This window comes from Pseudomonas sp. NFACC56-3 (assembly GCF_900100025.1).
GTDB lineage: Bacteria > Pseudomonadota > Gammaproteobacteria > Pseudomonadales > Pseudomonadaceae > Aquipseudomonas > Aquipseudomonas fluorescens_AA.
In genome coordinates this window covers 1-56,360 of sequence record NZ_FMTK01000012.1, presented here as the reverse complement: position 1 = coordinate 56,360, position 56,360 = coordinate 1, and the positions used below count along the sequence as shown (strand labels likewise).

At 62.7% G+C, this 56,360-nt stretch carries 50 protein-coding genes (1 of these 50 running past the window's edge); 23 read left to right on the top strand and 27 right to left on the bottom strand.

What is annotated here, in order from left to right; all coding sequences use genetic code 11:
* Positions 1-3,621: the 3' portion of a dermonecrotic toxin domain-containing protein gene (locus BLO80_RS17235; protein ID WP_092331081.1), read on the top strand. The gene continues 351 nt to the left of window position 1, outside the view; 3,621 of the gene's 3,972 nt are visible here — the last part of the coding sequence; its start codon lies beyond the left edge, outside the window; its stop codon occupies positions 3,619-3,621.
* Between the two features lie 80 nt (positions 3,622-3,701).
* On the opposite strand, the gene accC is transcribed toward BLO80_RS17235, so the two are convergent.
* The 5 genes from accC to BLO80_RS17210 form a co-directional block, all read right to left on the bottom strand.
* On the bottom strand, positions 3,702-5,057 hold the full coding sequence (accC, locus tag BLO80_RS17230; RefSeq protein ID WP_092331083.1) for an acetyl-CoA carboxylase biotin carboxylase subunit: 1,356 nt from the start codon (positions 5,055-5,057) through the stop codon (positions 3,702-3,704).
* Between the two features lie 17 nt (positions 5,058-5,074).
* Positions 5,075-5,539: an acetyl-CoA carboxylase biotin carboxyl carrier protein gene (gene accB / locus BLO80_RS17225; RefSeq protein WP_053118072.1), complete on the bottom strand. Its 465-nt coding sequence runs from the start codon at positions 5,537-5,539 to the stop codon at positions 5,075-5,077.
* A 48-nt stretch (positions 5,540-5,587) separates the two neighbouring features.
* Positions 5,588-6,040, bottom strand: a complete 453-nt coding sequence (gene aroQ / locus BLO80_RS17220; RefSeq protein ID WP_092331086.1) for a type II 3-dehydroquinate dehydratase — start codon at positions 6,038-6,040, stop codon at positions 5,588-5,590.
* Between the two features lie 446 nt (positions 6,041-6,486).
* Positions 6,487-7,380, bottom strand: a complete 894-nt coding sequence (locus BLO80_RS30680; RefSeq protein WP_371914580.1) for a methyl-accepting chemotaxis protein — start codon at positions 7,378-7,380, stop codon at positions 6,487-6,489.
* A gap of 1,105 nt (positions 7,381-8,485) precedes the next feature.
* Positions 8,486-10,156, bottom strand: coding sequence for a GGDEF domain-containing response regulator (locus BLO80_RS17210; protein WP_092331091.1), 1,671 nt, complete (start codon positions 10,154-10,156; stop codon positions 8,486-8,488).
* A 284-nt stretch (positions 10,157-10,440) separates the two neighbouring features.
* Here BLO80_RS17210 and BLO80_RS17205 point away from each other — a divergent pair, with 284 nt between their 5' ends.
* The 6 genes from BLO80_RS17205 to BLO80_RS17180 all read left to right on the top strand — a co-directional run bounded on the left by BLO80_RS17205 (position 10,441) and on the right by BLO80_RS17180 (position 17,088).
* Positions 10,441-11,508, top strand: coding sequence for a DUF2333 family protein (locus tag BLO80_RS17205; protein WP_092205094.1), 1,068 nt, complete (start codon positions 10,441-10,443; stop codon positions 11,506-11,508).
* A 3-nt stretch (positions 11,509-11,511) separates the two neighbouring features.
* On the top strand, positions 11,512-12,069 hold the full coding sequence (locus tag BLO80_RS17200; protein WP_092331094.1) for an NUDIX hydrolase: 558 nt from the start codon (positions 11,512-11,514) through the stop codon (positions 12,067-12,069).
* A gap of 169 nt (positions 12,070-12,238) precedes the next feature.
* Complete coding sequence (locus BLO80_RS17195) at positions 12,239-12,610, top strand: translation initiation factor Sui1 (protein ID WP_003197435.1); 372 nt, start codon at positions 12,239-12,241, stop codon at positions 12,608-12,610.
* Between the two features lie 211 nt (positions 12,611-12,821).
* Positions 12,822-14,735 carry an arginine decarboxylase gene (gene speA / locus BLO80_RS17190; RefSeq protein WP_060739342.1) on the top strand — a complete coding sequence of 638 codons (1,914 nt, stop codon included), beginning with the start codon at positions 12,822-12,824 and terminating at the stop codon, positions 14,733-14,735.
* 254 nt (positions 14,736-14,989) lie between these two features.
* Positions 14,990-16,297: a type VI secretion system Vgr family protein gene (locus BLO80_RS17185; protein ID WP_092331097.1), complete on the top strand. Its 1,308-nt coding sequence runs from the start codon at positions 14,990-14,992 to the stop codon at positions 16,295-16,297.
* The gene (locus tag BLO80_RS17180) at positions 16,294-17,088 is read left to right on the top strand and encodes a DUF4123 domain-containing protein (protein WP_092331099.1); all 795 of its coding nucleotides are present in this window, start codon (positions 16,294-16,296) and stop codon (positions 17,086-17,088) included. The genes BLO80_RS17185 and BLO80_RS17180 overlap by 4 nt, the downstream gene beginning before the upstream one ends.
* 2 nt (positions 17,089-17,090) lie before the next feature.
* Here BLO80_RS17180 and BLO80_RS17175 read toward each other — a convergent pair whose 3' ends face one another.
* Positions 17,091-18,440, bottom strand: a complete 1,350-nt coding sequence (locus BLO80_RS17175) for an MATE family efflux transporter (protein ID WP_092331102.1) — start codon at positions 18,438-18,440, stop codon at positions 17,091-17,093.
* Between the two features lie 274 nt (positions 18,441-18,714).
* Positions 18,715-19,008, bottom strand: a complete 294-nt coding sequence (locus BLO80_RS17170) for a hypothetical protein (protein ID WP_060739338.1) — start codon at positions 19,006-19,008, stop codon at positions 18,715-18,717.
* 164 nt (positions 19,009-19,172) lie between these two features.
* On the opposite strand from BLO80_RS17170, the gene BLO80_RS17165 reads away from it, so the two are divergent.
* The 4 genes from BLO80_RS17165 to BLO80_RS17150 are packed head-to-tail and all read left to right on the top strand — an operon-like array spanning position 19,173 to position 21,445.
* Entirely contained in the window at positions 19,173-19,478 is a 306-nt protein-coding gene (locus BLO80_RS17165; protein ID WP_060739337.1) for a MazG-like family protein, read from the top strand.
* Entirely contained in the window at positions 19,475-20,224 is a 750-nt protein-coding gene (locus tag BLO80_RS17160) for a methyltransferase (RefSeq protein ID WP_092331104.1), read from the top strand. The genes BLO80_RS17165 and BLO80_RS17160 overlap by 4 nt, the downstream gene beginning before the upstream one ends.
* Positions 20,225-20,249: 25 nt before the next feature.
* Positions 20,250-20,867, top strand: a complete 618-nt coding sequence (locus tag BLO80_RS17155; protein WP_092331107.1) for a DUF4136 domain-containing protein — start codon at positions 20,250-20,252, stop codon at positions 20,865-20,867.
* A gap of 20 nt (positions 20,868-20,887) precedes the next feature.
* Entirely contained in the window at positions 20,888-21,445 is a 558-nt protein-coding gene (locus tag BLO80_RS17150; protein ID WP_092171282.1) for a DUF4136 domain-containing protein, read from the top strand.
* A gap of 76 nt (positions 21,446-21,521) precedes the next feature.
* Here the strand turns inward: BLO80_RS17150 and BLO80_RS17145 are convergent, their stop codons facing one another.
* Together BLO80_RS17145 and BLO80_RS17140 are read right to left on the bottom strand one after the other, a co-directional pair.
* Entirely contained in the window at positions 21,522-22,376 is an 855-nt protein-coding gene (locus BLO80_RS17145; RefSeq protein WP_092331110.1) for a MaoC family dehydratase, read from the bottom strand.
* Positions 22,377-22,378: 2 nt separating this feature from the next.
* Entirely contained in the window at positions 22,379-23,731 is a 1,353-nt protein-coding gene (locus BLO80_RS17140; RefSeq protein WP_092331112.1) for a 3-oxoacyl-ACP reductase, read from the bottom strand.
* Between the two features lie 256 nt (positions 23,732-23,987).
* Here BLO80_RS17140 and BLO80_RS17135 point away from each other — a divergent pair, with 256 nt between their 5' ends.
* Positions 23,988-25,265, top strand: a complete 1,278-nt coding sequence (locus BLO80_RS17135) for an acetyl-CoA C-acetyltransferase (RefSeq protein WP_092331115.1) — start codon at positions 23,988-23,990, stop codon at positions 25,263-25,265.
* On the opposite strand, the gene BLO80_RS17130 is transcribed toward BLO80_RS17135, so the two are convergent.
* Positions 25,252-26,280: a bile acid:sodium symporter family protein gene (locus BLO80_RS17130; RefSeq protein ID WP_092331117.1), complete on the bottom strand. Its 1,029-nt coding sequence runs from the start codon at positions 26,278-26,280 to the stop codon at positions 25,252-25,254. The genes BLO80_RS17135 and BLO80_RS17130 overlap by 14 nt on opposite strands.
* An 80-nt stretch (positions 26,281-26,360) precedes the next feature.
* Here BLO80_RS17130 and BLO80_RS17125 point away from each other — a divergent pair, with 80 nt between their 5' ends.
* Together BLO80_RS17125 and BLO80_RS17120 are read left to right on the top strand one after the other, a co-directional pair.
* Entirely contained in the window at positions 26,361-27,152 is a 792-nt protein-coding gene (locus BLO80_RS17125; RefSeq protein WP_092331120.1) for an AraC family transcriptional regulator, read from the top strand.
* Between the two features lie 240 nt (positions 27,153-27,392).
* Positions 27,393-28,286: a PA4780 family RIO1-like protein kinase gene (locus BLO80_RS17120; protein ID WP_072410317.1), complete on the top strand. Its 894-nt coding sequence runs from the start codon at positions 27,393-27,395 to the stop codon at positions 28,284-28,286.
* 315 nt (positions 28,287-28,601) lie between these two features.
* Here the strand turns inward: BLO80_RS17120 and cueR are convergent, their stop codons facing one another.
* The 3 genes from cueR to BLO80_RS17100 form a co-directional block, all read right to left on the bottom strand.
* The gene (gene cueR / locus BLO80_RS17110) at positions 28,602-29,003 is read right to left on the bottom strand and encodes a Cu(I)-responsive transcriptional regulator (RefSeq protein ID WP_092331125.1); all 402 of its coding nucleotides are present in this window, start codon (positions 29,001-29,003) and stop codon (positions 28,602-28,604) included.
* The gene (locus BLO80_RS17105) at positions 29,000-31,393 is read right to left on the bottom strand and encodes a heavy metal translocating P-type ATPase (RefSeq protein WP_092331128.1); all 2,394 of its coding nucleotides are present in this window, start codon (positions 31,391-31,393) and stop codon (positions 29,000-29,002) included. The genes cueR and BLO80_RS17105 overlap by 4 nt, the downstream gene beginning before the upstream one ends.
* A gap of 193 nt (positions 31,394-31,586) precedes the next feature.
* Positions 31,587-31,970, bottom strand: a complete 384-nt coding sequence (locus BLO80_RS17100) for a hypothetical protein (protein WP_092331130.1) — start codon at positions 31,968-31,970, stop codon at positions 31,587-31,589.
* Positions 31,971-32,118: 148 nt separating this feature from the next.
* Between BLO80_RS17100 and BLO80_RS17095 the strand changes: the two genes are divergently transcribed.
* Complete coding sequence (locus tag BLO80_RS17095) at positions 32,119-32,316, top strand: heavy-metal-associated domain-containing protein (protein WP_092331133.1); 198 nt, start codon at positions 32,119-32,121, stop codon at positions 32,314-32,316.
* A gap of 95 nt (positions 32,317-32,411) precedes the next feature.
* Positions 32,412-33,614 (top strand): multidrug effflux MFS transporter, encoded by a 1,203-nt coding sequence (locus tag BLO80_RS17090; RefSeq protein ID WP_092331135.1) that lies wholly within the window; start codon positions 32,412-32,414, stop codon positions 33,612-33,614.
* Between the two features lies 1 nt (position 33,615).
* On the opposite strand, the gene BLO80_RS29965 is transcribed toward BLO80_RS17090, so the two are convergent.
* Both BLO80_RS29965 and BLO80_RS17085 read right to left on the bottom strand, forming a co-directional pair.
* The gene (locus BLO80_RS29965; RefSeq protein ID WP_175459516.1) at positions 33,616-33,786 is read right to left on the bottom strand and encodes a hypothetical protein; all 171 of its coding nucleotides are present in this window, start codon (positions 33,784-33,786) and stop codon (positions 33,616-33,618) included.
* A 222-nt stretch (positions 33,787-34,008) separates the two neighbouring features.
* Positions 34,009-35,022 (bottom strand): zinc-binding alcohol dehydrogenase family protein, encoded by a 1,014-nt coding sequence (locus BLO80_RS17085; RefSeq protein WP_092331137.1) that lies wholly within the window; start codon positions 35,020-35,022, stop codon positions 34,009-34,011.
* Positions 35,023-35,136: 114 nt separating this feature from the next.
* On the opposite strand from BLO80_RS17085, the gene BLO80_RS17080 reads away from it, so the two are divergent.
* The 3 genes from BLO80_RS17080 (at position 35,137) to BLO80_RS17070 (ending at position 38,439) form a co-directional block, all read left to right on the top strand.
* Positions 35,137-36,066, top strand: coding sequence for a LysR family transcriptional regulator (locus tag BLO80_RS17080; protein ID WP_092331140.1), 930 nt, complete (start codon positions 35,137-35,139; stop codon positions 36,064-36,066).
* A 141-nt stretch (positions 36,067-36,207) separates the two neighbouring features.
* Complete coding sequence (locus BLO80_RS17075) at positions 36,208-36,942, top strand: ArsR/SmtB family transcription factor (protein ID WP_092331143.1); 735 nt, start codon at positions 36,208-36,210, stop codon at positions 36,940-36,942.
* A 114-nt stretch (positions 36,943-37,056) separates the two neighbouring features.
* The gene (locus BLO80_RS17070) at positions 37,057-38,439 is read left to right on the top strand and encodes an MFS transporter (RefSeq protein ID WP_092331145.1); all 1,383 of its coding nucleotides are present in this window, start codon (positions 37,057-37,059) and stop codon (positions 38,437-38,439) included.
* A gap of 119 nt (positions 38,440-38,558) precedes the next feature.
* Here BLO80_RS17070 and BLO80_RS17065 read toward each other — a convergent pair whose 3' ends face one another.
* The 3 genes from BLO80_RS17065 to BLO80_RS17055 form a co-directional block, all read right to left on the bottom strand.
* Complete coding sequence (locus tag BLO80_RS17065) at positions 38,559-39,512, bottom strand: adenosine deaminase (protein WP_060739317.1); 954 nt, start codon at positions 39,510-39,512, stop codon at positions 38,559-38,561.
* Between the two features lie 84 nt (positions 39,513-39,596).
* Positions 39,597-40,562, bottom strand: coding sequence for a 2-oxoglutarate and iron-dependent oxygenase domain-containing protein (locus BLO80_RS17060; RefSeq protein WP_092331148.1), 966 nt, complete (start codon positions 40,560-40,562; stop codon positions 39,597-39,599).
* Between the two features lie 146 nt (positions 40,563-40,708).
* Complete coding sequence (locus tag BLO80_RS17055) at positions 40,709-41,791, bottom strand: BMP family ABC transporter substrate-binding protein (protein ID WP_092331151.1); 1,083 nt, start codon at positions 41,789-41,791, stop codon at positions 40,709-40,711.
* A 291-nt stretch (positions 41,792-42,082) separates the two neighbouring features.
* Here BLO80_RS17055 and BLO80_RS17050 point away from each other — a divergent pair, with 291 nt between their 5' ends.
* Entirely contained in the window at positions 42,083-43,174 is a 1,092-nt protein-coding gene (locus BLO80_RS17050) for a calcium:cation antiporter (RefSeq protein WP_092331153.1), read from the top strand.
* A gap of 124 nt (positions 43,175-43,298) precedes the next feature.
* On the opposite strand, the gene BLO80_RS17045 is transcribed toward BLO80_RS17050, so the two are convergent.
* The 3 genes from BLO80_RS17045 to BLO80_RS17035 all read right to left on the bottom strand — a co-directional run bounded on the left by BLO80_RS17045 (position 43,299) and on the right by BLO80_RS17035 (position 45,966).
* Positions 43,299-44,657: an 8-oxoguanine deaminase gene (locus tag BLO80_RS17045; RefSeq protein ID WP_092331156.1), complete on the bottom strand. Its 1,359-nt coding sequence runs from the start codon at positions 44,655-44,657 to the stop codon at positions 43,299-43,301.
* Positions 44,658-44,903: 246 nt separating this feature from the next.
* Positions 44,904-45,590, bottom strand: coding sequence for an SDR family oxidoreductase (locus BLO80_RS17040; protein ID WP_092331159.1), 687 nt, complete (start codon positions 45,588-45,590; stop codon positions 44,904-44,906).
* A gap of 25 nt (positions 45,591-45,615) precedes the next feature.
* Positions 45,616-45,966: a MerR family transcriptional regulator gene (locus tag BLO80_RS17035; RefSeq protein WP_092171222.1), complete on the bottom strand. Its 351-nt coding sequence runs from the start codon at positions 45,964-45,966 to the stop codon at positions 45,616-45,618.
* A gap of 80 nt (positions 45,967-46,046) precedes the next feature.
* On the opposite strand from BLO80_RS17035, the gene BLO80_RS17030 reads away from it, so the two are divergent.
* A complete protein-coding gene (locus BLO80_RS17030; RefSeq protein ID WP_092331161.1) occupies positions 46,047-46,475 on the top strand; it encodes a hypothetical protein in 429 nt (142 codons plus the stop codon).
* Positions 46,476-46,551: 76 nt separating this feature from the next.
* Here the strand turns inward: BLO80_RS17030 and BLO80_RS17025 are convergent, their stop codons facing one another.
* The 6 genes from BLO80_RS17025 to BLO80_RS17000 form a co-directional block, all read right to left on the bottom strand.
* Positions 46,552-47,478 carry an ABC transporter permease gene (locus BLO80_RS17025; RefSeq protein WP_060739311.1) on the bottom strand — a complete coding sequence of 309 codons (927 nt, stop codon included), beginning with the start codon at positions 47,476-47,478 and terminating at the stop codon, positions 46,552-46,554.
* A complete protein-coding gene (locus BLO80_RS17020; protein WP_092331164.1) occupies positions 47,478-48,584 on the bottom strand; it encodes an ABC transporter permease in 1,107 nt (368 codons plus the stop codon). Before BLO80_RS17020 ends, BLO80_RS17025 begins: the two co-directional genes overlap by 1 nt.
* Positions 48,585-48,595: 11 nt before the next feature.
* A complete protein-coding gene (locus BLO80_RS17015) occupies positions 48,596-50,149 on the bottom strand; it encodes an ABC transporter ATP-binding protein (RefSeq protein ID WP_092331166.1) in 1,554 nt (517 codons plus the stop codon).
* 535 nt (positions 50,150-50,684) lie between these two features.
* On the bottom strand, positions 50,685-51,266 hold the full coding sequence (locus tag BLO80_RS17010) for an IMPACT family protein (RefSeq protein WP_092331169.1): 582 nt from the start codon (positions 51,264-51,266) through the stop codon (positions 50,685-50,687).
* A 7-nt stretch (positions 51,267-51,273) separates the two neighbouring features.
* Entirely contained in the window at positions 51,274-51,924 is a 651-nt protein-coding gene (locus tag BLO80_RS17005) for a TetR/AcrR family transcriptional regulator (RefSeq protein WP_060739307.1), read from the bottom strand.
* 222 nt (positions 51,925-52,146) lie between these two features.
* On the bottom strand, positions 52,147-53,067 hold the full coding sequence (locus BLO80_RS17000) for a LysR family transcriptional regulator (protein ID WP_092331171.1): 921 nt from the start codon (positions 53,065-53,067) through the stop codon (positions 52,147-52,149).
* Between the two features lie 123 nt (positions 53,068-53,190).
* Here BLO80_RS17000 and BLO80_RS16995 point away from each other — a divergent pair, with 123 nt between their 5' ends.
* Both BLO80_RS16995 and BLO80_RS16990 read left to right on the top strand, forming a co-directional pair.
* Positions 53,191-54,540, top strand: coding sequence for an omega-aminotransferase AptA (locus tag BLO80_RS16995; protein ID WP_060739305.1), 1,350 nt, complete (start codon positions 53,191-53,193; stop codon positions 54,538-54,540).
* 71 nt (positions 54,541-54,611) lie between these two features.
* Entirely contained in the window at positions 54,612-56,105 is a 1,494-nt protein-coding gene (locus tag BLO80_RS16990) for a CoA-acylating methylmalonate-semialdehyde dehydrogenase (protein ID WP_092331174.1), read from the top strand.
* The last annotated feature ends 255 nt before the right edge of the window (positions 56,106-56,360 follow it).

The window sequence follows — 56,360 nt, the reverse complement described above, 5'->3', positions numbered from 1 at the left end:
GCGTTCGTTGTCCAGGCGGTGGAAGGCGCGGCCTCGAGGTTTGTCGATCACTACAAGGACTATCTGCGGCGGCATTGGCGAATGACTGCGTACGATGCCTCCCTCGAAGACGTGGTCAGGCAAAAACTGGATGAGCACAGGGTCGCGGTCGACGAGCTGTTCCGGCCTGACCGTCTGGCTGGCCTGGGTGTCGATGAGTTGCGAGAGCAGATCGAAGCTCTCCAGGACGCCTGGCGCCGGACGAGTCGCTTGACTGTATTGGCAACCACGGCCGAGCGCCGGGACCTTGGCGCGCTGGCACGATTGCAATTGCCGCATTGGCTGCGGGGGCTGAGCCCTCCCGATCGTGAATCGTTGCGGGCTTTCGAGAGCCAGGCCGCGCTGGCGCAGGCGCTGGTGGATGAGCGGGTCGATGGCCTGGGCTCGCTGCGGGCCTTCGCTCGGCAACTGGCCAGGAACTATGTCAGGCAGGAGTTGGACATGGAGGTCGAGCCGGACAGCATTCGTGTGCAGTTGCAGTGGCGAACGGTCGTTGGTCAGCCCGTACGCACCTACAGCCTGAGTGAACTGGTGGCGGCAGGCCCGGTCCGGCCGGACGCGGTGTCGGTGTTCCTGGTCGAGAACGGCGGCATGCTCCGTAACCAGCCTCTTTCACCGGCCTTCATTGCGCAGTTGTTGGCCAGCGTCGACGCGCCTGCCGGGTACTTGCCAGCCTTGGTCGAGCGGTATGAGGCGGGGGACCTGAAGGACGCCATGCTCGATTGGTTTGTGGCGCGGTTGCAGCACAGTGCGTTTGTCGCCCGTTGTGCAGGCCAGTTGTCGGTGACCAGCCATGACCACCTCGCAGCCCTCTGGGAAGGCGACATCGCGACGCCCATCGCCGGCGGGTTGCGTGTCGCCAGCCTGGTGCTCCCCAATGGCCTGAAGTGTGCCGATCTCCTGGTGTTTTATCGTGAAGACGGGGGCGGTGCTGTCAGTGGCCTGCTGCTGTTTGCCCCCGGCAAACCCGATGGCCAGGAATGGATCGAATTGCCTTCGCTGCGGGCCCTGAGCGGCGAAGTCGGGGCCTGGACCCAGCACCAGGCCGGTCGCGAGTACCTGTTGCAGCAACTCTCGCCGACTGATCGTGGACAGGCCCGGGCGTACTTTGCCCGTGTGATGGAAAAACCGGTCTCCTGGGATCTGGAACGAGACCTCAGGGGCGCGCAGGCAAGTTTCAAGGCCTGTCTGCAGAACGCTGTCTCGACCGGCCTGGCCAATAACCTGGCACACGTGGAACTGAGCGAGTCGCCTCGCTGGTACTCGGCATTGCCGCTTGAGTCCCGGCGCAACATCAGCGGCCTGAGCCAGGAATTCTTGGTTCAGCGGCAAGTATTCGATGAGCAGTTCGTGGGCTATGAAGTGTTCATGGACTTCGCCAAGCGTACCTTCGCCGACATGATCGGGCCCTACATGCGCAGCAAGGGGGTGCTTGAGGCGGTCGATCCGGCCACGGTCTTCATCGATTACATTCCGGGGCTGGCCGCCGAGAAAAAAACCGCCAGCCTGCTGGACCTGGCCATCTACGGATACGAGCGCAACGCGGACATCGACGACCCCACCAAGGGCGTGCGTTCCTCTGTCGGGCAGGATTTGGCGCAGGTTCGCAGTGCCGATCTGGCGTCCTACATTCGCGTGGCCTACCTGGGTGAGCGATATGCCAGGCACATCCGTGCCGGATTCCTCGACGCCACGGCGCCCGAGTATGCCAAGCGCCGCGAGGCCTACTGCTACATGCTGTTGGCCAGGATGGACCGCGACCTGCGTGTGGCCTACGGCAAGTCGATGTTGAGCGCCGAAGCGTTCCAGTGGCTCACCCGGCAAGTCACGCTATTGAGCGACGGGCGGCCTGCAAACAGCGCCACGTACCCCGGTGTCGCCGTGGCGCGCGAAGGCGTGATCAAGCTGACCGTCGCCGGTCATGTGGTGTTGGGCGTCTACGTCTTCACCTACTTCGATCCGAAGGCTTCTTACTGGTTGTACACACCCGACGCGCCGGACGGCATCCTGTTTCGCCCGTACCTGGCGTTTTCCGGGAGCATCGCCGCGCAACTGCACGATTACGTACTGGAGCGGGTCGCACTCGCCGCCCGTGCCGCCGTGGGGCGGACACTGTTGGCGCTGGCGGCCGGGACCACTCGCGTCGACACATTGCGTGAACTCAATCGGCTGATGGATATCCATGCCGAGTTCGATGCAGGCATCGAGCGCGCTGTCACCGATGTGGAGGACATCACCACCAGTCGTGCCGAAATGATCCGCAACCAGGTATTCCAGGGCCTGGTCTTCGCGGCCGTTCCGGTGTGCATGGTTTATCCGCCCTTTGCCTTGTTGCTGGACATCGGCCTGATTGCCGTCAGCGCCAGGCAGGCCATCCAGAGACACGTGCAAGGCGACACGGAGGGCGCGCTCGGTCACTGGCTGATCGCGACCTGGGGAGCACTGTTCGCCACGCTCGGCGCCGCCAGCATGGCCACGGCACTGGGGCACGCGGCCAGGCACTTGCAGCGCGCCGTGAAGCCCTTGTCATTGTCTGCGCAACGCTTGAGAAGCACGTCATCGGTGGTCGCCAAAGAGTCCGGGCCGCTGGTTCCGGCCATACGCCTCAAGCCGCAGCAGGCGGTTGGCAGAACGCCAGGGGATCTGCAGTTGGTGACGGAGGAGGGGATTTTTTTCGGCACCTATCGCAGCCCGCCCAGCGCTTCGCAACCGCGGAGCACTTACTACATCGCGAGCGGGGGCAGGTACTACCAGGTGAAGAGGGACCCTTACTTTGGCGGCCTGTGTCTGGTGGATGCCCGGCGCCCCGGCGCGTTTTACAAATTGCCCATCCGCAGGATGGCGAATGGCAAGTGGACCCATAACAGAGTCGGGTTGAGCGGTGGCAATGATGAGGTGCGCAACCTGGGGCGTATAGGCGATTTGCGCGAGGCGTTCCCCGGGCATGTCTCCCCGGACGTGACAAGGGGGGCGTTGCAGGGCGAGGCCGTGGTGGCGAGGTTCAGCGAGGCGGCGGACAACTACCTGTTCTCGCTCAATGCACAGACGTGCGTGATCGCTTCGTTGTACAACCCGACCACCCGGGTCGGGGCGGTCATTCATTTCGATCACAACATCCGCGCGCTGATCGAGCGAAGTGTCCGGGATGTGATGCGGCGCCTGGGGGGATCGGCCAAGGATGTCCGTGCCACCCTGGTCGGCGGGGACTGGTTGACAGGGGCTGACATCGGCGAGCCGGTCAGGCAGGTGATGAGGCGGCACGGGCTGCGACCGACCTGGGATCACTGGTCGTATTCTTCCTGCCTGGGCAATAACTATGGCGTGTCCCTGGATCTGCGCACGGGTGTCACGTCGGTATTCAAGACGTCCGGCAGCCAGGTCGAACGCTTTTACATACCCGTCCTGGCGCGAGCGAAAAACAACACGGATCCGGTGTCCATGCGAGCTCGCGGATTCATGGCGCGCATGCGCAGCGACATCCTGGTGGAAAATGCCAACGGTGTCGTACTCACCCAGCAGGGGAGGCGGGCGAATGCTGCGAAGATCGAATCACACGCCTACTCCATGGTGGAGTTGAAGTGATCCGTCACTTGCGCCTTTGAGGCGCGCGCAAAAAAAGACCCCGGCCAATGGACCGGGGTCTTTTTACATCACGTGAGGCATCAGTGCTGGTTGCCCAGCTTGTGCTCCAGGTAATGGATGTTGACGCCGCCTTTGCAGAAGCCTTCGTCACGTACGAGATCGCGGTGCAGCGGGATGTTGGTCTTGATTCCGTCTACCACGATTTCGTCCAGCGCATTGCGCATGCGCGCCATGGCTTCTTCACGGGTCGCCCCGTAGGTGATCAGCTTGCCGATCAGCGAATCGTAGTTCGGCGGAACGGCATAACCGCTGTACAGGTGCGAATCGACGCGAACGCCATTGCCGCCTGGGGCATGGAAATGCTTGACCGTGCCTGGGCTTGGCATGAAGGTTTTCGGGTCTTCGGCGTTGATCCGGCATTCCAGCGCGTGACCGCGGATGACCACATCATCCTGGGTGAACGACAGCTTGTTGCCGGCGGCGATGCTGAGCATCTCCTTGACGATGTCGATACCGGTGACCATTTCCGAAACCGGGTGCTCCACCTGAACACGGGTGTTCATTTCGATGAAGTAGAAACGACCGTTCTCGTACAGGAACTCGAAGGTACCGGCGCCGCGATAGCCGATGTCGATACACGCCTTGACGCAACGAGCCAGGACTTCCTCGCGCGCTTTCTCGTCGATGCCCGGAGCCGGCGCTTCTTCGAGGACCTTCTGGTGACGACGTTGCAGCGAGCAGTCGCGGTCGCCCAGATGGATGGCCTGGCCCTGGCCGTCGGACAGCACCTGGACTTCGACGTGACGCGGGTTGGTCAGGAATTTTTCCAGGTAGACCATCGGGTTGCCGAACGCCGCGCCCGCTTCGGAGCGGGTCAGTTTCGCCGAGGAAATCAGGTCTTCTTCCTTGTGCACCACGCGCATGCCGCGACCACCGCCGCCGCCAGCGGCCTTGATGATCACCGGATAACCGACTTCGCGACCGATGCGCAAAGCGGTTTCTTCGTCTTCAGGCAGCGGGCCGTCGGAACCCGGAACGGTCGGTACACCAGCAGCGATCATGGCGTGCTTGGCCGAAACCTTGTCGCCCATCAGGCGGATGGTGTCGGCTTTCGGACCGATGAAGGCAAAACCGGAGTTTTCCACCTGTTCGGCGAAGTCGGCGTTTTCCGCCAGGAAACCGTAGCCCGGGTGAATGGCGGTGGCGCCGGTCACTTCGGCAGCGGCGATGATCGCCGGGATGTGCAGGTAGGAGTGCGCAGCCGACGCCGGACCGATGCAGACGGATTCGTCCGCCAGGCCCAGGTGCATCAGTTCTTTGTCGGCCTTGGAGTAAACGGCGACGGTCTTGATGCCCATCTCTTTGCAGGCACGCAGAATCCGCAGGGCGATCTCACCGCGGTTAGCGATCAGAACTTTTTCCAACTTCGCAGTCATCAAAGGCTCTCCGCGGTTCAAACGATGGTGAACAGCGGTTGGTCGTACTCAACCGGCTGGCCGTCTTCGACGAGGATGGATTCGATCACACCGCTGGTTTCAGCTTCGATGTGGTTCATCATCTTCATGGCTTCGACGATGCACAGGGTGTCGCCTTTCTTCACGGTCTGGCCGACTTCAACGAAGGACGGCGAGGATGGCGAAGACTTGCGATAGAACGTGCCCACCATTGGCGAACGAGCGACGGTGCCGTTCAGCGTCGGTGCCGCCGGTGCGGCTGGCGCTGCGGCGGCAACCGGGGCTGCTGCTGGAGCAGGCGCGGCGGCCGGAGCCTGCATCGGGGCCGGTGCATAGAACTGCTGGGCCGGGGTCTTGCTGTGGCGGCTGATGCGTACGGACTCTTCGCCTTCCTTGATCTCAAGCTCGTCGATGCCGGACTCTTCCAGCAATTCGATCAATTTCTTAACTTTACGGATATCCATGAATCATCAACTCCCAAGGGTCGGTCAGGGGCGTTTAACGCTTGTTGTTCAAGCTGGTGCCTGTTTATCAAGCTGTTCTAGGGCGGCCTCCAGGGCCAGTCGGTAACCGCTGGCGCCAAGGCCGCAGATCACTCCCACTGCTACATCGGAGAAGTAGGAGTGATGGCGGAAAGGTTCGCGTTTGTGCACGTTGGACAAGTGCACTTCGATGAATGGGATGCTCACCGCCAGCAGCGCGTCACGTAATGCGACACTTGTATGTGTAAAAGCTGCTGGATTGATCAAAATGAAATCCACGCCTTCGCCGCGCGCGGCATGGATGCGGTCGATCAGTTCATATTCGGCGTTGCTTTGCAGGTAGAGCAAATGATGGCCGGCGTTGCGGGCCCGCTGTTCCAGGTCCTGGTTGATCTGGGCCAGTGTCACGGCGCCGTAGACGCCCGGTTCACGGGTGCCCAGCAGGTTCAGGTTGGGTCCGTGCAGGACCAATAGGGTCGCCATCTGCTGTTCCTTGTTATCTGTGAGCAGGTATCAGAACCCGGCGACTATGCCGCAAAGCCTTAATGACTGTCCAGTTCTCGGCAATAGCCAGCACGATGAGCGATGTTTGCGCGAAATTTGTGACCCGGGTCTCTGATCCGGTCATACGGTTGGAAACCGCCCCCCTGTGGCAGCATCAATTCCCGGGTCCCCTCGAATCAATGTGGGAGCGAGCCTGCTCGCGATGACGGCGGCACATCCAGCATCGATGCAAGCTGACCCACTGCTATCGCGAGCAGGCTCGCTCCCACAGGGGATCTGCGGTGAGCGGCAATTCCCGGGCCTCCCGAATCAATGTGGGAGCGAGCTTGCTCGCGCTGACGACGGCATATCCAGCATCGATGCAAGCTGGCCCACCGCTATCGCGAGCAAGCTCGCTCCCACAGTGATTCATGCAGTCTGTGGCTCTAAACCCGAAATGCCTGGACGGCGGTGTGCAAACGTCCGCCCAACACCAGTAGGTTGTCGCCCTGTTCTCGGCCCTGGCCGATGCGCAGCAGGTTGTCTGCGCCCAGTTGGTGAATCCGCTCGCTGTGATCGCGGATTTCGCTGACGGCGCCGCTTTGCTGGGCGGTGACGTCGGCGATGCGTACCGCCGTGTCGGAGATGGTCTGGATGGCGCCGACGATCTCATCCAGCGCGCCGTCGGCCGCTTGCGCCTGGTTGGCGGTGGCTTCGGCGTGTTCGACCTGGGCGCGCATACCGTCCACCGATTGGCGCGCGGCCAGTTGCAGGCGGGCGATCAGTGTCTGGATTTCGGCGGTGGCGCCAGCCGTGCGCTGGGCCAGGGAGCGGACTTCCTCGGCCACCACCGCAAAGCCGCGGCCCATTTCCCCGGCGCGAGCCGCTTCGATGGCCGCGTTGAGCGCCAGCAGGTTGGTCTGGTCGGCAATCGAGCGAATCACCGTCAGCACGCCGCCGATGGTGGCCGATTCCTCGGCCAGTTGCTCGATCATCTGCGCGTTGCCTTGCACTTCCCCTACCAACGCGTGCAGGCCCGTGAGGCTCAGGCCGATGACTTTCTGCCCTTGCTCCACGGCTTGCCCGGCGCTGCGACTGGCGCCTGCGGCCTGGCTGGCATCGCCGGCCACTTGCTGGATCGTCGCTTCCAGCTCGCTGAGGGAATCCCGGATCAGCGCCGTATCGTCGGCCTGATCCTCCGCACCACTGTGCAGTTCGCCGCTCAGCTCGGCCAGGGCCCGGCTGCTGCCGGCGACCTGTTCGGCGTTCACCCGAATGGTGCCCACCAGGTCCACCAGGTAAGCGCGCAGGCGATTGAGCGAAGCCTCGATGTCCTGCATTTCGCGGTTGCTGGCGCCCACGTGGATGTCCCGGCTGAAATCTCCCTCGGCCCAGGTCGACAGAGCTGGAGCCAGGTGCGTCAGGGTACGGGCCAGGCGCCGCTGCAAGGTGTCGATGAGCAGCGCGATCAGCAGGATCAGGCCGATCATCACCCCCTGGATCATGCGAACCTCCCCCTGGATCTGCCCATGCTGGGCCCGTACCGCTGGTTCCAAGGTATCGATCGCCGTTTGCACGTCGGCGATTTTCAGGTGCGTGGCATTGCTCAGCTCGGTGCGTTTCTGGATCAGCTCGCGGGTGCGGGTCAATTCCGCCGGGTAACGGCCGAGCAGGCTGTTGAGTTCGCGCTTGAGGGCGATGCCCGCATCTTCGGCGGCGGTTTTTTCCTGGGTCTCCAGGCCCATCAGCGCGGCGAAATCATCGCTGCCCGATTCGCTTTTGGCGGTGACACCCAACAAGGGCAGGCTGTCGAGGCGTTCGGCCTCGACACGGATGCTCGCCAGTTCCCGTTCGACATCGGCGGCCAGTTCGCTGCGGCCGCTGCTGACCAGTTTGTCCCGCGTGAGGGACAACCGACCCAGGTGCTGCGAAGCGGCAAACAACGGGGGCAGGTAGGCCGGGGCGCCATTGGCGTATTGGGCCAGCTGGTCGAGGCTGGCGCTCAGTTCACGCTCGGCCTGCAACAACAAGGCCTGCGGATCGCCAGCCAGTTTGCCGGCGGCCAACAGATCGGTCTTGCTGAAGCCGTCGAGGTTCGACAGGCTCGGGCGCAAGGTCTTGGCCAGCTCCGGGGGAAACTGGTCGAGGTCTTTCTGCAGCGTCTCCAAGGCCTGGGTGGCCGCGCTCAGGCGCAAGGCGTCGCCGCTGGCCAGGTAGTCCTCGATGTTGCGCGCCACTTCGCCCTGGAACTGCCGCGACAGGCCCAGGTAGCGCTCCATCAGCATGTAGGGGCGCTCCAGGGCGATTTGCGACCACCACAAGGTGGCTCCGAGGCCCAGGCACACGGCAACTAAAAGAACGGTGTTGAGATTGGTCAGCAGCTTCAGGCGCATCAAGGGTCTACCGAGGGCAGAATCGTAAGTGCCTGAAGTTATTGCGTTTGCGTTACAGGTTTATGACCGAGTCAGTCGATTCCGATGAAAAGGTGGCACTTTGCTTTGATTGCCGGGCGCTTTGTACCCGGTTGCGTCCGGCGTGCTTGGCACGGTACAGCGCTTCGTCCGCCTGGCTGGCCATCATCAGGCTGTCGGAGTCATCGCTCATCTCCACCACGCCAGCGCTGAAGGTGCACCACAAATCCTGGGGCTGGGCCGGATAGTGGATTTCGGCAAAGCGCTGGCGAATTTCATCCAGCACTTTGCAGGCGGCGTCGATATCGGTGTCGGGCATGACGATGGCGAACTCTTCGCCGCCGTAACGGCCGATGAAGTCGGTCTTGCGCAGGCGTTGCTTGAGAAACAGCGCCAGGCTCTTGATCACCCGGTCGCCCATGGGGTGGCCGTGGCTGTCATTGACCCGTTTGAAGTGATCGATGTCGAGCATGGCGAAGCTCAGGGGCTTGCCTTCGCGACGGGCGCGGAAGCTGCAATCCTCGAGCAGTTGCAGGATATGGGTGTGGTTGTACAGGCCGGTGAGGCTGTCGCGCACCATCCGCGCCTTGAGGTTGCGCGCCCGGGCGGCACGGTTGCGCACGGTGGTGATCAGGTGCCGGGGTTTGATCGGTTTGGTCAGGAAATCGTCGCCACCTTCGCTCATGGCGTCGAGTTGCTTGTCCAGGTCGTCTTCGGCGGACAGGTAGATGATCGGCACGCTGACATAGCGGTCATTGTGACGGATGACCTTGGCCAGTTCCGTGCCGGTGCAGGCTGGCATGTACATGTCGAGGATGATCAGGTCGGGCTGGAAATCCGCCAGTTCGGCCATGGCCTGGATTGGCTCGATCAGCGTACGGGTGATGATGCCGGCGCTGTTGAGCAGGCGCTCGGTGTGCAAGGCCTGGGCGCGGGAGTCATCGATGATCAGCACTTTGTAGGGGTCGTACTGGGCGACGCAGGTCAGCACTTCGATCTTTTCCAGCAGGCTCGAGGCTTCGAGGGTGCCGGTGAGGAATTCCTGCCCGCCGGCGCGTACCGCGGCCAGGCGTGTCGGGGTGTCGGTTTCCAGCAAGCTGAAGAACAACAGCGGCAACGGTTGTTCCAGGCCTTCCTGGGCTTCGGCGGCCAGTTTCAGGCCGGTGCCCGGGCCGCTGAAGTCCACGTCCATGACAATCGCCGCCGGCAGGCGCTCGATCATCGAGGCCCGGAACGCCGCGACACTGTCCAGCGCCTGGGCGCTGAGGCCGAAGAACGCCAATTGCTTGGCCAGGCGTTCGGCGCGGTCATGGTCCTGCAGCATCACGTAGATGGGTTTGCGCAGCGGCGGCAGGAAGGTCTGTTCGAGCTGGTCGCCGTGGCGCAGGCCGGTGCGAGACAAGCGCTGCATCAGTCGGTTGAGTTCGGTGATCAGCTGGCTGCTCAGGCGCCCGCGATTGGCGTCCACCGCTTGCAGCGACTGGCTGATGCCTTGGGCCAGTTGGGAATGCTCGGGCTGTTCGAAGCGCTCGGCAAAGCGCAGCAAGCGCAGATTGGCTTCGCTGAGCTCCGACAGATCGGTGCTTGACCACTCACTGCGTTGCAGGCGCTGCCAAATCTCCAGCATCTGGCGAGCCTGATGAATTACCCGCTGGGCAAAGTGGTGCTTGAGGCGCTCGCGGCTGGGGTCTTCTGGCTCGGTCATATCCTGACTACTAGTTAGGGTGCATGCTGAGGTCGACTGGTGGCTCTATGCTAGCACCTCTTTTCCTCCTTATGAGTGTCATACGTCAATATTCTGTCCAGTCGCCTGATTCAGTTTGTGACCGGACAGTCTCGTAGGCCGATGGCAACGCTTCCTTTATAGTGCTGTTCGATTGCCCTGTCGCGCCCGGCATGGTTGGCGCCGCATTATCGCGTTTCAAATCAGGCACGATGGCGTAGGGTTGTGGTCGAATCGAGAACTCAAGTGATTGAAGGAACATCGCCATGCTGGACTGGAAAAACCGCGCGGGCAGCGCGCCTGAACGTGCCGCCGAGCCGAAATCGGACACCCGCAGCTACCTGGGTGGGCTTTTTTTCAGCCGCGCACTGGCCACGCTGATCGGCCTTTACCTGCTGGTGACCATTGCCCTCGGCTGGTACTGGAGCCAGGAGCCCGCGTTGTTCCCCGTGCAGCAGAACGCCCAGGCCGCAGCCGAGAGGGATGGTCGGCAAATGGTGGTGGGCTACACCACGGTCGAGACGCTCAAGACCGTGGCCGGGACCCTGTTGACCAAGCAAGGCGGCTACATTTCCAACGACCGCTTCCCGCCAGGCCTGTGGATGGACAACATGCCGAGCTGGGAATACGGCGTGCTGGTGCAGGTTCGCGACCTGAGCCGCGCCCTGCGCAAGGACTTCGCCCGTTCCCAGTCCCAGTCCGCCGAGGACGCCGACCTGGCCAAGGCCGAGCCGCGCTTCAACTTCGACAACCGCAGTTGGGTGCTGCCTTCCAGCGAATCCGAATACCAGGAAGGCATCAACTCCCTGAGCCGCTACCAGGCCCGGCTGTCCGATCCGAACCAGAAGAGCGCGCTGTTCTATGCCCGTGCCGACAACCTGAACAACTGGCTGGGGGACGTCGGCACGCGCCTGGGCTCGTTGTCCCAGCGCCTGTCGGCCAGCGTTGGCCGGGTCAAGCTCAACACTTCGCTGAAAACCGAAGTCACGGCCCCCGGCCAAGTGCCGCAGGTGGACGAAGAGGTGGTCGAGACCCCATGGCTGCAGATCGACAACGTGTTCTATGAGGCCCGCGGCCAGGCTTGGGCACTGTCGCACCTGCTGCGCGCCATCGAAGTGGACTTCGCCGATGTGCTGGCGAAAAAGAACGCCACGGTCAGCGTGCGGCAGATCATTCGTGAACTGGAAGCGTCCCAGGAACCGGTCTGGAGCCCGATGATCCTCAACGGCAGCGGCTTTGGTGTGTTGGCGAACCACTCGCTGGTCATGGCCAACTACATTTCCCGGGCCAACGCAGCGGTCATCGATTTGCGGCAACTGCTGAACCAGGGCTGATCCATGAGCGAAAGCCCCCGGGAGGTCGCTCACCGAGCGGCCTCGGATGCCGAGCTGATCGCATGGGTCGACGAGCACGACAACCTGCTCGGCAGCCTGGTGCGTTCGCAGCTGCGCGAGCGAGGCCTGATCGGGCGTGGCACCTACATCATGCTGTTCAATTCGGCCGGTGAACTGTGTGTTCACCGGCGCACCCTGAGCAAGGCCATCTACCCGGGTTTCTGGGACGTGGCGGCGGGTGGCATGGTCCAGGCCGACGAGACCTACGCCGAGTCGGCCGCCCGTGAGCTGGCGGAAGAACTGGGCGTGAGCGGCGTGGAACTGACCGCCCACGACCATTTTTATTTCGAAGACCCCGGTAGTCGCCTGTGGTGCTCGGCGTTCTCGGCGGTGTGGGACGGCCCGCTGGTCCTGCAGCCTGAAGAAGTCCTCGAAGCGCGTTTCCTGCCGATTGAACAGGTGCTCGATGAAATCCAGCGCATGCCTTACTGCCCGGACTCCCTGGCGGCGCTTGAACGCTATTTGCGTGCCCAGGGTGGCGACGTCGCAAAGAAGCTATAAATTGGCGCTGATTGGCCCTTAGCAAGTCGGCTTTTTGCCGTTACACTGCGCGACTTTTCAAGCTGAACCGCGTCTGCGGTCCAGTAGCGCTGCCCCTGCCTGAGTGGGGTTTCGCGGTCGAGGCACGTTCTCCCCTCGACCAGTCTTTGTCCTCCCAAGAGGATTGCCGGTGGCCAAAAAAGCCGCATCCTTCGCCGCCCTGGGCGGCCTGGTATTTTCTACCGACGCCGGTCGTCATTGCCCTGATTGCCGTCAACCGGTGGATGCCTGCATCTGCAAACAGACCGCCATCCCAGCCGGTGACGGCATTGCCCGTGTGCGCCGTGAAAGCAAAGGTCGCGGCGGCAAGACGGTGACCACGATCACTGGCGTGCCGTTGGCCGAAGACGCGCTCAAGGAACTGGCCACCACATTGAAGAAACGTTGTGGCACCGGTGGTGCGTTGAAAGACGGCATCATCGAGATCCAGGGCGATCATGTCGAGCTGCTGCTGGCGGAACTGGTCAAGCACGGCTTCAAGGCAAAGAAATCCGGCGGCTAGCAGCTTCTGTGAAAACCACCCTCGGCTTGACCCGGACCCGACGTTCGAGGTCGCCCGCATGGTTTTCACAGAGCCTGTTCTGAACGGGTTTCTAAACTCACCGCTGGGAGCAGGGTCTACCTTGCTAACAGGCAATTCGTCATTTTCACTCTCTAGACTGCCCCAGCCTCCGACCGGATGGTGCATTTTGACTTCTTTATAGGGGACTTCGATGTCCGTACGACGCACACGCAAAGACGATGGCAGCCAATGGACAGTTGCGGACAGCCGCAGCGTTTACGGGATTCGCCATTGGGGGGCCGGGTATTTCGCGATCAATGAAGCCGGTCGCGTCGAAGTCCGTCCGAACGGTCCCGGCAGTTCGCCCATCGACCTGTTCGAGCAAGTCGACCAGTTGCGCCAGAGCGGCCTCTCGCTGCCCTTGCTGGTGCGCTTTCCCGACATCCTGCAAGACCGCGTGCGCCAGCTGACCGGCGCATTCGACAGCAACATCGCGCGCCTGGAATACCAGAGCAAGTACACCGCGCTCTACCCGATCAAGGTCAACCAGCAGGAAGCGGTGATCGAGAACATCATCGCCACCCAGAACGTCTCCATCGGCCTGGAAGCCGGTTCCAAGCCGGAGTTGCTGGCGGTGCTGGCCCTCGCGCCGAAGGGCGGTACCATCGTCTGCAACGGCTACAAGGACCGCGAATTCATCCGCCTGGCGCTGATGGGCCAGAAGCTGGGTCACAACGTCTTCATCGTCATCGAGAAAGAGTCCGAAGTCGGCCTGGTGATCGAAGAGGCCGCGGTGCTCAAGGTCAAGCCACAGGTCGGCCTGCGCGTGCGCCTGTCGTCCCTGGCGTCGAGCAAGTGGGCCGATACCGGTGGCGAGAAGTCCAAGTTCGGCTTGTCGGCTGCGCAACTGCTGTCGGTGGTCGAGCGCTTCCGTGCCGCGGGCCTGGACCAGGGCATTCGCCTGCTGCACTTCCACATGGGCTCTCAGATCGCCAACCTGGCGGACTACCAGCACGGTTTCAAGGAAGCGATCCGTTACTACGGTGAGCTGCGCAATCTCGGCCTGCCGGTGGATCACATCGACGTCGGCGGTGGCCTCGGCGTGGACTACGACGGCACGCACTCGCGCAACGCCAGTTCGATCAACTACGACATGGACGATTACGCCGGTGTCGTGGTCGGCATGCTCAAGGAGTTCTGCGATGCCCAGAGCCTGCCGCACCCGCACATCTTCTCGGAAAGCGGCCGCTCGCTGACTGCCCACCACGCGATGCTAGTGGTGCAGGTCACCGACGTCGAGAAACACAACGACGACGTGCCGGTGATCGACAACAAGCAGGAACTGCCGGAAACCGTGCAATGGCTGGTTGACCTGCTGGGCCCGACCGACATCGAGATGGTCACCGAGACCTACTGGCGCGCCACGCACTACATGAGCGACGTGGCGACCCAATATGCCGACGGCAAGCTGACCTTGGCGGAAAAAGCCTTGGCCGAGCAGTGCTACTTTGCCGTGTGCCGTCGCCTGCACAACTCGTTGAAGGCCCGCCAGCGCTCGCACCGCCAGGTGCTGGATGAGCTCAATGACAAGCTGGCCGACAAATACATCTGCAACTTCTCGGTGTTCCAGAGCCTGCCGGACACCTGGGCCATCGGCCAGGTGCTGCCGATCCTGCCGCTGCATCGCCTGGACGAAGAGCCGCTGCGCCGCGCCGTGCTGCAGGACCTGACCTGCGACTCCGACGGCAAGATCAAGCAATACGTCGACGAGCAGAGCATCGAGACCAGCCTGCCGGTTCACGCCCTCAATCCGGGTGAAGACTACCTGCTGGGTATCTTCCTGGTGGGCGCCTACCAGGAAATCCTCGGTGACATGCACAACCTGTTCGGCGACACCGACTCGGTGAACATCTACCAGAACGCCGATGGCAGCGTGTACCACGCCGGTATCGAAACCCACGACACCATCGAAGACATGCTGCGCTACGTGCACTTGTCGCCGGAGGAGTTGATGACTCACTACCGCGACAAATGCGCCAGCGCCCGTATCAGCGCCGCCGAGCGCACCCAGTTCCTCGATGCGCTGCGCCTGGGGCTGACGCGTTCGTCGTACCTGTCCTCCTGATGGAGAGATAGCGCCAATAGCCGTCCCCTCGATGCCCACCGGGGCTGTCAGAAAACACACCGCACATTGCGGGTTTTTTCGGATAGTCCCGGAGGGCATTTTGGTTTACACCACGGCTATTTCTTCATACCGGTGCATTTAATCGGTGATGTCCTTATTTCGTGTAGTCCCTTTCCTAACCTGTACTTGGCCCCTCTACTCGGCCATGGCGGTCGGCGAGAATCCCCGGCCGCCCCTCCTGTAGAGAAACGCCGATGTCCGATCCAGCCTGCGAGCCAGCATTTCGTCTGGAGATAGCCGGTCTGCCCGAGCCTGTTGACGTGGTGGCCTTCACGGGTAGCGAAGCCATTAGCGAGCCCTTTGTCTATGAAGTGGAGCTCCTGTTGCACGATGCGAACCTGGACTGGGCGAGCCTGCTGTACCGCAGCGTCTGGTTGAGTTTCGGGCCCCCGGGCCGGGGCATCCATGGGCAGCTCCATGAGTTGGTCCGACACCGTCACGGCGCCGGTTGCCGGGTGCGTATCGGGCCGAAGCTGGCCTGTCTGGCGCAGCGCTTCAGCCAGCGGGTATTCAGTGCCCGCTCGGTGCCGCAGATCATTCGCCAGGTGCTCAAGGCCCATGGCATCAGCGGCCGTCGCCTGTGCCTGGACTTGAGCGGCGATTATCCCCCCCAGGATTTCTGTACCCAGTATCGGGAATCGGACCTGCAGTTCCTCCAGCGCGTGTGCGCCCGGGCGGGTATCCACTTTCATTTCGAACACACGCGGGACGGGCATTGCCTGGTGTTCGCCGACAACCCCCACAGTTTTCCCCCCGCTGGCAAGGCGGTCTACGTGGACGACGGGTCGGTTGCCGCGGTGCGGACCTTCAGCGTCCACACCGATGTGTCGGGGCAGCAGGTCGCCCAGGGGCGCAGCGAACTGACGAGCCTGCGCAGTGGCCAGGTGCTGACGTTGACGGACCATCCGTTTGCCGGCTGGAACCGGCGCTGGCTGTTGACGAAGGTCGAGCATCGCGCCCAGGCGGGTGTGTATGGCAACCATTTCAAGGCCATTCCCCGGGGCGTGCTGTTCGTGCCGGACAGCGTCCCGCCCAAGCCACGCATGGTGAGCCGGCAACGCGGTTGGGTCGTGGCGGTGGACGAGCCGCCGGAACTGGGAGCGGGGCGCGTGGCGGTGGAATTTGACTGGGTCTACCAGGGCGAAGGTTCCAACCCCAGTCATTGCTGGCTGCCCTTGGCGCCGGAGCTGGCTGCCGGCGGGGTGGCCGCGCTGTGTGACGGTACCGAGGTGCTGGTGAGCTTTATCGAAGGTGATCCGGATCGGCCGTTGATCAGTGCGTTTCTGAACACGCCTGCCTCGACAGCGGTCGTGGATGAGTCATCCTCAGGCGAAACACTTGGGCGGTCGGTTGTCGATCCGGTGCTGTTGTCGGCGATGCGGGAGGCCGAGCCGCTGGTCTTGTTGTGCCTGTTGCCCGAAGGCGGGCCTTTCAACCCCTGCGGCCAACCGCTGTGCACCTGCCGTATGCTCATGGGGCACGGCGCGGGCGTTGCTCGATGAGCGCGGCCGTGCCTGGATCAACGCCGCAGTGGTTGCTGCTGGACGTACCGAGTGCGCCTGAGGCGGTGCGGCTGGTGCATGCGCAGTTCGCCGAGGCCCGGCGTTTTGCCCTGTTCGAAGGCACCGAGTTGCATGGGCTTCGCGAGCACGGCCCGCTGTTGGTGGATCTGCGCCAATCACCCGCGCTGGTCAGCCTTTGTCACCTGGACCCGCGCGCCTGGCCGGGGTTGTTGTTGGCCAGCCCAAAGCCCGTCGTGCAATTGCTCACGCATCTGCGCCGCATGCTGACGGTGACATTGGGCCTGCATCACAAAGCCCTGTTGAATTACTACAACCCGCACACCGCCAGCTATTTTTTCGACAGTTGCGATTCCCATGAGCTCAGTTGCTGGCTGGGCCCGATCAGCCTGGCGCGCTGGTTCGGTGGCACATGGGCCGACCGGGCGATCGGCAGCCAGGGCTGGCAGCAATTGTCCAACCCGGGACTGCCGGTGGCGGCGTTGGAGAAAGAACACGGCCTCAGCGACCGACAGCAGGGCCAGTTGCAACGATGCCTGTTGGAGCGCCACGCGTGGCAATGGTGCCGCTCCACGGGGCGTGATTACCGTCGGCTGTGGGAGGATTTGCAGCAGGGGTTGGCGTTGGGATTCACCGAGCGGACGGTGCTCGATGACTGGCTGTGGCTGCGCCTGCAATACCCCGATGCCCGGCCCATCCCAGGGCCGGAGGGAGGCTCGCAGCGCGAGCGTCTCGATCACCTGCGGCGGCGGTGGCAGGGTCGCCAGGATTGAAGTTATGGGGGCGGCGCGCCGAGCCAACGGTCGCGCCGCTGCAAGTGCCAGGCAAACCCACCGAGGGTCAGGCTGCGCAGGGCCATGAACAGCAGGAAGGTGATCCACAGTCCATGGTTGCCCAAGCCCAGCAGCATCCAGGCGATGGGCGACACGAGCAGTAGGGTCAAGACCATGCCGTTGCGCATTTCCCGGGCGCGGGTGGCACCGATGAACAGGCCGTCGAGCAAGTAGCTCCAGACCGCGATCAGCGGCAAGGTCGCCAGGTAGGGCAGATAGACGTAAGCGGTGGCGCGCACGTCGGGGATATCGGTTTGCATATCGATGAACAAGTGGCCGGCGAGCAGGAACAGCAGGGCAAAGCCGAGGCTTGCAATCAGTGACCAACCGCCGGCCACCACCAGCGAGCGGCGCAGGGCCAAGCGGTCGCGGGCGCCAATGGCATGGCCGCACAGGGCTTCAACGGCGTGGGCCAGGCCGTCCAGGGCATGGGCGGTCAGCAGCAGGCCGTTGAGCAGCAAGGCATTGGCCGCCACGGTGGCGTCCCCCAGGCGCGCGCCTTGCACCGTGATCAGGAAAAACACCGCTTGCAGTGCCAGGCTGCGAATGAAGATGTCCCGGTTCACCGCCAGCAGCGGACGCCAGTTCTGCCACACGCCCAGGGCCGCCCAGGCCATCTGCCCGGGCCAGGCCCGCAGTGTCTTGCGAGCCAGGGCCAGGCCGACCAGCGCTCCGGTCCACTCGGCAATCACCGACGCCCGGGCCGAACCGGTCACGCCCCAGTCCAGGCCGATCACGAACCAAAGATTCAGGGCGATGTTGACCAGGTTGGTCACCAACAGGATCGCCAACGGCGCCCGGGCATTCTGGGCGCCGAGGAACCAGCCCACCAGCGCATAGCTGGCCAGCGCCGCCGGCAAGCCGAAGAGCCGAGTGTGAAAAAAGTCGCGGGTCAACTGGTTGAGCTCGGCGGACGGTTGCATGAAATGCAACGCCACATCGCTCAACGGCACGCCGACGGCACCGAGCAGCAGCGCCAGCCCCATCGCCAACAGCAGTCCTTGCCACAACACTTGCCGCAACGCCGCACCGTCACCCCGCCCGGCGGCCTGGGCGGCGAACCCGGTGGTGCCCATGCGCAAGAAACCCATGGCCCACGCCAACACCGTATACAAACTCGCTCCGACCGCCACGGCGCCCAACTGATGGGCATGGGGCAAATGGCCGATGACGGTGCTGTCCACCAACGCCACCAGCGGCACGGAGATGTTCGAGAGAATCATCGGCGCAGCCAGTGCCCAGACCCGGCGATGGGTCAGGCGGTCGCGCCAGTCGGTGATCAGGTTGGACATGCGGGCTCCTTGATGGAGCGCGATTGTAGCGGGTTCTTGGATTGATCGTGCCCGGTGCAGAGGGAACACGCAGACCTTCAAAGTGACCTCGGGCTTCTCGTGGCGAGGGAGCTTGCTCCCGCTCGGCTGCGAAGCAGTCGCAAGACCAGCTGATGTGGTCTGTCTGGAATATTGCTTCAGCTCATTTGGGGCGGCTTCGCCACCCAGCGGGAGCAAGCTCCCTCGCCACGGGTGATGTCCGGTGCGAACGCCAGGGTGGGGAGCGATCCCAGTGTCAGTGAATGATCCAACTCAACAACCACAACCCCAGCACCAGCCAGATGATGCCCATGACGATCGAGGCCCGCATGAAGGCGCGGATGGCCGAGTACAGCAGCATCAGCCCGAGGATCAGCGCGATGATGCTGATGATCGAAGTGTCCATGCCCAAGGTGCGTGACAGCCCATCGACGAAGTTGCCGCCGGCGTTGGCCAGGATGTTGAAGAGGCCGCTGAGCAGGTCGACAATGAAACGGATTACCGAACCGAGCGCCTGGCCGAGCCATTCGAAAAAGCTTTCTACCTGCATATGTGCATCCTGATGGGAGGGAATCCGAACTGAGCCGTTGGCTCCTGATTGTAGGAGCTGCGGCGGCCGAGTTGGTTCGATTATGGGGCAAACCGTCGCTTCGTACCGAGACGCTTGCCTTCCCCGGTCATCCCCCTGAAGCTATGCGCATTCAGGAGAACCCGATGAACCTTGTTGAGCTGACCGCACGCCTGCATGCCATTCGTGACCATAACGATTGGCGGCAATTCCACAGCCCGAAAAACCTCGCCATGGCCGCCAGTGTGGAAATGGCCGAGCTGGTGGAGATTTTCCAGTGGCTGACCGAGGACCAGTCGCGCCAGTTACCGGCGGATAAACTGGCCCACGCCGGGCAGGAAGTCGGTGACATCGTGTTGTACCTGTTGCTGCTTTGCAGCGAGCTGGGCCTGGACATGGACGCCGTGGTGCGCAGCAAGCTGGCCGACAGCGAACGGCGGTTCGGACAATGAGCGACCGTCATTTCGATCTGCTCGCCACGCGCTTCGCGGAAAAAATCTACGGCGGGGCCAAGGGGGCGATCCGCCTGGCGGTGCTTCAGGCCGATCTGCTGGAAACCTTGCCGCAGCGTCCATTGCGTGTGCTGGACATCGGCGCAGGCCTGGGCCACATGTCGTCGTGGTTGGCCGAGCGCGGTCACCAGGTGACCCTGGCCGAGCCGGCCGAGCCCATGCTCGAAGGCGCCCGCCAGCGTTTTGCCGAGGCCGGCCAGCAGGCCACATTCATCCAGGCACCGTGGCAGGACCTGCTCGGCCAATTGACCGAGCCTTACGACCTGGTGCTGTGTCACGCGGTGCTGGAGTGGCTGGCCGAGCCCCACGCGATCCTGCCGGTGCTGCATCAACTGACGGCGCCTGGCGGTTGGCTGTCCCTGGCGTTCTACAACCGCGACGCGCTGGTCTATCGCAATCTGCTCAAGGGGCATTTCCGCAAGTTGCGCAAAAATGACATGGCCGGCGAAAAACAGAGCCTGACGCCACAACAACCCCTTGATCCGCGAGATTTGGCGGCGCAACTTGAAGGCCTGTGGCAGGTCGAAAGCCAGAGTGGCGTACGGGTTTTCCATGACTACATGCCGGTGGAGTTCCAGGGCCGCGTGGAACTTGCGCAGTTGCTGGAAATGGAGCTGGCCCACCGTCGCCATCCGGCGTTTGCCGGGTTGGGACGTTATCTGCACTGGATCTGCCGTCCCCTCTGATCCGCAAGTGCAATTGGAGCGCGAAATGAAAGGTCGTTCAGGGTTGTTGGTGCTGTGCCTGGGGCTGGTGGCCTGCCAGGGCAGCAACCCCTATGTCGCCACCTCCAATCCGTTGCCGCCGGCACCACCGCAGGCCGCCACGGTATTCGACCGCAGCGCCTACCCGGCGCCACCTCGTGATTACGGGCGCTATCGCAGCTGGGCCTGGCGCGACGGGCGCCTGCCGCCGGGCACTGCCTGGGCGGATTCGGCCCAGGTGGCCGAAGCGGTGAGCAATGCCCTCGACCAGCGTGGCCTGCGGCCGCTGCATGACAACCGGCCCGCCGACCTGTTCGTCAGCGCCGACCTGCGCCTGGAGACCCGCGTGCGCCAGGTCCGGGATGATTATGATGCCGGCTATTACGGCGGCTATAACCGTTATGACCGCTACGGTCCGGGCTATGGCGTGTACCATCCGGTGCCGATGGTGCGCACGTATCGGGAGCAAGTCGTGGTGGTTCGGGTGGACCTGTTCGATGCTCGCACCGGTCAGCCGGTGTGGAGCGCCAGCGCCGAGACGGGCCAGCGGGGCAGCCAGAACGAACGCACCGATGCCATTCGCGAGGCAGTGGAAAAAGCCATGTCGGCGTATCCCCCAAGTTGATTACGCAACGGAGAAAAATCATGTTTCGCCGTCTTGCTCTATTGGCCTTCACCCTGTTGCTGGGGGCGTGTGCCTCTAACCAAGTCAACCATGACTTCGACACCAGCCGTGACTTTGCGGCGTATCGCAGTTGGAGCTGGAAAGACCCGGCGCTGCAATATCGCCCCGACGACCCACGCATCAAGAGCGACCTGACCGAACAGCGGATCCGCCAGGCGGTGGCCGATCAACTCGACCAGCGCGGCTTGCGCCCGGCTGCGGCGGGCGGGCGCGGCGATGTGCTGGTCCAGGCCTATTTGATCGTCGAGGATCGCCAGCAGCAGGTCACTACTAACTATGGCGGCGGTTGGGGTGGCCCATGGAATGGCTACTGGGGTGGGCCGATGTACAACGAAACCCGCAACATCAGCTACAAAGTCGCCACCGTGCAGATCGACCTGCTCGACGGCAAGGACGGCAAGCTGGTGTGGCGCGGCAGTGATGAACAACTGCTCAGCAACTCCCCCAACCCGGCCGACCGCAACACGGCTGTGCGCGAGACGGTGGGGCGGATTCTGTCCAACTACCCGCCGCGCTGACCACGGCGAATTCAACCTTGATGCAAGCTGACCCACCGCCATCGCGAGCAAGCCCGCTCCCACAGGGGGGACCTGCTCAGGTCACCGGCCGCCACTCTCCCACCATATGCTCCAGCGCCCCGGTCCCCACCAGTTGCAGTTGCCCACTGGAGCCCGCCGCGCTGGACAGCAGGGTCACGTCGCTGGGCAGGCGCACCGGTTTCTTGAAGGTTACCTCGATCTCGATGTTGTCTTCGGGCAGGTGGTCATCCAGCGCCGCCAGGGTCCTGGCCTTGTTCCACAAGCCATGGGCGATGGCGGTGGGGAAGCCGAACAGCCTGGCGCTGATACCGCTCAGGTGAATCGGGTTGTAGTCGCCGGACACCTTGGCGTACTGCCGGCCAATGTCGGCCGGCGCGGTCCAGTGCGCCACCTCCATCAAGGGCAGGCTGATGCCCGGCCGGTCTTCCACCAGCGCGCCGTCAAGCTGGACTCCCTTGCACAGCATCTGGCTCTCAGCCTCCCATAAAGGGCCCAACTGGTCATCGATGCGGGTCACGAGATTGAACACCGCGCCCTTGGGATGGGCTTGCAGGTTCTCGACATGGACGCTGGCCCGCACCTGGCCGACCCCGCCCATGGGCCGCAATACGCGAATGCGGTTGCTCAAGTGGATCAGCCCCAGCAGCGGAAAGGGAAAGTCCCGCCCTGTGAGCAATTGCATCTGCAGGGCAAACGCCAAGACGTGGGGATAAGTCGGCGGCAGCAGTCCGTTATCGACGAAACCGCACACTTTGCGATAGGCCACCAGCCGTTGCGGGTCGACCTGAAGCACCTGGCGTAGGCCTTCCTCGGGCAAGGTCGTTCCGGTGACCTTGCGCCGCGTCGCCGCTTTTGAATAGAGCCCGGACATGGATGGCGGGCTGCTGACCTCATGCCATTGGATCGTCATGGTCATGCTCCCAAAAGGCTTTGCCCACATACCCGCAGGGCCTGCCCGGTCACGGCGCCCGTGCCCGGCTGCGCGAGCCAGGCCACGGCTTCGGCGACATCTTGAGGCAGGCCGCCCTGGCCGAGGGAACTCATGCGCCGCCCGGCCTCGCGCAAGGCGAAGGGGATCTCGGCGGTCATGCGGGTTTCAATGAAGCCCGGCGCCACGGCGTTGATGCTGATGCCCCGGGGTTGCAGCAGCGGGGCCCAGGCCTGGGCCAGGCCGATCAGCCCGGCCTTGCTCGCCGCATAGTTGGTCTGCCCACGGTTGCCGGCAATGCCGCTGATGGAGGCCAGCAGAACGACCCGGCCATTGTCGCGCAGGGTGCCGCTGTCGAGCAGGGCCTTGGTCAGCACTTGTGGGGCGTCGAGGTTGACGGCCAACACGGCGTCCCAGAATTCCGGGGTCATGTTGGCGAGGGTCTTGTCCCGGGTGATGCCGGCGTTGTGTACCACGATGTCGACGCCGTCGGGCAGGTGCTCGATCAGCTGGGCGGCGGCATCTTCGGCGCAGATATCCAGCGTGACGCTGCGCCCGCTCAAGCGCGCCGCCAGGGCATCGAGGTCGGTCTTGGCCTGGGGGACGTCCAGCAGGATCACGTCGGCGCCATCGCGGGCCAGGGTTTCGGCGATGGAGGCGCCGATCCCGCGGGCCGCGCCAGTGACCAGCGCCTTGAGCCCTGTGAGCGGTCGGGTCCAGTCCTGGACCTGGGTGCCACAGGCGTCGAGGCGAATGACCTGCCCGGAAATGAAGGCACTCTTGGGCGACAGGAAAAACCGCAGCGCACCTTCCAACTGGGTTTCGGCACCGTCGCCGACATACAACAGTTGCAGCGTCCCGCCGTGGCGCAACTCTTTGGCCAGGGAACGGCTGAAACCTTCCAACGCCCGCTGGGCACTGGCGGCGAACGGATCGCCAAGGCTTTGCGGCGCGCGTCCCAGGATGACGACATGGGCGCTGTGGTCGAGGTTCTTCATCAGCGGCTGGAAAAATTCCCGCAACTGCTTGAGCTGGTCGACCTGCACCAAATGGCTGGCGTCGTACACCACTGCCTTGATTTTCGGCCCGTGGCCGGGGATCCACTCGGTGGCCACAGTTGGTTCGCCGCCGTAGATGAAAATGGTGTCGGTCAGGCGCTTGGCAAACGTGCCGATCTGTTCGGTCAGCGGCCCGCCGCCCAGCAGCAGTGCGCCTTCGATCGGCCGTAGCCGCCCGGCCTGCCAGCGTTCCAGGCGTACCGGCGATGGCAGGCCGAGGGACCCGACCATGCGCCGACCAATGGGCGAATTGGCGAAGTCGATATAACGGTCAGACATGGAACACACTCCGGCTGATGAGGTTCCAAGTGTGGACCATGATTGGCAATCAGTCGTTCGATCGGCGAGATAAAGCCTAAGCTTGAGCGGGGGCGCTTTGTCCAGGGCACCGACCCCCTGTGGGAACCAAGCTTGCTCGCGATGCAGACACCGCGTTTTTCAGGTAGGTCGCGTCATCGTTCAACGCGAGCAAGCTTGGCTCCCACAGGGGGCGGTTGAGTTTTCTTAGTGCATCAGACCTACAGGGGAGTTCTTCATGACACAACCACGCCGCGTCGCGATCATCGGTGGTAACCGCATTCCCTTCGCCCGCTCCAACGGGCCCTATGCCACCGCCAGCAACCAGGCGATGTTGACGGCTGCCCTCGAGGGGCTGATCGAGCGCTACAACCTGCATGGCCTGCACATCGGTGAAGTGGCCGCCGGCGCCGTGCTCAAGTTTTCCCGGGATATGAACCTGGCCCGTGAATGCGTGCTCGGTTCGCGGCTGTCGCCCACCACGCCGGCCTATGACGTCCAACAGGCCTGTGGCACCGGGCTGGAAACGGTGCTGCTGGTGGCCAACAAGATCGCCCTGGGCCAGATCGACAGCGCCATTGCCGGCGGCGTCGACACCACGTCGGATGCGCCAATCGGGGTCAATGAAGGGTTGCGCAGGATCTTGCTGCAAGCCAATCGCGCCAAGACCACCGCCGAGAAAATCAAAACTTTCCTGCAATTGCGCCCCCAGCACTTGGTGCCGGACTTGCCGCGCATCAACGAGCCGCGTACCGGCCTGAGCATGGGCGAGCACTGTGAATTGATGGCCCAGACCTGGCAGATTCCCCGGGAGGCCCAAGACCAGTTGGCCCTGGAAAGCCATCAGAAAATGGCCGCGTCCTACGCCGAAGGTTGGCAGAACGACTTGATGACACCGTTTCTCGGCCTGACCCGGGACAACAACCTGCGCCCGGACCTGACCCTGGAAAAACTCGCCTCCCTCAAGCCGGCCTTCGAAAAAAGTGCCAAGGGCACGCTGACGGCGGGCAACTCCACGCCACTGACCGACGGCGCCTCGTTGGTGCTGCTGGGCAGTGAAGAATGGGCCAAGGCCCGGGGCCTGCCGATCCTGGCGTACCTGCGCGACGGTGAAACAGCGGCGGTGGATTTCGTCAATGGCGCCGAAGGGTTGCTGATGGCCCCGGTCTACGCCGTGCCGCGATTGCTGGCGCGCAACGGCCTGACCTTGCAGGACTTCGATTACTTCGAGATCCACGAAGCGTTCGCCGCCCAAGTGTTATGCACGCTGAAGGCCTGGGAAGACCCGGACTATTGCAAGACCCGTCTGGGCCTCGACGCACCGCTGGGGTCCATCGACCGCGGTCGGTTGAACGTGAAGGGCAGTTCCCTGGCCGCTGGGCATCCGTTTGCCGCCACGGGCGGGCGCATTGTCGCCAACCTCGCCAAGTTGCTGGATGCCGCCGGGCGAGGTCGCGGGTTGATTTCCATCTGCGCCGCCGCCGGCCAGGGTGTGACGGCGATTATCGAGCGTTGACGAGGGTGCCCTCCTGGCGGGACGCCAGTGCCTTGTGCTGGCTGGCGTAGCGCTCGGCCAGGATCGAGCAGACGATCAACTGCATCGGGTGGTAGATCATGATCGGCAGCAGAATCAGCCCAAGGCCGGGATGGTTGCCGAAAATCAACGCCGCCATCGGCACCCCGGCGGCGAGGGATTTCTTGCTGGCGCAGAACACCGCGGCGACTTCGTCGGCGCTGTTGAATTTCAGGGCGCGGGCGGTGCGGGTGGTCGCCCACAGGATGATTGCCAGCAGCACGGCACTGCCCACCACTGCGCTGAGCAATACGCCGTTGCCTTGCTGGCGCCAGATGCCGGACACCATCGAGTTGCAGAAGGCCGCGTAGACCAGCAGCAGGATCACCAGCTTGTCGATGACGCTGGTGTAGCGTTTGTACCGACCGAAAAAACCGGCCAGCCAACGCCGCAGGAACTGCCCCAGCACCAGCGGCAGCAGCAACATCATGCACAGGTCGAGCAAGGTCGAACCCAGGTCGATGCCACCGGCGCCACTGCCGACCACGAAACTGACCAGCAACGGTGTCAGGAAAATGCCCAGCACGCTGGACAGGCTCGCATTGAGAATCGCCGCCGGCACGTTACCTTTTGCACTGCCAGTCAGGGCCACCGAGGAAGAAATCGTCGAGGGCAGGGCGCACAGGTAGAAGAACCCCAGCATCAGCAGCGCCGGCACATGGCTGCCCAGCAGCCAGTTGCTGAGCAGCCAGAGCAGCGGAAATACGCCAAAGGTGAAGGCCTGCACCATCACGTGCAGCCGGATGTTCTTCAGACCGTGGCGGATCTGCTCGCCGGACAGGTTGACCCCGTGCAGGAAGAACACCACGAAGATGCCGATGTTGACCACCCATTCGGCATGCATGGCACCGCCCGTGGCACCAAAGGTGGGAAAGAAGTACGCCAGCAGCGTGGCGAGCACCATGCCGCACAGGAACCAGTCGGTCGCCATGCGTTTGAGGTGTCTGAAGATATGCATAGGGCACCGCATGTTGTAAGAAAAGTCGACTTAGCCTAACGTCGCCCCTATTCAGTCGTCTTGCGACATAAGGCCAATCAATGCCGCCTAACGGACACCAGCAACTGGAACGACGTATCCCCGACCTGGCGCAATTGCCGAGGCCGCTGTACGCCCGTGTCGAAAGTTTGAGCGCCGGTTCCTGGACGCAGGCCCATCGTCATGACTGGGTGCAATTTTCCTACGCCATCAGCGGCGTTCTCGGCGTACACACCGCCGCCGGTAGTTTCTTCGCCCCGCCACAACGGGGTATCTGCATCCCCGCCGACCTGGAACATCAGGTGGTGACCTCCACCCGGGCGGAAATGCGCAGCCTGTATGTCCATCGTCACGCCTGCCCCTGGGCCGATGAGCGCTGTCGGGTGCTGGAAGTCACGCCACTGGCCCGTGAGTTGATCAAGGTGTTCTGTCAACTGCCGGTCGATTATCCCCAGGGCGATACCCAGGAAGAACGGTTGGTGCAGGTGCTGCTGGACCAGTTGGCGACGTTGCCGGAAGTGGGGTTTTCCCTGCCGCTGCCGCGACATGCCCGCTTGCTGGCGCTGTGTAACGAATTGATCGAACAGCCTGAACAGAACGTCACCTTGCAAGCCTGGTCTGAACGTCTGGGCACATCGGAAAAAACCCTGATGCGTCTGTTCCAGCGTGAGACCGGCCTGAGCTTTCGTGCCTGGCGCCAGCGCATGCGCTTGTTGTCGTCCCTGGGCTCGTTGGAGAAAGGGGACAGCGTCACCAGCGCCGCGTTGTCGTGTGGGTACGATTCAACGTCCGCATTCATTGCCGCGTTCAAGGGGATGTTCGGGTATACGCCGGGGGAGTTGTTCAAGCATTGAGCTGGCGCACTTGCCTACGGCTGGCGGTAGACATGACCGTCAGTTCTTGTCGCAAATACCTGGGTATTCAGTTGCCAACGCCAGCGCCGGTCTCGGCTATGATTCGACGCTGTCGATTGATCCGGCACATTGTGTGCATCACAGGTTCATAGGTCGGCAACCCCTCCCCGTGGAGGAAGGATTGCCGTATAACGACTGTCATTCGCGTGTTTGGTAATAAAGGACCCACAATAAAAGCTGATGAAGACTCCAAAACGCATTGAACCCCTGATCGAGGACGGTCTGGTCGACGAGGTGCTGCGCCCACTCATGAGTGGTAAAGAAGCAGCTGTTTATGTGGTGCGCTGCGGCAACGAGCTACGTTGCGCGAAGGTCTACAAGGAGGCGAACAAGCGAAGTTTTCGTCAGGCGGCCGAGTATCAGGAAGGCCGTAAGGTGCGCAACAGCCGTCAGGCCCGGGCCATGGCCAAGGGCTCGAAGTTCGGGCGCAAGGAAACCGAGGACGCCTGGCAGAATGCCGAAGTGGCGGCACTGTTCCGCCTGGCAAGCGCGGGTGTGCGCGTGCCCAAGCCGTACGACTTCCTTGAAGGCGTGCTGCTGATGGAGCTGGTGGCCGACGAGTACGGCGATGCGGCGCCGCGCCTGAACGATGTGGTGCTGGAGCCGGACCAGGCCCGTGAATATCACGCCTTTCTGATTTCCCAGATCGTGTTGATGCTGTGTACCGGTCTGGTGCACGGTGACCTGTCGGAGTTCAACGTGCTGCTGACGCCGACGGGGCCGGTGATCATCGACCTGCCGCAAGCCGTGGATGCCGCGGGTAACAACCATGCCTTCAGCATGCTGGAGCGGGACGTGGGCAACATGGCGTCCTACTTCGGCCGGTTTGCCCCGGAACTCAAGCGCACCAAGTACGCCAAGGAAATGTGGGCGCTGTACGAAGCTGGCACCCTGCACCCGGCCAGCGTGCTGACCGGCGAGTTCGACGAGCCGGAAGAACTGGCGGATGTCGGTGGGATCATGCGTGAAATCGAGGCCGCCCGCCTGGATGAAGAACGCCGTCAGGCCGTCCGCGCCGCCGACGATGCCCCACCCGGCAAGACCGAAGAACCACCGCCGCCGTGGATGCAATGATCGGTTGAACAGAAACCCGGCCAATGGCCGGGTTTTTTGTGGGCACTGCAAAATCTCCTATCCACCGAAGACTCCAGTGGGAGCGAGCTTGCTCACGATAGCGGTGGGTCCGCTTGTATCGATGTTGAATGTGCCGCCGTTATCGCGAGCAAGCTCGCTCCCACAGGTTTTCCGGGGTGTTTGGGGATTCGTGTCCGCCACCAATCCCTGTGGGAGCGAGCCTGCTCGCGATAGCGGTGGGACAGCTTGCGATGGTGTTGAATGTGCCGCCGTCATCGCGAGCAGGCTCGCTCCCACAGGGTATGGCGGTGGAGATCAACTCTTGCAGCACCCCGACGCCAGTTCCTTGAGGATCGGGCAATCCGGACGGTGGTCGCCGTGGCAGTGCTCGACCAGGTCTTGCAAGGTGTCGCGCAGTTCGGCCAGTTCGCGGATTCTCTGGTTCAGTTCATCGATGTGTTGCCTGGCCAAGGCTTTGACGTCGGCGCTGGCGCGTTGGCGGTCTTGCCAGAGAGCGAGCAATTTGCCGACCTCTTCCAGGGAAAACCCCAAATCGCGGGAGCGCTTGATGAACGCCAGGGTATGCAGGTCATCGGTGCCGTAGATCCGGTAGCCGCTGTCGGTGCGATGGGCGGCCTTGAGCAGGCCGATGGATTCGTAATAGCGGATCATCTTCGCGCTCAGGCCGCTCTGGTGGGCCGCTTGGCCGATGTTCATCGCTTGTCCTCCAACTGCTTGGGTGTCCAGAACTTCAACAGTAACGCATTGCTCACCACGCTGACGCTCGACAGGGCCATGGCCGCGCCGGCCAGCACCGGGTTGAGCAAGCCGAATGCCGCCAGGGGGATGCCGATCAAGTTATAGACGAACGCCCAGAACAGGTTCTGGCGGATCTTGGCGTAGGTCTTGCGGCTGATGTCCAAGGCCGCCGGCACCAGTCGTGGATCGCCACGCATGAGGGTGATGCCCGCGGCATGCATCGCCACGTCGGTGCCGCCGCCCATGGCAATGCCAATGTCGGCGGCGGCCAGGGCCGGGGCGTCGTTGATGCCGTCGCCCACCATTGCCACCACCGAGTGGCGCTTCAATTGTTGGACGATGGCGGATTTATCCGCCGGCAGTACCTCGGCATGGACATTGGAAATCTCCAGCGCCCGGGCCACCACCCGGGCGCTGCCTTGGTTGTCGCCGGTGAGCAGATGGCTGGCGATGTGCTGTTCATTCAAGGCCTGTACGGCGGCGAGAGCGCCGGGCTTGAGGGTGTCACCGAAGGCGAACAGGCCCAGCACCCGCGGCGTCGCGCCTTGTTCGAGCAGCCAGGACAACGTACGGCCTTCGGTTTCCCAGGCCTGTGCGGATTCGGCCAGCGAGCCGGGGTTCAAGCCCAGTTCGTCCAGCAGGCGCCGATTGCCCAGGGCCAGGCGTTGCCCTGCGAGGCTGCCGGCAATGCCGCGCCCGGCCAGGGATTGGCTGTCGCTGACATCCGGCACATCCAGGCCGCGCTCGACGCAGGCGTCCAGCACGGCTTTGGCGAGCGGGTGTTCGCTGCCGCGTTGCAGCGCGCCGGCCATTTTCAGCAACGCATCTTCATCGCCGTCCAAGGCGGTCAAGTGGGCGATGCGCGGCGTGCCGGAGGTCAGGGTGCCGGTCTTGTCGAACACCACGGTCGTGACTTCATGGGCGCGTTCCAGGGCCTCGGCATCCTTGATCAGAATCCCGTGGCGCGCCGCCACGCCGGTGCCGGCCATGATCGCCGTGGGCGTCGCAAGGCCCAGGGCGCAGGGGCAGGCGATCACCAGCACGGCGACGGCGTTGATCAGCGCGGTTTCCAGTGGCGCACCATACAGCCACCAGCCGATCAACGTCGCCAGGGCCAGCACCAGCACCACCGGTACGAAGACCTGGCTGACTTTATCTACCAGTTTCTGGATCGGCGCCTTGGCGGCCTGGGCGTCTTCCACCAGGCGGATGATGCGCGCCAGGACGGTTTCGGTGCCCAGGGCTTGCGTGCGGACCAGCAACCGGCCTTCGCCATTGATGGCGCCGCCGGTGACCTTGTCGCCGGGCTGCTTGGGCACCGGCAGGCTTTCGCCGCTGATCAGCGCTTCGTCGGCGTGGCTCTGGCCTTCCAGCACTTCGCCGTCCACCGGGAAGCGTTCGCCGGGCTTGACCAGCACCAAGTCATTCAAGCGCAGGGCGCTGATGGCAACGTCCCGCTCCTGGCCATCGATCACCTGGATCGCCCGTTCCGGGCGCAAGGCTTCGAGGGCGCGAATGGCGCTGGCGGTCTGGCGCTTGGCGCGGCTCTCCAGGTATTTACCGAGCAACACCAGGGCGATCACCACGGCCGAAGCCTCGAAATACAGGTGCGGCATGCTGCCGGGACGGGCGATCGCCCATTCATAGAGGCTCAAGCCGTAGCCAGCGCTGGTGCCCAGGGCCACCAGCAGGTCCATGTTTCCGGCACCGGCCCGCACGGCCTTGAAGGCGGCGACGTAGAAACGCGCACCGAAGATGAACTGCACCGGCGTCGCCAGGGCGAACTGAACCCAGGCCGGGAGCATCCAATGCACGCCGAACGGCTGCAGCAACATGGGCAGCACCAACGGCACCGACAGCACAATCGCCAGCACCAGGGCCAGGCGTTCACGGTTCAGACGGTTGTTCTGCGTGTCGGCGACCTGCTCGGCCTGCCAGACCGTGGCGTCATAGCCGGCGCGCTTGACCGCATCGATCAGGGTTTGCGCATCCACCTGGCCGAGCAGTTCGAGGTGGGCCCGCTCGTTGGCCAGGTTGACGCTGATGCTGTTCACGCCGTCGACCTTGCCCAGGGCACGTTCGACCCGGCCGACACAGGAGGCGCAGGTCATGCCTTCGATGTTCAGTTCCAGGGTGTGCACGGGAACGCTATAGCCTGCCTGTTCGACGGCCTGCTTCAAGGCCGGCAGGCTGCCTTCGGGGGCCTGGACACGTGCCAGTTCCGTCGCCAGGTTGACGCTGACGGCGCTGGCACCGGCGACTTTGCTCAAGGCCCGCTCGACCCGCCCGGCGCAGCTGGCGCAGGTCATGCCGGCAATGGGTAGGTCGAATGTGGTGGATTCGGACATCGGTCACGCTCCCTGTAGTGAATGACTACAGGATCAACCTTGCCATGCTGGCAAGGTCAAGCGCCAATCCTCTGTGGGAGCGAGCTTGCTCGCGATAGGGGTAGTTCAGTCGACATCCATGGTGGATGTTAGATCGCCATCGCGAGCCAGCTCGCTCCCACAGGGGCTCGCAACCACAAGTTCGAGTGGCGTGTCAGTAACCGAGCCCAGCCTGCTTGAGGTACATACCTTGTTCACTCATGGCGATGCGGAACTTCAAGATGTCCCCGGCCTTGAGGGTGATGTTCTGCGACCCAGGCGCGAGCATGCCCGGGTTGCAACCCGGCGCTTGTCCCGGCAGCAATTTCAGGCGCAAGGAAAACTGGCCCGGCGGCAGGTTGAACGAGGTGCTCTGCTCCTGGAACAGCCGGGCCGAGAGTTGATCCTGGATGTAGATGCCGATTTCGCAACTGGTCGCCACTTCCAGGCGCTCGCGGGAAATGATCAACACGCCATAGTCCTCACCGACGGCAGAGGCCTGGGGCGCCACCGCTGAAAAACCGAGCATGCAAAACAGACTGAACGCTGACCAGCGCATGGCTGAACCTCCGGTGTGAAATCCTTGATGTGTGCAGCTTGGCTGACGGCGATGCCGATTGCCAGCCCGGCAGTTTTTGTCAGAACTTGACCTTGCCATGATGGCAAGCTTGAGACTGGCGGCAACCTCAATCCCAAGGAGTCATCTCATGCAAACATTCAATGTTCAGGGCATGTCCTGTGGTCACTGCGTCAAGGCCATCACCCAGGCTGTCCAGGCCAAGGATCCGGCGGCGGACGTGCAAGTCGACCTGGGTGCCAAGACCGTCCGGGTCCAGAGCTCGTTGGCGACCGAAGCCGTGCTCGCGGCCATCAAGGAAGAAGGCTATGAGGCTAGTCCCGCCTGAAGTTTTTTAATCGTTAGCGACCTATCGGAATGTTCAAGAGCGCCCGGCACGGCTAGACTGTCGGGCTGTCGAACGACGCCTGAGCTGGACGCCCGATGAACCTTCGCACCATTCTGATTCTTGGCGCCTTGAGCGCTTTCGGTCCCTTGGCGATCGACTTCTACCTGCCCGCCTTTCCGGCGATGGCCACCGCCTTCGGTACTGACGAAAAACACATCCAGTTGACCCTGGCGGCCTACTTCCTCGGCTTGTCCATCGGGCAACTGGCCTATGGGCCGGTGGCGGATCGCTTCGGGCGGCGGATTCCGCTGCTCACGGGCGTTGGCTTGTTCACCCTGGCGTCCCTGGCTTGCGCCTATGCACCGAACCTCGAATGGCTGATCGGTGCCCGCTTCGTCCAGGCCTTGGGCGGATGTGCCGGGATGGTGATTTCCCGGGCGGTGGTCAGCGACAAATGCGACGCGGTGGGTTCGGCCAAGGTGTTTTCGCAGCTGATGCTGGTGATGGGCTTGGCGCCGATTCTCGCGCCGATGTTGGGCGGGTTGTTGGTGAACCTGCATGGTTGGCAGTCAATTTTCATTGCCCTGACCGTGTTCAGCGCATTGGCGTCGACGGCGGTGGCCTTGTGGCTGCCGGAAAGCTTGCCGGATTATGTCCCTCGGCAACCGTTGTCGGGGGCGTTGCGCCAATATGGCCGGTTATTGACCGATGCCGTCTATCTCGGCCATGCGCTGACAGGGGGCATCGCTATCGCCGGGATGTTTTCCTACATCGCCGGTTCGCCTTTCGTCTTCATCAAGCTCTACGGTGTCCCGGCCGAACATTTCGGTTGGCTGTTCGGCACCAATGCGGCGGGCTTCATCCTGGTCGCCCAAGTCAACGCCCGGCTGCTGTCCAAGCGCGGCCCGGCGTTCCTGCTGAGCCGCGCGGTATGGGTCTACCTGGGCGCGGGGCTGAGCCTGCTGGCCGTCAGTTCATTGCAACCTGCGCAGTTGTGGCCGCTGCTGGTTCCGCTGTTCATCTGCATCGCCAGCCTGGGTTGCATCCTGCCCAATGCTTCGGCCTGCGCCATGAACGGACAGGGCGCCCGGGCCGGCAGCGCGTCGGCGATGCTGGGATGCCTGCAGTTTTCCGTGGCCGCCGGGGCGGCCGCATTGGTGGCGGCGCTGCATAACGGCACCGCCGTGCCAATGGCGCTGGTCATCAGCCTTTGCGGGCTGTTGGTGGTGAGCGCGGCGATGCTGACTCGTCGCCTGCAAAATGCCCGGGTATTGGCCCAGGCCAGTCGCGAGGGCTGACTCAGCCGGCCGCGCGCTGCTGCTGTTCGGGGAAATGATGGGGCGCGTGGATCCGCGCTTGCAAGGTTGTGGCGAAAGCCTGGGCTTCGGCCTCGGTACGGAAGGTGACGACGTGCCGGTCAAGACGCACTTGCCATTGGTTTTTTGCCACTTCTTTTATCAGGATCTTCATTGCTGACCTCCTCACGAAAAGATTACGTTGCAAAGGCCTCGAGTGTAGACCCGAATACGATCGGAGTTGTGACAACGGTCAATTCTCGGACTGACGGCATGGGTTTTGTGGGAGCAAAGCTAGCTCGCGATAAATGATGACGCGGTTTTATAGAGAACCGCGGCGCCTCCATCGCGAGCAAGCTTTGCTCCCACAAGCGCCAGGCCATCATCGTGTCTTGGGTCAGAAGCCTTCAAGCACGATCTTGCCCTTGGACTGGCCGCTTTCCAGCAACGCGTGGGCCCGGCGCAGGTTCTCGGCGTTGATGGTGCCGAAATGCTCGCCCACCGTGGTCTTCAGCGTACCGGCGTCGATCAGCGCGGCCACGCGGTTGAGCAGTTTGTGTTGTTCAAGCATGTCAGCCGTTTCGAACAGCGAGCGGGTGTACATGAATTCCCAATGCAACGACAGGCTCTTGCGCTTGAGCTTAGTCACGTCCAGCGCCTTGGGATCGTCGATCAGCGCCAGTTTGCCCTGGGGGGCGAGGGCTTCGACCAGCTGGTCCAGGTGCTGGTCGGTCTGGGTCAGGCTGGCGACGTGAGTCACCTGGGGCTGGCCTGCTTCCTTCAATACTTCGCTCAAGGGGCGGCTGTGGTCGATCACCAGGTCTGCACCCAGGCTGCGCACCCATTCCTGGGTTTGCGCACGGGACGCGGTGCCAATCACCTTCAACCCGGTGAGCTGGCTGGCCAGTTGCGTCAGGATCGACCCCACGCCGCCGGCAGCGCCGACGATCAACAGGCTCTGGCCCTGGTTGTCCTGGCCTTCCTGGATATTCAGGCGCTCGAACAACAATTCCCAGGCGGTGATGGCCGTCAACGGCAGCGCCGCCGCGTCGGCGAAACCGAGGGTCTTAGGCATGTGGCCGACAATGCGTTCATCCACTACGTGCAATTCGCTGTTGCCACCGGCCCGGGCGATGGAACCGGCGTAGAACACCTTGTCCCCGGCCTTGAACAGCGTGACCTCGCTGCCCACCGCCTTGACCACGCCGGCCACGTCCCAGCCCAGCACCTTGGCGACGCCATCTTCGGGCTGGACGTTCTGGCGGACCTTGGTGTCCACCGGGTTGACCGAAATGGCCTTGACCTCCACCAGCAGGTCCCGGGGACCGGCGACCGGTTCCGGCAGCTCGATGTCCTGGAGCGATTGTGGGTCGGTGATGGGTAGCGAGTGGTAGTAGGCAATGGCTTTCATGAAGCGGCTCCGTGAGGTGAGTTTCGATGAAGGCCATGTTTAGCTATTTATAGCCGAGATAAAACCGGCTAAAACAACAGGCTCTTTCAATACTTTTTTGATAATGGGCGCGTGATGCTTCGCTTCGATGACTTGCAATTGTTTGTCCGAGCAGCGGACCTGGGCAGTCTTTCGGCCGCGGCCAGGGTCATGGACCTGTCGGCGGCGGTGGCCAGTGCCGCGTTGAAACGGATCGAGCAGCACCTCGGCGCCCGGCTGTTGGCCCGCTCCACCCGCAGCTTGCGCCTGACGGCCGAGGGCGAGAGTTTTCTCGAATATGCCCGGGCCGCATTGAGCAGCCTTGACGAAGGCCGGCGCTTGTTGACCAGCGGCCAGGACCAGGTCAGCGGAGTGTTGCAGTTGTCCGCGCCGTCGGACCTGGGACGCAACCTGCTATTGCCCTGGCTGGATGCGTTCCAGCGCGAGCATCCCGGGCTGACGGTGCGACTGCTACTGGGCGATCGCATGGCCGACCTGTTCAAGCAGCCGGTGGACATCGCCCTGCGTTATGGCGAGCCGGAGGATTCGAGCCTGGTGGCCTTGCCTGTCGCCCCGGACAACCGTCGGGTGCTGTGTGCATCGCCGGATTATCTGGCTCGCCGGGGCGAACCTCATCAACTGGAACAACTGGCCCAACACAACTGCCTGCTGTACATGCTGGGCAGCCGGGTCCATGACCGATGGGCTTTTCATGACGGCAAGCGGGAGGTGAGCCTCACCGTCAGTGGCGACCGTTTCAGTGACGATGCCGATGTGGTGCGCCGCTGGGCGGTGGCGGGGGCCGGGATCGCCTATAAATCGTGGCTGGATGTGTCCACTGACGTGCTGGCCGGGCGTTTGAAAATCCTCTTGCCGCACCTGCACTGCGAACGCGCGCCCCTCAATCTGCTGTGTGCCCACCGGGCGCAATTGAGTAAACCGATCAAACTTTTGCGGGACATGCTCCAGGCTCGCTGCGGTGAGTTGACGGCTCGATTTCCACTCCCGAAGGGGGCCGGCCATTAGTCGCGCGCAAATAGAGACTTTTCCCTCATGAACAATCGCCTCCAAAGGTTTCCGGAGGACAGGAAAGCTCGATCGTCGCGCTTATACTAACGACCGCCTGCGCCAGAGCAGTAGACGAATGATTCAACAGGGAGTGAATACATGGAACATGCACCTTGCATCAGCCAGATCGCCACGCTGCTGGCTGACCCCAAGCGCAGCGCAATGATGTGGGCTTTGATGGACGGCACGGCCCGCCAGGCTGAAGAGTTGGCGTTGCTCGCCGGTTTGTCGCCGTCCTCGGCCAATGCGCACCTGGGGCGCTTGTCCGCCGGCGGCCTGTTGAAAGTCGAAGCCCGGGGGCGCAAGCGGTTTTTCCGCTTGGCCGCGCCTGAAATCGGCGCGGCCGTCGAAGCGCTGGCCAGCGCGACCCTGGTCAGTACGCCACGGCAGATTCCGGATGTCTTCAAGCGCCGGGCCATGCCGACCAAGGCCCCGTCGGCCCCCGCTTCGTTGATGCGGGCCAGGCTGTGCGACGATCACTTGGGGGGAACCCTGGCGGCCGATCTCTACCAGCGCCTGCTCGACGCGGGATGGATCGAGCAGTTCGAACAACGGGTGATCGTCACGCACAAGGGCGCCACTCAACTGGCTGAGCGTGGCCTGTTCATCCAGGCCCTGGCCCATCGCAACGCCCGTGTCGCCTGCCCTTGCCCGGACTGGAGCGAGCGTCGTCCGCATCTGGGAGGCGCGCTGGGGGCGGCGTTGCTGCAACTGTTCATGCAGTCGGGTTGGCTGACCTTGCCCAACGATTCGCGGGCCTTGCAGGTGACGACGCTGGGCCAGCAGGAAATCCACCGGTTCGCCCGGCAGGATGCCGTAGAGATGGCGTTCTAGGGAACTCGCCTGGCGCGTCGCTCAGGGCTGTCGACAGGTCGTATTCAGCAATAGCCGCCAGCAAGGTTCGCGCACACTCGATCCGGGGATTTTTTTGGATTGGGGGGCAGCAACATGAATACTCACGGTTACAGCGCGGCGGAACGCCTGGAGCGGTTACCCATCAGCGGGTATCACCGGGTGATTTTCATCATCATCGCCCTGGCGTTTTTCTTCGACTCCATGGACTTGGCGATGATGACGTTCCTGTTGGGCTCGATCAAAGCCGAGTTCGGCCTGAGCACTGCCCAGGCCGGTCTGCTCGCCAGCTCCAGCTTCTTCGGCATGGTGCTGGGTGCATCGCTGTCGGGCATGCTGGCCGATCGTTTCGGGCGCAAGCCGGTGTTCCAGTGGAGCATCGTGTTGTGGGGCATTGCCAGTTACCTGTGCTCCACCGCCCAGGACGTCGAGACCTTGACACTGTTCCGCGTCCTGCTGGGCATCGGCATGGGCATGGAGTTTCCGATTGCCCAGTCGATGCTCTCGGAGTTGATCCCGGCCAAGCGTCGAGGGCGCTACATCGCCTTGATGGACGGCTTCTGGCCACTGGGTTTCGTGGCGGCGGGGGTGCTGTCGTATTTTCTGCTGCCGGTGGTGGGCTGGCGCGACATCTTCCTGGTGCTGGCGGTGCCGGCAGTGTTTGTCCTGGCGATTCGCTTCTTCATTCCCGAGTCGCCGCGCTGGCTGGAGCAGGCCGGACGGGGTGATGAAGCGGATGCCGTGCTCAAGCGAATCGAAGACAAGGTCCGAGCCTCGCTGGGACAGCGCGACCTGCCGGAGCCGATTCGCCTGCCGAGGGTCGAGAGCACGCCGGGCAATTTCTTTTCGGCCCTGGCGCAGATCTGGTCGCCGCTGTATCGCCAGCGCACGATGATGATCTGGAGTGTCTGGTTCTTTGCCTTGCTGGGTTTTTATGGCCTGACGTCCTGGCTCAGCGCATTGTTGCAGCAGTCGGGGTTCGCCGTGACCCAGTCGGTGTATTACACCGTGCTGATTTCCCTGGGCGGGATTCCCGGCTTCCTGATGGCGGCCTGGCTGGTGGAGCGTTGGGGGCGTAAGCCGGTGTGCATCATCACCTTGCTGGGCGGTGGGGTGATGGCGTTTCTGTATGGGCAGAGTGCGGTGTTTGGCGGCAACGTCGGCCTGTTGATCGGCACCGGTTTGCTGATGCAGTTTTTCCTGTTTGGCATGTGGGCGGTGCTCTACACCTACACGCCGGAGCTGTACCCCACCTCGGCGCGGGCCACGGGTTCGGGCTTCGCTTCGGCGGTGGGTCGTATCGGTTCGCTGCTCGGTCCCCTGGTGACCGGCCTGGTGTTTCCCATCACTGGTCAGGGCGGCGTATTTGCCCTGGGTGCGTTGTGCTTCGCCGTGGCGGCGGGAGTGGTCTGGGTGTTCGGCATGGAAACCCGGGGCAAGACGCTGGAGGAATTGAGCGAGGGTACGGTGGCCGATTAAACACCAGCCCACTGTGGGAGCGAGCTTGCTCGCGATAGCGGTCTGGCATGCAACATCGATGTCGACTGATACACCGCCATCGCGAGCAAGCTCGCTCCCACAGGGGATGATCGTGAGGCTTAAGGTTTTACCAGCCGCGCATCCAGGCTGTTCTGCGCCAGTCGCTTGGCCTGGTCCTGGGTCATGCCCAGGTGGGTGTGCAGGGCGTGGAAGTTTTCGGTGACGTAGCCGCCAAAGTAGGCCGGGTCATCGGAGTTCACCGTCACCTTCACACCGCGTTCGAGCATGTCGAGGATGTTGTGCTGGGACATGTCGTCGAACACGCACAGCTTGGTGTTGGACAGTGGGCACACGGTCAATGGAATCTGCTCGTCGATGATCCGCTGCATCAGTCGCTCATCTTCGATGGCCCGCACGCCATGGTCGATGCGCTGGATCTTCAGCAGGTCCAGGGCTTCCCAGATGTACTCGGGCGGGCCCTCTTCGCCGGCGTGGGCGACGGTCAGGAAGCCTTCGTTGCGCGCGCGGTCGAAGACTCGCTGGAACTTGCTCGGTGGATGGCCCATTTCCGAACTGTCCAGGCCCACGGCCACGAAAGCCTCGCGGAACGGCAGCGCTTGGTCGAGGGTTTTCTCGGCTTGTTCTTCACTCAGGTGGCGCAGGAAACTCAGGATCAGGCCGCTGGTGATGCCCAGTTGCTGCTCTCCGTCCTTGAGGGCGGCGGCGATGCCGTTGAGCACCACTTCGAACGGGATGCCACGGTCTGTGTGGGTTTGCGGGTCGAAGAACGGTTCGGTGTGGATCACGTTCTGCGCCTTGCAGCGCAACAGGTAGGCCCAGGTCAGGTCGTAGAAATCCTGGGAGGTGCGCAGCACATCGGCACCCTGGTAATACAGGTCGAGGAACTCCTGGAGGTTGTTGAAGGCATAGGCCTTGCGCAGGGTGTCGACGTCGTTCCATGGCAGAGCGATCTTGTTGCGTTCGGCCAGGGCGAACAGCAGCTCGGGTTCCAGGGAGCCTTCCAGGTGCAGGTGCAGTTCAGCCTTGGGCAGGGCGTTCAGCCAGTCGTACATGGTCTTTTCTCATCAGCGAAGCGATGGCGGGCATTCTACAGGGGGCTGGCGGCCCTGTCGGGTAAAACCTGACCGGCTGATCCACTACACGGCGTGGGGCTCCCGTCGGTAAGCATAGGTGTCGGCGAAGCGCGAGAGCAGGAATTCGGCGCAGGTGGTGGTCGGGTACTTTGGCGGGTGGGCGTCATCCTGGCAACCGGGCAGGCATTGGATCAGCGTGTCGGGGTGCGGCTCGGCAAAGAATGGCATCGAATAACGGTCCACTCCCAGCGGGCTGATCACCCGATGCGGCGTGGACAGGTAACGGTCGTTGCTCCAGCGCGCCATCATGTCGCCGAGGTTGACCACGAAGGTACCGTCGATAGGCGGCGCGTCGATCCACTGGCCGTTGACGTTGCGCACTTGCAGGCCGCCGGCGGCGTCCTGGTAGAGCAGGGTGATACAACCGTAATCGGTATGAGCGCCGGCACCTTGCTGTTCGGCGCAACTGGCGGCATCGCGGGGTGGGTAGTGGATCAGGCGCAGCACGCTCACCGGCTCGTTGAAGCGCGTATCGAAAAAGTCCCGTTCGATGCCCAGGGCCAGGGTCATGGCCCGCAGCAGGGTTTGCGCAAGCGCCTGCATGTCACGGTAATGCTGCTCCATCAAGGTTGCCCAACCGCTCAGGTCGGGATGCCGGTTGGGGCCGCGCAGGGGTTTTTCCGCCAGCACCTCGGGGTGATCGGCCGGCAAATGCAGGCCCATGTCGAAGGTTTCCTTCAGGTCGCTGGGCTTGGTCGGGTCCAGTTGTTCCGTGGCGACGGCGCCGTAGCCGCGATGGTGACGGGTCTGGGTGATGTCGATCTTGAGCTTTTCTTCGACGGGCAGGGCGAAGAAGCGTTGAGCATTGCCCAGTACCTCGGCGATGCGCGCCGGGCTGATGGGGTGGCCCTTGATGTAGAAAAAGCCCCACTGGCGGCAGGCACGGTCGATTTGCCCGGCGACGGCTTGCCAGGCGTCGGGCTCATCGCCGTAGAGCGGGCTGATGTCGATGATGGGCAGGCTGTTCATGCGGCTTTCCTGACTTGAAATAGGAGCCCCATGTGGGAGCGAGCTTGCTCGCGATCGCGGTGGGTCAGCCAATACAGATATTGAATGTCGGTCCGCAATCGCGAGCAAGCTCGCTCCCACAATAGATATTGGGTTGGGTTTGTGGACTATTTGGGAATCTCGGCCTTCATGCCTTCGACGTAATAATTCATCGACGCCAGTTCCGCGTTGGTGGCGCTCGCGCCCGCGGGGATTTTCTCGACGCCGGCCTGGTCCTTGATCGGGCCGGTGAACGGATGGAAGGCGCCGCTCTCGATGTCGGCGATGATCTGCTCGGCTTCGCCCTTGACCGCTGCCGGCACCAGGTCGCTGATCGGCAGTTTCACCGTGCCTTCCTTCAGGCCGCCCCAGTAGTCCTGGGATTTCCAGTCATGGTCGAGCACGCTCTGGGTCGCTTGGATGTAATGCGGGCCCCAGTCGTTGACGATGGAGGTCAGCACCGCCTTGGGCCCGAAGTGGGCCATGTCCGAAGCGTAGCCCACCGCATAGACGCCGCGTCGTTCGGCGGCCTGGATCGGCGCCGGGCTGTCGGTGTGCTGGAACACCACGTCCACGCCCTGGTCGATCAGCGCGTTGGCGGCGTCGGCTTCTTTGCCCGGGTCGAACCAGGAGTTGACCCACACCACCTTGATCTCGGTACCGGGGTTGTATTTGTTCAGGGCCAGTTGGATGGCGTTGATGTCGCGGATGACTTCCGGGATCGGGAAGGAGGCAACGTAGCCGATCTTCTTGGTCTTGGTCATCTTGGCCGCGAGGAAACCGCCGACGTAGCGGCCTTCGTAGGTGCGAGCCAGGTACGTGCCCAGGTTCTTGTCCTGCTTGTAGCCGGTGGCGTGTTCGAAGATCACCTTGGGGAACTGCTTGGCGACTTTCAGCGTCGGGTTCATGTAGCCGAAGGAGGTGGTGAAGATCAGGTCGTATTTGTCCTTGGCCATGTTGCGGATCACCCGCTCGGCGTCGGCCCCCTCCGGCACGTTTTCCACGTAGTTGGTGGTGATCCTGTCGCCGAATTTCGCCGCCAGCTCCTTGCGCCCTTGTTCATGCTGATAGGTCCAGCCGTGGTCGCCGATCGGGCCGATGTAGACGAAGCCGACCTTCAGCGGGTCGGCGGCACTGGCATTCAGACCGGCGCCCAGGCCGACGGCGGCGACGACGGCGCAAAGCAACTTCTTCAAGGGGCGTTTGTGCATGAACTCGAACTCCATTTTGTTGTGAGGTTGGCTGTGCAGCACCAATGCAAAATGCTGACCAAAAGGACAACAAAATCTGCGATCTTTTCGGGGCAGCCATCGCGAGCAAGCTCGCTCCCACAAAGGCGTGCACAACCTGTGGGAGCGAGCTTGCTCGCGATGAGGCCCTCCAGATCGATAAAGGTGCACCTGCCAGCCACTCGCCACTGTCTGGTGCGTCACACTCGAACGAAACGTTCGCCGCCCCCTACAGTCTGTAGCTCATGACCCGCCCACGCTGACAGGCCCGCGATGCTCACTTTGCTCAAGCAAGAAAAACTGCTGTTGCTGGCGCTGATCGCCGCGCTCATCGCTTACCCGCTGGAACATTGGCTATTGGGCAACGGGCAACTGGTCGCGTTGATCGGTGGCCTGGTGCTGATCGGCTTCATCGTCGCCGCCTCCATGCGCGTGGCCCATCACGCCGAGTTGCTGGCGGAAAAAGTCGGTGATCCCTACGGCACGATGATCCTGACCCTGTCGGCGGTGCTGGTGGAGGTGGTGATCCTGGCGATCATGATGAGCAACGAAGCGTCGTCGACACTGGTGCGGGACACGATCTACTCGGCGGTGATGCTCGACATCAACGGCATCCTCGGGCTGGCGGCGCTGATGGGCGGGATCAAGCATGGCGAGCAGGCCTACAACGACGATTCGGCGCGCACCTACAGCGTGATGATCCTCACCGCCATGGGCGTGTCGATGGTGGTACCGGAGTTCATTCCCCAGCAGAACTGGAAAATGTATTCGGCCTTCACCATCGGCGCGATGATCGTGCTGTACACCCTGTTCCTGCGCATGCAGGTCGGGCCCCACAGTTACTTCTTCAGCTACAGCTACCCGGAAAAACGCCGCAAGAAAGAACCGGTGGAAAACGAGCCGGAACCCATCAGTCTGACGTTTTCCATCGGTGCCCTGGTGTTTGGCGTGGTGGTGATCGGCGCCCTGGCCGAAGTCATGTCCAAGGCACTCGACCTGGGCCTGGAAGGCTCGGGCGCGCCGCCGGTGGTCACGGCGATCCTGGTGGCCGCGATCTCCGCCGCACCGGAAATCCTCACCGCTCTGCGCGCCGCCCTGGCGAACCGCATGCAGTCGGTGGTGAACATCGCGTTGGGCGCGTCGCTGTCCACCGTGATCCTCACCGTACCGGTGATGGAAGCCATGGCCCTCTACACCGGCCAGCCCTTCCAGATGGCGATGACCCCGGTGCAGACGGTGATGATCTTCATCACCCTGATCGTCAGCGCGATCAACCTCAATGATGGTGAAACCAATGCCATCGAAGGCATGACCCACTTTGTGTTGTTCGCGACTTTCATCATGTTGTCCTTGCTGGGGCTCTAGGCCCAATACAGCACCCATTGTGGGAGCGAGCTTGCTCGCGATGGCGGCCAGCCATTCAACATCAATGTTGACTGATCTGGCGCTATCGCGAGCAAGCTCGCTCCCACAGGGGATTTGGGGTGGGTCAGGCGCCGGCGATCAATTCCCGCGCCGCCTGGCTGTGATCGGCAATCAGCCCCTTCAAGTCCAGTCCCTCGACCTGCCCGTCGATCACTCGCCATTGCCCGCCGATCATCACCCGATCCGCCCGGTCCGCGCCGCACAGCAGCAGGGCCGAGATCGGGTCGTGGCTGCCGGAGAAACGCAGCTCATCGAGCTTGAACAGCGCCAGGTCGGCCTGCTTGCCCACGGCCAGTTCGCCGATATCGCTGCGCCCGAGCAGTTGCGCCGAGCCCCGGGTCGCCCAGCCCAGTACGCGTTCCGGCGTGATCGCTTGAGCGCCATAGCGCAGGCGCTGGATGTACAGCGCCTGGCGGGTTTCAAGGATCATGTTCGAGGCATCGTTGGACGCCGAACCGTCTACCCCCAGGCCCACGGAGGCGCCGGCGGCGGTGAGCTCCAGGGTCGGACAGATGCCCGAGGCCAGGCGCATGTTGGAGCTGGGGCAATGGCAAATGCCGGTGCCGGCGGCGCCGAGGCGAGCGATTTCATCCGGGTTGAAATGAATGCCGTGGGCCAGCCAGGTACGGGGTCCGAGCCAGCCGACGCTGTCCAGGTAATCCACGGTGCGCAGGCCGAAGCGTTGCAGGCAAAAGTCCTCTTCATCGAGGGTCTCGGCCAGGTGAGTGTGCAGGCGTACGTCGAGTTGCTCCGCCAGCTCGGCACTGGCGCTCATGATCTGGGGCGTGACCGAAAACGGCGAGCAGGGCGCCAGGGCAATCTGGATCCGGGCGCCGTCGCCGCGCTCGTGGTACTCGGCGATCAAGCGCTGGCTGTCGGCGAGAATCACCTCGCCCTGCTGCACGGTCTGCTGCGGTGGCAAGCCTCCGTCGGCCTCGCCCAGGCTCATGGAACCGCGGGTCAGCATCGCGCGCATGCCCAGTTCACGGACACTTTGCACTTGCACGTCGATGGCATGTTCCAGGCCTTGGGGAAACAGGTAGTGGTGGTCGGCCGCCGTGGTGCAGCCCGACAGCAGCAACTCGGCCAAGGCTACTTTGCTCGCCAGGGCGAGTTTTTCCGGGGTCAGCCGCGCCCATACCGGGTAGAGGGTCTTCAGCCACGGGAACAATGGCTGATTCACCACCGGCGCCCAGGCGCGCGTCAGGGTCTGGTAGAAGTGATGATGGGTGTTGATCAACCCCGGCAGGATCACATGCTCGCGCGCGTCGAAGATGTGGTCACAGGGCTGGGCGGGTTGTTGGCCGGCGCTCAGCAGTTCGACGATCACACCGTCCTGCAGGACGAGGCCGCCATGGGCATCGAGGTCGTTGGCGGTGAAAATGGCGAGGGGGTTTTTCAACCAGGTACGGGTCGCAGGCATGATGGCCGGCTCCTCTGAAAGTGGGTTCAGGTTAGCCAGCTCAGTGATGCCCTGTCTGCTGATCCAGGGTCGCCCGTTAGGTGGGCGAGGGTGGAGTTTACTCAGGTTGCCGGGCGCAGATCCAGTGTCAGGCCGAGAACCCTGTGGGAGCGAGCTTGCTCGCGATAGCGGTAGATCAGTCGACATCCCTGTTGGATGTGAGGCCGTCATCGCGAGCAAGCTCGCTCCCACAAAGGAAAGGTGGGGTTACCAGGGAATCGTTTCGCCCTTGTAGCTGACGAAGTGATGCCCACCCTTGCCGGCGAAGGCATTGACCTGGTCGATCAGCCCGCGGGTGCTGGTCTCGACATCGATGTCCGCGCCTTCACCGCCCATGTCCGTCTTCACCCAGCCCGGGTGCAGCGACAGCACGGTCAATGCCTGCTCGCCCAATTGGTTGACGAAGCTGTTGGTCATGGAATTGAGTGCAGCCTTGCTGGCCTTGTACAGCGCCATTTCCGGCGCGTCGGGCATGGTCACGCTGCCCAGCACCGAGCTCATGAACGCCAGCACGCCGCTGCCGTCGCGAATCTGGCTGACGAAGCGCTGGGCCAGGTTGATCGGCGCCACGGCGTTGGTGAAGAACAACTGGCCGACTTCCGCCAGCGTCGCGCCGCCTGGGTTCTGGTTGTCCGGGCCTTTGACACCGGCATTGACGAACAGCAGGTCGAAGGTCTCGCCCTTGAGCTGCTGGCTCAGGGCGATGACGGCTTGCTGGTCATCCATGTCGAGTTTTTCAATGCGTACCGGGCCTAGCGCCTTCAAAGCTTCTGCGTTCTGCGGGTTGCGCACGGTGGCGGTCACGTTCCAGCCATCGCTGAGCAGCGTCTTCACCAGACCGAGGCCCAGGCCCCGGGAGGCGCCGATGATCAATGCGTTTCTAGCCGAAGTCATGAGGGGCATCCTTGAAAGAAAGAGGTTACGGGTTTAATGGACAACGTTGCCCGAGCCGTTGTTTCAGCTCCTGACGCAACGCGTCGAGTTCGGTCATGCGGGTTTCGATCAGGTTCAATTTGTCTTGCAGCAATTGCGTCACCGCGCAGTCGGGGTCGGGGGCGTTCCACAGGGCGGCGACGCTGGCGCCGATCTCGCCCAGGGTAAAGCCCAGGCGCTGGGCGGTCTTGATGTAGAGCACCAGCTGGACCACGTCGGCGGGGTAGTCGCGATAGCCATTGGCACTGCGCGTTGCCGCAATCAGGCCCCGTTGTTCATAGAAGCGCAGGGTGTCTCGACTGACGGCGCAGGCTTGGGCTAATTCACCGATACGCATGGACAATTCCGGAGGGCTTGACCTTGGAGCATACCCCAGGCTTTAGCCTTTTCGCTCCCCAATTATCTGGAGCAACGTGTATGTGGACTTCGATGCAATATCGCCAGGTGGTGCGCGGCAGCGCCTGGTACGACCTTATCGTGTCGGCCGTGCTGGCCACGCCGTGGAGCTTTGCGGCGTTGCATGATGTGTTGATGAGCCTGTCTCAGCTCTTTGACCTGCCAGGAGAATTGCCGCCGTTTGCGCCGGCGCATCTGCTGATGGTGAATTTGCTGGGCTCGATTGTCTGCGTGTGGGCGGTGCTGCGGATTCGTGATCCGCAACTGCTGTACGGACGGTATGACGCGGCGGGGCGGTTTCTGTTTGCGGCCTGGCAGCTGTATGCGCTGCTTCATGGGGCCAGTGCGGTGTTGTGGGTTTTCCTGTTTTTGGAGGTGGTGTGGGGGTTGGTTCAGGTGTTGCCTGTTCGGGCTTCATCGCGAGCAAGCTCGCTCCCACAGGGGGCCTGAGTCAAACCTGAACTCAGTGTTCACCTGGTCTAGTGTGGGAGCGAGCTTGCTCGCGATAGGTGCGCCGCGGTCTATCTCAATGCCCCGCCTGCCAAGGCTGCCCCAGTGACACCGGCGCATACAACCGGGTGCGTACGGCATCCCGGGACAGCAGCACCAGCACTACGATGGTCGCGGCGTAGGGCAGCATCGCCAGAAGACTCGATGGAATCGCCAGCCCCAAGCCCTGGGCCACCAGGTGCAGGATGCTGGCGAGGCCGAACAGGTAGGCCCCCAGCAGCAGGCGCCACACCCGCCAACTGGCGAACACCACCAGGGCCAGGGCGATCCAGCCACGGCCGGCGCTCATGTTCTCGGCCCACATCGGCGTGTAGGCCAACGACAGATAGGCGCCGGCCAACCCGGCCATGGCGCCGCCAAACAGTACCGCCAGGGTCCGCACCCGCAACACCGGCAGGCCCATGGCGCTGGCGGCATCGGGGTTCTCGCCGACGGCCTGGATGATCAATCCGGTGCGGCTTTTCATCAGCACCCACGCCACCAGGGCAAACAGCGCGAAGGACAGGTAAACCAGCAAGTCCTGGGCAAACAGCATCCGCCCGATCAAGGGGATGTCACTCAGGTAGGGAATGGCCAGCGGCTCGAATCCCGCCAGCGGTTTGCCGACCCAGGCCGCGCCGACAAAACTCGACAGGCCCACCCCGAAAATCGTCAGCGCCAGCCCGGTGGCCACCTGATTGGCGTTGAACACCAGTGCCACCAGCGCGAACAATGCCGACAACAGCATCCCGGCGGCCATCGCCAGCAGCACGCCGAGCCAGAGGTTGCCACTGTTGAACGCGACGATAAAACCGATCACCGCGCCGAACAGCATCATGCCTTCCTGGCCCAGGTTGAGGACGCCGCTTTTTTCGCAGACCAATTCACCCAGGGCCACCAGCAGCAGTGGCGTGCCGCAGCGGACCATGGCGTAGAAAATATTGCTCAACAGGTCGATATCCATCACAGGGCTCCTGCCTGTACCGCAGTGGTTCGGGCGCGCCGGGTCCAGCGCAGGTTCAAGCGTGGCCGGTACAGGATCAATACGTCGCAGGCCAACAGGAAAAACAGCATCATCCCCTGGAACAACTGGGTGATCGCCTGGGGCAGGTTCAACGACATCTGCGCGCTTTCGCCGCCGATGTACAGCAACGCCATCAACAGGCTGGCAAACAGAATGCCGATGGGATTGAGCCGCCCCAGGAATGCCACGGTAATCGCCGCATAGCCGTAGCCCGGCGACACCTGCGGCACCAGTTGGCCGATCGGCCCGGTCACTTCGCAGACGCCGGCCAGCCCGGCCAGCGCACCGCTGATCAACAGCGCCAGCCACACCAGCGGCTTCTGGCGAAAGCCGGCGAAACCGGCGGCGCGGGCGTCGAGGCCCAGCACCTTGATCTGAAAACCGACGAAGCTTTTCTGCAGCAAGACCCACACCGCCACCAACGCCAGCAGGGCGAAGTACAGCCCGGCATGGACCCGGCCATCCTCCAGCAGCAATGGCAGGCGACTGGCCTCGCCGAACATCGCCGACTCCGGGAAGTTGAAACCCGCCGGGTCTTTCAACGGCCCGTGAACGCAAAACAGCAGCAGGTTCAAGGCGATGTAATTGAGCATGATGCTGGTCAGGATTTCGTTGGCATTGAAACGCGTGCGCAGCCACGCCGTGAGTCCGGCCCAAGCCGCCCCTGCCAGGGTGCCGGTCAGCAGGATCAGCACCAATGCCCAGCGGCTTTGCATGCCGATGATGTTCACCGCCAAGGCACTGCCGGCCAGGGCGCCCAGCAGCAGTTGGCCTTCGGCGCCGATGTTCCAGATCCGCGCCTGATAGGCCACTGCCAGACCGAGGGCGCAGAGCAGGATCGGCAAGGTCTTGACCAGCCACTCGGACACGCCGTACAGGTCGCTGATCGGGGCGATCAACAGGGTGTACAGCGTTTGCAACGGGTCATGTCCCAGGGTGATGAACAGCAGCGAGCCGCAGCCCAGGGTCAACACGGCGGCCAGCAGCGGCGAGCACCAGAGCATCAGGTGCGATTGCTGGCCGCGGGGTTCGAGAGAAAGCAGCATGTGGAACTCCGTTATACCGGCGCGGGGGCAGGGGGTTGAGGGGCGTCGAACTGGCCGGCCATCCAGCCGCCGACGTCGCTGAGTCGGGTCTCGCCCGTGGGGCGCAAGGCTGACAGGCGCCCGCCGCACAAGGCGCCGAGGCGGTCGCTGATCTGGAACAGTTCGTCGAGGTCTTCGGAGATCACCAGAATGGCCGCGCCCGCATCGCGCAGGGCGATCAGGGCACGATGGATGGTCGCCGCCGCCCCGACGTCCACGCCCCAGGTCGGGTGCGCGGCCACCAGCAGTTTTGGCTGTTGGAGAATTTCCCGGCCAAGAATGAATTTCTGCAAGTTGCCCCCCGAAAGGCTGCGTGCCGGGGTTCGGGTGTCAGGTGTCTTCACGCCGAAGCGACGGATGATTTCCTCGGCCAGGTGTTCGACCTGGCGGCGTCGAATCAGCCCATGGCTGACCAGGCCCTGTTGGAACGCGCTGAGCAAGGCGTTATCCGCCAGGCTCAATTGCGGCACGGCGCCGTGGCCCAGGCGTTCGGCGGGGACAAATGCCAGGCCGAGTCGACGACGGGCATCGGGGCGCAGGTGCGCGACGGGTTGACCGGCGAATCGGATCGTTTCGCCTTGCTGGCGGGGAAGCTGCGTTTCTCCGCTGAGCAACGCCAGCCATTCGTCCTGGCCGTTGCCCGCCACCCCGGCGATGCCGACGATTTCGCCGCTGCAGACCTCAAGGTCAATGTCCCTCAACGAGCAGCCGAACGGGTCCGGGTTGTGCCAGGACAGCTGGTTGATTTGCAGGAAGGCTTTGTCTGCGCTGACCTTGGGGTAGTCCGTGATCAGTCCGGCCGCTTCGCCGACCATCAGTTGTGCCAGCTCCCGGTCCGAGCAGTGCGCCGGGGTGCAGTGCCCCGAAACCCGCCCGCCCCGCAGCACCGTGGCGCTGTGGCACAAGGCTCGCACCTCTCCGAGCTTGTGGCTGATAAACAAAATACTGCAGCCCTCGCTCGCCAGACGGCGCAGGGTCACGAACAACTCTTCGGCTTCCACGGGCGTGAGCACCGAGGTCGGCTCATCAAGAATCAACAGCCGAATGTCCTGCATCAGGCAGCGAATGATCTCCACCCGCTGGCGCTCGCCGATCGACAGGCTGTGAACCAGCCGCTGCGGTTCCAGCGCCATGCCGTAGCGCCGGGACACTTCGCGAATCCGGGGTTCCAGCTGTGCTGGCGAACCGGCTGTCGCGCCCATTGCCAGGGCAATGTTCTGCGCAACGGTGAGGGTCTCGAACAGCGAGAAATGCTGGAACACCATGCCGATGCCCAGGCTGCGAGCCTGGGCCGGGTTACGCAGGTTGACGCGCTGGCCTTGCCAGATCACTTCACCTGAATCGGCAGGGGTGACGCCGTAGATAATCTTCATCAGGGTGCTTTTGCCCGCACCGTTTTCGCCGAGCAGGGCGTGGATTTCGCCGGGCTGGATGCTCAGGTCGATGGCGTCGTTGGCCAGGCAACCGGGGTAGCGTTTGCTGATCTTGCGCAGTTGCAGGCGCGCGATGGAGTCGGGGTTGGACATGACAGGCTCGGGCCGATGGACAGGAATGCCTGTGGATAAAGCAATTTCCTGGCCATAAGGTCAGGAAATTGCCTTGGCCCCGCCGCCAAGGCCCTCTGCGTATGGCCTGGGTACCTGCAACAGGAAAATTCTGCACCGGGTTGGAGCGCGCACGTTTTATGCAGGCATTGGTTTGCTCTGAAATGGGTGGTTAAAAATTGAACAAGCGACCGCGAGCCGTGATCTTCTTGGGGCGGGAGGAGCCATGAACGGGTTATCCACAGGTTGCTCCACAGTTATTGTGCGCAAGCTGCAGACTCGGGCATAAGCACTGCGAGGCTTTCTTCTAAAGGTGATAAACCCCTGCAAGCATTTGTTTTGCAGATGGATTTGTCGATTGGGCAGGACTTTGGACGAAAAATGAGCAACCCTCTGAAACCCGCATGACAGAAGGGTTACAGAGGAATGTGCTCAGGTTATCCACAGTCGGGTGCACAGTGGATGTGGGCAAGTTGAACGATTGCGCGATGCCCTGAAAGGTTGCAAGCCTGCGAATTCAACGCTCCAGCAGGATCCGTCCACGGCTCAGGCCGGCCAGTTGCGCTTGCAAGGTTTCGATGTGAGTTTCACCCACGGCCAATTCCAGGTCTACGCCATTGGCCGTGAAGCGTTCTTCGTTCACCAGCCCGCCGCACTCGGCGACGCGCAGTTTCACCAGGGGAAGTTCGGCGAACCCGCAGCTACAGTGCAACGACACACGGCTGATCAGTTCGATTTTTTCGGCGTTTTGCAGGCATTTGTTCGCACCGCCGCCGTAAGCCCGGGCGAGCCCACCCGTGCCCAGTTGAATCCCGCCGTACCAGCGAATCACCAGCACCACGACTTGATCGCAGGCCTGGGCTTCGATCGCGGCCAGGATCGGCCGCCCGGCGGTGCCACCTGGTTCGCCATCGTCGTTGCTGCGGTATTGGTCGCCGAGTTTCCAGGCCCAGCAATTGTGCGTGGCATCCAGGTCGCTGTGCTGCTCGATGAACGCTTGGGCATCGGCGGGGCTTGTGATGGGCGCGGCGAAGGTGATGAAGCGGCTTTTGCGAATTTCTTCGCGGTACTCGCAAAAACCGGCAAGGGTAAAGGGCATGGCGATCTTAAAGGGTGGGTGTCAGGCCGCAGCCCTTGAGAATGATGCGGATCAGGTTGTCACCCGCGTCGATCATGTCTTGCTTGGTCAACTTGCTGCGACCGGTCACGCGGCAGATCTGGGTGGCGAAGTCGGCGTAATGCTGGGTGCTGCCCCACAACAGGAAAATAAGGTGCACCGGATCGATCGGGTCCATCTTGCCGGCGTCGATCCAGGCCTGGAACACGGCCGCACGACCATTGAACCAGGCGCGATAATCCTGGTTGAAATACTCGGTCAGGCATTCGCCACCGCTGATCACTTCCATGGCAAACAACCGCGATGCCTGGGGCTGGCGACGAGAGAACTCCATTTTGGCGCGGATATAGCGGGTCAAGGCTTCGGCCGGATCATCCTCGGCGGTGAGGGTATTGAAGGTGCTGTCCCACAATTCGATGATGTTGCTCAGCACCGCCACGTACAAGCCGAGTTTATTGGTGAAGTAATAATGCAGGTTCGCCTTGGGCAGCCCAGCCTTGAGGGCGATGGCATTCATGCTGGTACCTTTGAACCCGTGGCGAGCGAATTCATCTTCGGCAGCCTTGAGGATCGTCTCTTCGTTCTTTTGACGAATGCGACTGGTGGGCTTGCCACTGTGGGCTGGGACTTCAAAGGTCATGGGCGTTTCCGGGCTGGGTCTGTGGGCAAGCAAGTGCGTTGATAGCGCACCGGCATCAATCCGACAAGTGCCATCACACTAAAAAGACCTCCGCCGATGACCAGGCCAACCTCGAACAATGTGGGAGCGAGCTTGCTCGCGATAGCGGTTAGTCAGTCAATGGTGATGTGGATGACCTATCGCTATCGCGAGCAAGCTCGCTCCCACAAGGGGCAAATGGGATCAGCGGGTGGCCGCCAGGCTCTCGAGGAAACTCTCCAGCACCAGATGAGGCCGGCGACCCTTGCGCGTAACCGACGCCAGGCTCAGGTCATAGAACCGTGCCGCGGGCTTCAAGGCCCGCAACCGACCTTGCTGGACCCAGAGGTTGGCGTAGTGATCAGGCAGGTAACCGATGTAGCGCCCGGTGAGAATCAGGAACGCCATGCCTTCGCGGTCCGATGCACTCGCGGTGCAATTGAGCGCCTGGTAGTGGGCCTGGATCTCGGCCGGCAGGCGGAAGGTCGGTGCGATGGCATCCTGGCTATTGAGGCGAGCGTCTTCAAGCTGTTGGTCATCGACATAAAACAGCGGATGCCCGACCGCGCAGTACAGCAGCGACCGCTCACTGTACAGCGGTTGATATTCCAGCCCTGAAAGGGCACTGGCCTGGGGGACCACGCCGACATGCAAGCGCCCGTCGAGCACGCCTTGCTCGACTTCGTTGGGAGCGATCATGCGGATCTGGATCTGCACGTCGGGCCCGCGCTCTTTCAATTGCGCCAGGGCGTGGGTGATGCGCATGTGGGGCAGGGTGACCAGGTTGTCGGTCAGGCCGATGGTCAACTCACCGCGCAAGTGCTGGTGCAGGCCGTTGACCTCGGTGCGAAAACTTTCCAGTGCGCTCAATAACTGCAACGCCGACTGATACACCTCGCGGCCTTCCTCGGTCAGGGAAAACCCCGCGCGCCCGCGTTGGCATAGACGCAAACCGAGGCGTTGTTCGAGATCGCTCATCTGCTGGCTGATGGCCGAGCGGCCGATGCCAAGCACGGTTTCCGCGGCGGAAAACCCACCACATTCCACGACGCTGCGGAAAATACGCAGCAGGCGAATATCAAAGTCGCTGACCTGGGGCAGTGGATCGGGACGACGCGCGCTCATAGTTTAGTGATCCGCCGACTAAAGGTTACAAAAGTTGCATTTCATCGACTTTATCGCCGTGGCAACTTAGCTGCAAGAACGCTTTCGATTCCCTGTCGCTTATGACCTGCGAGGTTTTTGTCGATGAACATGCCCGAACACGCTGCCGGTTCCCTGGCCAGCCAGCTCAAGCTCGATGCCCACTGGATGCCTTACACCGCCAACCGTAATTTCCAGCGCGATCCGCGCCTGATCGTCGCCGCCGAAGGCAGTTGGTTGGTGGATGACAAGGGGCGCAAGGTGTACGACTCTCTATCGGGGCTGTGGACATGCGGCGCCGGGCACACCCGCAAGGAAATCCAGGAAGCGGTCGCCAAGCAACTGGGCACCCTCGATTACTCGCCGGGGTTCCAGTACGGTCATCCGCTGTCGTTCCAGTTGGCGGAAAAAATCACCAGTCTGACCCCGGGCAATCTCAATCACGTGTTCTTCACCGATTCCGGCTCCGAGTGTGCCGATACCGCGGTGAAGATGGTCCGCGCCTACTGGCGGCTCAAGGGCCAGGCGACCAAGACCAAGATGATCGGCCGTGCCCGTGGTTATCACGGGGTGAACATCGCCGGTACCAGCCTCGGCGGCGTCAGTGGCAACCGCAAGTTGTTCGGCCAGGCGATGATGGACGTCGATCACTTGCCCCACACCTTGCTGGCCAGCAACGCCTATTCCCGTGGCATGCCGAAAGAAGGTGGCATCGCCTTGGCCGATGAGCTGCTGAAGCTGATCGAACTGCACGATGCGTCCAACATTGCCGCAGTGTTCGTCGAACCGATGGCTGGCTCGGCCGGCGTGCTGGTGCCGCCTGAGGGGTACCTCAAGCGTCTGCGGGAAATCTGCGACCAGCACAGCATTCTCTTGGTGTTCGACGAAGTGATCACCGGTTTCGGTCGCACCGGTTCGATGTTCGGTGCCGACAGCTTTGGCGTGACGCCGGACCTGATGTGCATCGCCAAGCAAGTCACCAATGGCGCGATCCCCATGGGCGCGGTGATTGCCAGCAGCGAGATCTACCAGACGTTCATGAACCAGCCGACGCCTGAATACGCGGTGGAATTCCCCCACGGCTACACCTACTCGGCGCACCCGGTGGCTTGCGCGGCGGGTCTGGCGGCGCTGGACCTGCTGCAAAAGGAAAACCTGGTGCAGAGCGTGGCCGAGATCGCCCCGCATTTCGAGAACGCGTTGCACGGCTTGAAGGGCGCGAAGAACGTCATCGACATTCGCAACTATGGCCTGGCCGGCGCGATCCAGATCGCCGGGCGCGATGGCGATGCGATCGTGCGTCCGTTCGAGGCCGGCATGGCGTTGTGGAAAGCCGGGTTCTATGTGCGCTTCGGCGGCGACACCTTGCAGTTCGGGCCGACGTTCAACAGTAAGCCGCAGGACCTGGATCGCCTGTTCGACGCCGTCGGTGAAGTGCTGAACAAGCTCGACTGATGCGTCCTTCTCTATAGCTTTCGATAACGGGCGCCGGTCACCGGCGCCTGTGGATAATTCCGGAGTCCCCCATGAGCCTCATCCCGCATTTGATCAATGGCGAACTGCTGAGCGACAGCGCTCGCACCGCCGATGTGTTCAATCCGTCCACTGGCCAGGCCATCCATAAGGTGCCGTTGGCTGATCGCGCGACCATCCAGCAGGCTATCGACGCTGCCAAGGCGGCTTTCCCGGCCTGGCGCAATACGCCGGCGGCCAAGCGTGCGCAGGTCATGTTCCGTTTCAAGCAATTGCTGGAGCAAAACGAGGCGCGTATCGCCCAGTTGATCAGCGAAGAACACGGCAAGACCCTGGAAGACGCAGCCGGCGAACTCAAGCGCGGCATCGAAAACGTCGAGTTTGCCTGTGCAGCGCCAGAAATCCTCAAAGGCGAATACAGCCGTAACGTAGGGCCGAACATCGATGCCTGGTCAGACTTTCAGCCCTTGGGCGTGGTGGCGGGCATCACGCCGTTCAACTTCCCGGCGATGGTTCCGTTGTGGATGTATCCGCTGGCGATCGTCTGCGGTAACTGCTTCATTCTCAAACCGTCCGAGCGCGACCCGAGTTCGACGTTGCTGATCGCCCAGTTGCTGTTGGAAGCCGGGTTGCCCAAGGGCGTCTTGAGCGTGGTCCATGGCGACAAGGCCGCAGTGGATGCGCTGATCGAAGCGCCGGAAGTGAAGGCGCTGAGTTTTGTCGGTTCGACGCCGATTGCCGAATACATCTATGCCGAGGGCACTCGACGTGGCAAACGCGTCCAGGCACTGGGTGGGGCGAAGAACCATGCGGTGCTGATGCCGGATGCCGACCTGGACAATGCCGTCAGCGCGCTGATGGGCGCGGCGTACGGTTCGTGCGGCGAGCGTTGCATGGCGATTTCGGTGGCGGTGTGTGTCGGCGACCAGGTGGCGGATGCACTGGTGTCCAAACTGGTGCCGCAGATCAAGGCGCTGAAGATCGGCGCCGGCACGTCTTGCGGGCTGGACATGGGGCCGTTGGTGACCGGTCAGCATCGAGACAAGGTCAGTGGCTATATAGAAGTGGGTGTGGCGGCGGGTGCTTCGCTGATTGTCGATGGTCGCGGCTTGAGTGTGGCTGGGCACGAGGAGGGCTTCTTCCTCGGTGGCTGCCTGTTCGATCGTGTGACTCCCGAGATGCGCATCTATAAGGAAGAGATTTTTGGGCCGGTGCTGTGCATCGTCCGGGTCAACAGCCTGGAAGAGGCGATGCAACTGATCAATGATCACGAGTATGGCAATGGCACCTGCATCTTCACCCGCGATGGCGAGGCGGCGCGGTTGTTCTGCGACGAGATCGAGGTCGGCATGGTGGGCGTCAACGTTCCATTGCCGGTGCCTGTGGCCTACCACAGCTTTGGCGGTTGGAAGCGTTCGCTGTTCGGCGACCTGCACGCCTATGGCCCGGACGGCGTGCGTTTCTATACCCGTCGCAAGGCGATCACCCAGCGCTGGCCGCAACGCGCCAGCCATGAGGCTTCGCAGTTCGCGTTCCCCAGCTTGTAATCGGTCAGAGAAGAGGCCGGCGCCGTCAGGCGCCGGCCTCTATGTTTGCGGGGCTTTTTGATCGATGTGACAGAATTATGAAAAAAGCTGTTGACGGCAGATTCTGGACGTCTATAATTCGCCCCACTTCCGGCGCAGTCTAAACGGAAAACTCCTTGAGATTCAACGAGTTAAGTAGGTTTCGAAGGTGCAGGGCTTCAGTTCATCGAAGTCCGGAAGGAGCAGGTAGAGCAATGTTGTTTGGCTCTATATGCG

Coding starts and splice junctions, on each gene's coding strand:
- accC (WP_092331083.1), bottom strand. CDS start 5,057: ATGACTGCGAAGTTGGAAAAAGTTCTGATCGCTAACCGCGGTGAGATC.
- accB (WP_053118072.1), bottom strand. CDS start 5,539: ATGGATATCCGTAAAGTTAAGAAATTGATCGAATTGCTGGAAGAGTCC.
- aroQ (WP_092331086.1), bottom strand. CDS start 6,040: ATGGCGACCCTATTGGTCCTGCACGGACCCAACCTGAACCTGCTGGGC.
- BLO80_RS30680 (WP_371914580.1), bottom strand. CDS start 7,380: ATGCAGGACATCGAGGCTTCGCTCAATCGCCTGCGCGCTTACCTGGTG.
- BLO80_RS17210 (WP_092331091.1), bottom strand. CDS start 10,156: ATGACCGAGCCAGAAGACCCCAGCCGCGAGCGCCTCAAGCACCACTTT.
- BLO80_RS17205 (WP_092205094.1), top strand. CDS start 10,441: ATGCTGGACTGGAAAAACCGCGCGGGCAGCGCGCCTGAACGTGCCGCC.
- BLO80_RS17200 (WP_092331094.1), top strand. CDS start 11,512: ATGAGCGAAAGCCCCCGGGAGGTCGCTCACCGAGCGGCCTCGGATGCC.
- speA (WP_060739342.1), top strand. CDS start 12,822: ATGTCCGTACGACGCACACGCAAAGACGATGGCAGCCAATGGACAGTT.
- BLO80_RS17185 (WP_092331097.1), top strand. CDS start 14,990: ATGTCCGATCCAGCCTGCGAGCCAGCATTTCGTCTGGAGATAGCCGGT.
- BLO80_RS17180 (WP_092331099.1), top strand. CDS start 16,294: ATGAGCGCGGCCGTGCCTGGATCAACGCCGCAGTGGTTGCTGCTGGAC.
- BLO80_RS17175 (WP_092331102.1), bottom strand. CDS start 18,440: ATGTCCAACCTGATCACCGACTGGCGCGACCGCCTGACCCATCGCCGG.
- BLO80_RS17170 (WP_060739338.1), bottom strand. CDS start 19,008: ATGCAGGTAGAAAGCTTTTTCGAATGGCTCGGCCAGGCGCTCGGTTCG.
- BLO80_RS17165 (WP_060739337.1), top strand. CDS start 19,173: ATGAACCTTGTTGAGCTGACCGCACGCCTGCATGCCATTCGTGACCAT.
- BLO80_RS17160 (WP_092331104.1), top strand. CDS start 19,475: ATGAGCGACCGTCATTTCGATCTGCTCGCCACGCGCTTCGCGGAAAAA.
- BLO80_RS17155 (WP_092331107.1), top strand. CDS start 20,250: ATGAAAGGTCGTTCAGGGTTGTTGGTGCTGTGCCTGGGGCTGGTGGCC.
- BLO80_RS17150 (WP_092171282.1), top strand. CDS start 20,888: ATGTTTCGCCGTCTTGCTCTATTGGCCTTCACCCTGTTGCTGGGGGCG.
- BLO80_RS17145 (WP_092331110.1), bottom strand. CDS start 22,376: ATGACGATCCAATGGCATGAGGTCAGCAGCCCGCCATCCATGTCCGGG.
- BLO80_RS17140 (WP_092331112.1), bottom strand. CDS start 23,731: ATGTCTGACCGTTATATCGACTTCGCCAATTCGCCCATTGGTCGGCGC.
- BLO80_RS17135 (WP_092331115.1), top strand. CDS start 23,988: ATGACACAACCACGCCGCGTCGCGATCATCGGTGGTAACCGCATTCCC.
- BLO80_RS17130 (WP_092331117.1), bottom strand. CDS start 26,280: ATGCATATCTTCAGACACCTCAAACGCATGGCGACCGACTGGTTCCTG.
- BLO80_RS17125 (WP_092331120.1), top strand. CDS start 26,361: ATGCCGCCTAACGGACACCAGCAACTGGAACGACGTATCCCCGACCTG.
- BLO80_RS17120 (WP_072410317.1), top strand. CDS start 27,393: ATGAAGACTCCAAAACGCATTGAACCCCTGATCGAGGACGGTCTGGTC.
- cueR (WP_092331125.1), bottom strand. CDS start 29,003: ATGAACATCGGCCAAGCGGCCCACCAGAGCGGCCTGAGCGCGAAGATG.
- BLO80_RS17105 (WP_092331128.1), bottom strand. CDS start 31,393: ATGTCCGAATCCACCACATTCGACCTACCCATTGCCGGCATGACCTGC.
- BLO80_RS17100 (WP_092331130.1), bottom strand. CDS start 31,970: ATGCGCTGGTCAGCGTTCAGTCTGTTTTGCATGCTCGGTTTTTCAGCG.
- BLO80_RS17095 (WP_092331133.1), top strand. CDS start 32,119: ATGCAAACATTCAATGTTCAGGGCATGTCCTGTGGTCACTGCGTCAAG.
- BLO80_RS17090 (WP_092331135.1), top strand. CDS start 32,412: ATGAACCTTCGCACCATTCTGATTCTTGGCGCCTTGAGCGCTTTCGGT.
- BLO80_RS29965 (WP_175459516.1), bottom strand. CDS start 33,786: ATGAAGATCCTGATAAAAGAAGTGGCAAAAAACCAATGGCAAGTGCGT.
- BLO80_RS17085 (WP_092331137.1), bottom strand. CDS start 35,022: ATGAAAGCCATTGCCTACTACCACTCGCTACCCATCACCGACCCACAA.
- BLO80_RS17080 (WP_092331140.1), top strand. CDS start 35,137: ATGCTTCGCTTCGATGACTTGCAATTGTTTGTCCGAGCAGCGGACCTG.
- BLO80_RS17075 (WP_092331143.1), top strand. CDS start 36,208: ATGGAACATGCACCTTGCATCAGCCAGATCGCCACGCTGCTGGCTGAC.
- BLO80_RS17070 (WP_092331145.1), top strand. CDS start 37,057: ATGAATACTCACGGTTACAGCGCGGCGGAACGCCTGGAGCGGTTACCC.
- BLO80_RS17065 (WP_060739317.1), bottom strand. CDS start 39,512: ATGTACGACTGGCTGAACGCCCTGCCCAAGGCTGAACTGCACCTGCAC.
- BLO80_RS17060 (WP_092331148.1), bottom strand. CDS start 40,562: ATGAACAGCCTGCCCATCATCGACATCAGCCCGCTCTACGGCGATGAG.
- BLO80_RS17055 (WP_092331151.1), bottom strand. CDS start 41,791: ATGCACAAACGCCCCTTGAAGAAGTTGCTTTGCGCCGTCGTCGCCGCC.
- BLO80_RS17050 (WP_092331153.1), top strand. CDS start 42,083: ATGCTCACTTTGCTCAAGCAAGAAAAACTGCTGTTGCTGGCGCTGATC.
- BLO80_RS17045 (WP_092331156.1), bottom strand. CDS start 44,657: ATGCCTGCGACCCGTACCTGGTTGAAAAACCCCCTCGCCATTTTCACC.
- BLO80_RS17040 (WP_092331159.1), bottom strand. CDS start 45,590: ATGACTTCGGCTAGAAACGCATTGATCATCGGCGCCTCCCGGGGCCTG.
- BLO80_RS17035 (WP_092171222.1), bottom strand. CDS start 45,966: ATGCGTATCGGTGAATTAGCCCAAGCCTGCGCCGTCAGTCGAGACACC.
- BLO80_RS17030 (WP_092331161.1), top strand. CDS start 46,047: ATGTGGACTTCGATGCAATATCGCCAGGTGGTGCGCGGCAGCGCCTGG.
- BLO80_RS17025 (WP_060739311.1), bottom strand. CDS start 47,478: ATGGATATCGACCTGTTGAGCAATATTTTCTACGCCATGGTCCGCTGC.
- BLO80_RS17020 (WP_092331164.1), bottom strand. CDS start 48,584: ATGCTGCTTTCTCTCGAACCCCGCGGCCAGCAATCGCACCTGATGCTC.
- BLO80_RS17015 (WP_092331166.1), bottom strand. CDS start 50,149: ATGTCCAACCCCGACTCCATCGCGCGCCTGCAACTGCGCAAGATCAGC.
- BLO80_RS17010 (WP_092331169.1), bottom strand. CDS start 51,266: ATGCCCTTTACCCTTGCCGGTTTTTGCGAGTACCGCGAAGAAATTCGC.
- BLO80_RS17005 (WP_060739307.1), bottom strand. CDS start 51,924: ATGACCTTTGAAGTCCCAGCCCACAGTGGCAAGCCCACCAGTCGCATT.
- BLO80_RS17000 (WP_092331171.1), bottom strand. CDS start 53,067: ATGAGCGCGCGTCGTCCCGATCCACTGCCCCAGGTCAGCGACTTTGAT.
- BLO80_RS16995 (WP_060739305.1), top strand. CDS start 53,191: ATGAACATGCCCGAACACGCTGCCGGTTCCCTGGCCAGCCAGCTCAAG.
- BLO80_RS16990 (WP_092331174.1), top strand. CDS start 54,612: ATGAGCCTCATCCCGCATTTGATCAATGGCGAACTGCTGAGCGACAGC.